The sequence below is a fragment of the Pseudomonas fluorescens genome, assembly GCF_001902145.1.
GTDB lineage: Bacteria > Pseudomonadota > Gammaproteobacteria > Pseudomonadales > Pseudomonadaceae > Aquipseudomonas > Aquipseudomonas fluorescens_BV.
Genome location: NZ_MRST01000023.1, coordinates 171682 through 228450, shown reverse-complemented (window position 1 = coordinate 228450; position 56769 = coordinate 171682). Strand labels below are relative to the sequence as shown.

Annotated in this window: 54 protein-coding genes (2 of these 54 cut by a window edge); 20 read left to right on the top strand and 34 right to left on the bottom strand. The window is 59.8% G+C overall.

All coding sequences use genetic code 11. The features are described 5' to 3' along the window. The 6 genes from lptB to BUE92_RS12815 form a co-directional block, all read left to right on the top strand. A protein-coding gene (lptB, locus tag BUE92_RS12840) for an LPS export ABC transporter ATP-binding protein (RefSeq protein ID WP_003188582.1) crosses the window boundary here: on the top strand, positions 1 to 566 show its 3' portion. 160 nt of this gene lie to the left of the window's left edge; 566 of the gene's 726 nt are visible here — the last part of the coding sequence; its start codon lies off the left edge, out of view; the stop codon is at positions 564 to 566. A gap of 184 nt (positions 567 to 750) precedes the next feature. Then, positions 751 to 2244: an RNA polymerase factor sigma-54 gene (locus BUE92_RS12835; protein WP_034126312.1), complete on the top strand. Its 1494-nt coding sequence runs from the start codon at positions 751 to 753 to the stop codon at positions 2242 to 2244. Positions 2245 to 2320: 76 nt separating this feature from the next. Next, positions 2321 to 2626, top strand: coding sequence for a ribosome hibernation-promoting factor, HPF/YfiA family (hpf, locus tag BUE92_RS12830; protein WP_003171804.1), 306 nt, complete (start codon positions 2321 to 2323; stop codon positions 2624 to 2626). Between the two features lie 10 nt (positions 2627 to 2636). Beyond that, positions 2637 to 3101 carry a PTS IIA-like nitrogen regulatory protein PtsN gene (gene ptsN, locus BUE92_RS12825; protein WP_073524059.1) on the top strand — a complete coding sequence of 155 codons (465 nt, stop codon included), beginning with the start codon at positions 2637 to 2639 and terminating at the stop codon, positions 3099 to 3101. A gap of 2 nt (positions 3102 to 3103) precedes the next feature. Beyond that, positions 3104 to 3961, top strand: coding sequence for an RNase adapter RapZ (rapZ, locus tag BUE92_RS12820; protein WP_073524057.1), 858 nt, complete (start codon positions 3104 to 3106; stop codon positions 3959 to 3961). 16 nt (positions 3962 to 3977) lie between these two features. Beyond that, complete coding sequence (locus BUE92_RS12815) at positions 3978 to 4250, top strand: HPr family phosphocarrier protein (RefSeq protein ID WP_065951617.1); 273 nt, start codon at positions 3978 to 3980, stop codon at positions 4248 to 4250. Positions 4251 to 4372: 122 nt separating this feature from the next. Here BUE92_RS12815 and BUE92_RS12810 read toward each other — a convergent pair whose 3' ends face one another. The 6 genes from BUE92_RS12810 to pmbA form a co-directional block, all read right to left on the bottom strand. Next, entirely contained in the window at positions 4373 to 5266 is an 894-nt protein-coding gene (locus tag BUE92_RS12810; protein ID WP_073524056.1) for a ZIP family metal transporter, read from the bottom strand. 32 nt (positions 5267 to 5298) lie between these two features. Beyond that, positions 5299 to 5910 (bottom strand): superoxide dismutase, encoded by a 612-nt coding sequence (locus BUE92_RS12805; RefSeq protein ID WP_073524055.1) that lies wholly within the window; start codon positions 5908 to 5910, stop codon positions 5299 to 5301. A 1-nt stretch (position 5911) separates the two neighbouring features. Next, a complete protein-coding gene (locus BUE92_RS12800) occupies positions 5912 to 6340 on the bottom strand; it encodes a hypothetical protein (RefSeq protein ID WP_073524054.1) in 429 nt (142 codons plus the stop codon). A 27-nt stretch (positions 6341 to 6367) separates the two neighbouring features. Next, a complete protein-coding gene (locus BUE92_RS12795; RefSeq protein ID WP_073524053.1) occupies positions 6368 to 7744 on the bottom strand; it encodes a class II fumarate hydratase in 1377 nt (458 codons plus the stop codon). Then, entirely contained in the window at positions 7737 to 8132 is a 396-nt protein-coding gene (locus tag BUE92_RS12790) for a hypothetical protein (RefSeq protein WP_003188570.1), read from the bottom strand. Before BUE92_RS12790 ends, BUE92_RS12795 begins: the two co-directional genes overlap by 8 nt. A 147-nt stretch (positions 8133 to 8279) precedes the next feature. After that, entirely contained in the window at positions 8280 to 9626 is a 1347-nt protein-coding gene (gene pmbA / locus BUE92_RS12785; protein ID WP_073524052.1) for a metalloprotease PmbA, read from the bottom strand. Between the two features lie 108 nt (positions 9627 to 9734). Between pmbA and yjgA the strand changes: the two genes are divergently transcribed. Next, positions 9735 to 10256 carry a ribosome biogenesis factor YjgA gene (gene yjgA / locus BUE92_RS12780; protein ID WP_003188568.1) on the top strand — a complete coding sequence of 174 codons (522 nt, stop codon included), beginning with the start codon at positions 9735 to 9737 and terminating at the stop codon, positions 10254 to 10256. 45 nt (positions 10257 to 10301) lie between these two features. Here the strand turns inward: yjgA and tldD are convergent, their stop codons facing one another. From tldD to mreB, 8 genes are all read right to left on the bottom strand, one after another. Beyond that, positions 10302 to 11744, bottom strand: coding sequence for a metalloprotease TldD (gene tldD / locus BUE92_RS12775; RefSeq protein WP_003188566.1), 1443 nt, complete (start codon positions 11742 to 11744; stop codon positions 10302 to 10304). A 16-nt stretch (positions 11745 to 11760) separates the two neighbouring features. After that, positions 11761 to 12609, bottom strand: a complete 849-nt coding sequence (locus BUE92_RS12770; protein ID WP_073524051.1) for a carbon-nitrogen hydrolase family protein — start codon at positions 12607 to 12609, stop codon at positions 11761 to 11763. A gap of 48 nt (positions 12610 to 12657) precedes the next feature. Further along, entirely contained in the window at positions 12658 to 16473 is a 3816-nt protein-coding gene (locus BUE92_RS12765) for a YhdP family protein (RefSeq protein ID WP_073524048.1), read from the bottom strand. Between the two features lie 78 nt (positions 16474 to 16551). Continuing rightward, positions 16552 to 18009 carry a ribonuclease G gene (gene rng / locus BUE92_RS12760; RefSeq protein ID WP_003188562.1) on the bottom strand — a complete coding sequence of 486 codons (1458 nt, stop codon included), beginning with the start codon at positions 18007 to 18009 and terminating at the stop codon, positions 16552 to 16554. Between the two features lie 70 nt (positions 18010 to 18079). Continuing rightward, a complete protein-coding gene (locus BUE92_RS12755) occupies positions 18080 to 18676 on the bottom strand; it encodes a Maf family protein (RefSeq protein ID WP_073524046.1) in 597 nt (198 codons plus the stop codon). 51 nt (positions 18677 to 18727) lie between these two features. After that, entirely contained in the window at positions 18728 to 19216 is a 489-nt protein-coding gene (gene mreD / locus BUE92_RS12750) for a rod shape-determining protein MreD (protein WP_073524045.1), read from the bottom strand. Next, a complete protein-coding gene (gene mreC / locus BUE92_RS12745; RefSeq protein WP_073524044.1) occupies positions 19216 to 20313 on the bottom strand; it encodes a rod shape-determining protein MreC in 1098 nt (365 codons plus the stop codon). Before mreC ends, mreD begins: the two co-directional genes overlap by 1 nt. A 139-nt stretch (positions 20314 to 20452) precedes the next feature. Beyond that, on the bottom strand, positions 20453 to 21490 hold the full coding sequence (gene mreB, locus BUE92_RS12740) for a rod shape-determining protein MreB (protein WP_002555108.1): 1038 nt from the start codon (positions 21488 to 21490) through the stop codon (positions 20453 to 20455). Positions 21491 to 21700: 210 nt separating this feature from the next. On the opposite strand from mreB, the gene gatC reads away from it, so the two are divergent. From gatC to BUE92_RS12710, 6 genes are all read left to right on the top strand, one after another. Further along, positions 21701 to 21988, top strand: coding sequence for an Asp-tRNA(Asn)/Glu-tRNA(Gln) amidotransferase subunit GatC (gene gatC / locus BUE92_RS12735; RefSeq protein ID WP_003188556.1), 288 nt, complete (start codon positions 21701 to 21703; stop codon positions 21986 to 21988). Between the two features lie 16 nt (positions 21989 to 22004). Further along, positions 22005 to 23456, top strand: coding sequence for an Asp-tRNA(Asn)/Glu-tRNA(Gln) amidotransferase subunit GatA (gatA, locus tag BUE92_RS12730; protein WP_073524043.1), 1452 nt, complete (start codon positions 22005 to 22007; stop codon positions 23454 to 23456). 10 nt (positions 23457 to 23466) lie between these two features. Beyond that, positions 23467 to 24912 (top strand): Asp-tRNA(Asn)/Glu-tRNA(Gln) amidotransferase subunit GatB, encoded by a 1446-nt coding sequence (gene gatB, locus BUE92_RS12725; protein ID WP_073524041.1) that lies wholly within the window; start codon positions 23467 to 23469, stop codon positions 24910 to 24912. 157 nt (positions 24913 to 25069) lie between these two features. Continuing rightward, positions 25070 to 25441, top strand: coding sequence for a septal ring lytic transglycosylase RlpA family protein (locus tag BUE92_RS12720; RefSeq protein WP_073524039.1), 372 nt, complete (start codon positions 25070 to 25072; stop codon positions 25439 to 25441). Between the two features lie 26 nt (positions 25442 to 25467). Then, positions 25468 to 26547: a calcium/sodium antiporter gene (locus BUE92_RS12715; RefSeq protein ID WP_073524037.1), complete on the top strand. Its 1080-nt coding sequence runs from the start codon at positions 25468 to 25470 to the stop codon at positions 26545 to 26547. Then, the gene (locus BUE92_RS12710) at positions 26544 to 26927 is read left to right on the top strand and encodes a carboxymuconolactone decarboxylase family protein (protein WP_014716917.1); all 384 of its coding nucleotides are present in this window, start codon (positions 26544 to 26546) and stop codon (positions 26925 to 26927) included. The genes BUE92_RS12715 and BUE92_RS12710 overlap by 4 nt, the downstream gene beginning before the upstream one ends. Positions 26928 to 26962: 35 nt before the next feature. Here the strand turns inward: BUE92_RS12710 and BUE92_RS12705 are convergent, their stop codons facing one another. From BUE92_RS12705 to kdgD, 5 genes are all read right to left on the bottom strand, one after another. Beyond that, on the bottom strand, positions 26963 to 27904 hold the full coding sequence (locus BUE92_RS12705) for an AEC family transporter (protein WP_034126295.1): 942 nt from the start codon (positions 27902 to 27904) through the stop codon (positions 26963 to 26965). A gap of 219 nt (positions 27905 to 28123) precedes the next feature. Beyond that, a complete protein-coding gene (gene garD / locus BUE92_RS12700) occupies positions 28124 to 29677 on the bottom strand; it encodes a galactarate dehydratase (RefSeq protein ID WP_073524036.1) in 1554 nt (517 codons plus the stop codon). Between the two features lie 11 nt (positions 29678 to 29688). Next, positions 29689 to 31053, bottom strand: a complete 1365-nt coding sequence (locus tag BUE92_RS12695) for an MFS transporter (RefSeq protein WP_073524033.1) — start codon at positions 31051 to 31053, stop codon at positions 29689 to 29691. A 202-nt stretch (positions 31054 to 31255) separates the two neighbouring features. Beyond that, positions 31256 to 32701, bottom strand: a complete 1446-nt coding sequence (locus BUE92_RS12690) for an aldehyde dehydrogenase family protein (RefSeq protein WP_047712588.1) — start codon at positions 32699 to 32701, stop codon at positions 31256 to 31258. Between the two features lie 54 nt (positions 32702 to 32755). Beyond that, positions 32756 to 33667 (bottom strand): 5-dehydro-4-deoxyglucarate dehydratase, encoded by a 912-nt coding sequence (kdgD, locus tag BUE92_RS12685; protein ID WP_073524031.1) that lies wholly within the window; start codon positions 33665 to 33667, stop codon positions 32756 to 32758. 233 nt (positions 33668 to 33900) lie between these two features. On the opposite strand from kdgD, the gene BUE92_RS12680 reads away from it, so the two are divergent. Further along, entirely contained in the window at positions 33901 to 35058 is a 1158-nt protein-coding gene (locus BUE92_RS12680; protein WP_073524029.1) for a phospholipase, read from the top strand. A gap of 123 nt (positions 35059 to 35181) precedes the next feature. Here BUE92_RS12680 and BUE92_RS12675 read toward each other — a convergent pair whose 3' ends face one another. The 8 genes from BUE92_RS12675 to rplM all read right to left on the bottom strand — a co-directional run bounded on the left by BUE92_RS12675 (position 35182) and on the right by rplM (position 40979). Next, a complete protein-coding gene (locus tag BUE92_RS12675) occupies positions 35182 to 35931 on the bottom strand; it encodes a FadR/GntR family transcriptional regulator (RefSeq protein WP_003188534.1) in 750 nt (249 codons plus the stop codon). 159 nt (positions 35932 to 36090) lie between these two features. After that, positions 36091 to 36510, bottom strand: a complete 420-nt coding sequence (locus BUE92_RS12670; protein WP_003188531.1) for a ClpXP protease specificity-enhancing factor — start codon at positions 36508 to 36510, stop codon at positions 36091 to 36093. A gap of 17 nt (positions 36511 to 36527) precedes the next feature. Continuing rightward, complete coding sequence (locus tag BUE92_RS12665; protein ID WP_073524026.1) at positions 36528 to 37145, bottom strand: glutathione S-transferase N-terminal domain-containing protein; 618 nt, start codon at positions 37143 to 37145, stop codon at positions 36528 to 36530. Between the two features lie 148 nt (positions 37146 to 37293). Next, complete coding sequence (locus BUE92_RS12660) at positions 37294 to 38073, bottom strand: cytochrome c1 (RefSeq protein WP_073524024.1); 780 nt, start codon at positions 38071 to 38073, stop codon at positions 37294 to 37296. Beyond that, a complete protein-coding gene (locus BUE92_RS12655) occupies positions 38073 to 39284 on the bottom strand; it encodes a cytochrome b (RefSeq protein WP_003188526.1) in 1212 nt (403 codons plus the stop codon). Before BUE92_RS12655 ends, BUE92_RS12660 begins: the two co-directional genes overlap by 1 nt. Beyond that, complete coding sequence (gene petA / locus BUE92_RS12650) at positions 39284 to 39877, bottom strand: ubiquinol-cytochrome c reductase iron-sulfur subunit (RefSeq protein ID WP_003188524.1); 594 nt, start codon at positions 39875 to 39877, stop codon at positions 39284 to 39286. The genes BUE92_RS12655 and petA overlap by 1 nt, the downstream gene beginning before the upstream one ends. A 266-nt stretch (positions 39878 to 40143) precedes the next feature. After that, the gene (rpsI, locus tag BUE92_RS12645; RefSeq protein WP_002555064.1) at positions 40144 to 40536 is read right to left on the bottom strand and encodes a 30S ribosomal protein S9; all 393 of its coding nucleotides are present in this window, start codon (positions 40534 to 40536) and stop codon (positions 40144 to 40146) included. A gap of 14 nt (positions 40537 to 40550) precedes the next feature. Then, positions 40551 to 40979, bottom strand: a complete 429-nt coding sequence (gene rplM, locus BUE92_RS12640; RefSeq protein ID WP_003188508.1) for a 50S ribosomal protein L13 — start codon at positions 40977 to 40979, stop codon at positions 40551 to 40553. Between the two features lie 250 nt (positions 40980 to 41229). Between rplM and BUE92_RS12635 the strand changes: the two genes are divergently transcribed. Further along, positions 41230 to 42270, top strand: a complete 1041-nt coding sequence (locus BUE92_RS12635) for an NADP(H)-dependent aldo-keto reductase (protein WP_073524023.1) — start codon at positions 41230 to 41232, stop codon at positions 42268 to 42270. A gap of 113 nt (positions 42271 to 42383) precedes the next feature. On the opposite strand, the gene BUE92_RS12630 is transcribed toward BUE92_RS12635, so the two are convergent. Next, positions 42384 to 43520 (bottom strand): acyl-CoA dehydrogenase family protein, encoded by a 1137-nt coding sequence (locus BUE92_RS12630; protein WP_073524022.1) that lies wholly within the window; start codon positions 43518 to 43520, stop codon positions 42384 to 42386. 220 nt (positions 43521 to 43740) lie between these two features. Here BUE92_RS12630 and BUE92_RS12625 point away from each other — a divergent pair, with 220 nt between their 5' ends. Then, positions 43741 to 44661: a GlxA family transcriptional regulator gene (locus BUE92_RS12625; RefSeq protein ID WP_178380710.1), complete on the top strand. Its 921-nt coding sequence runs from the start codon at positions 43741 to 43743 to the stop codon at positions 44659 to 44661. A gap of 138 nt (positions 44662 to 44799) precedes the next feature. Here BUE92_RS12625 and zapE read toward each other — a convergent pair whose 3' ends face one another. The 3 genes from zapE to BUE92_RS12610 all read right to left on the bottom strand — a co-directional run bounded on the left by zapE (position 44800) and on the right by BUE92_RS12610 (position 47975). Continuing rightward, positions 44800 to 45894 carry a cell division protein ZapE gene (zapE, locus tag BUE92_RS12620; RefSeq protein ID WP_003188500.1) on the bottom strand — a complete coding sequence of 365 codons (1095 nt, stop codon included), beginning with the start codon at positions 45892 to 45894 and terminating at the stop codon, positions 44800 to 44802. Between the two features lie 79 nt (positions 45895 to 45973). Further along, positions 45974 to 47329, bottom strand: a complete 1356-nt coding sequence (locus tag BUE92_RS12615; protein ID WP_073524020.1) for a tryptophan--tRNA ligase — start codon at positions 47327 to 47329, stop codon at positions 45974 to 45976. A gap of 16 nt (positions 47330 to 47345) precedes the next feature. Then, the gene (locus BUE92_RS12610; RefSeq protein ID WP_046070895.1) at positions 47346 to 47975 is read right to left on the bottom strand and encodes an alpha/beta hydrolase; all 630 of its coding nucleotides are present in this window, start codon (positions 47973 to 47975) and stop codon (positions 47346 to 47348) included. 146 nt (positions 47976 to 48121) lie between these two features. On the opposite strand from BUE92_RS12610, the gene BUE92_RS12605 reads away from it, so the two are divergent. After that, entirely contained in the window at positions 48122 to 48559 is a 438-nt protein-coding gene (locus BUE92_RS12605; protein WP_003171734.1) for a YhcB family protein, read from the top strand. Positions 48560 to 48752: 193 nt separating this feature from the next. Here BUE92_RS12605 and BUE92_RS12600 read toward each other — a convergent pair whose 3' ends face one another. The 3 genes from BUE92_RS12600 to BUE92_RS12590 form a co-directional block, all read right to left on the bottom strand. Further along, the gene (locus BUE92_RS12600; RefSeq protein ID WP_073524019.1) at positions 48753 to 50477 is read right to left on the bottom strand and encodes an ABC transporter ATP-binding protein/permease; all 1725 of its coding nucleotides are present in this window, start codon (positions 50475 to 50477) and stop codon (positions 48753 to 48755) included. Between the two features lie 100 nt (positions 50478 to 50577). After that, positions 50578 to 51138 carry a response regulator transcription factor gene (locus BUE92_RS12595; RefSeq protein ID WP_003171731.1) on the bottom strand — a complete coding sequence of 187 codons (561 nt, stop codon included), beginning with the start codon at positions 51136 to 51138 and terminating at the stop codon, positions 50578 to 50580. After that, positions 51131 to 52393, bottom strand: a complete 1263-nt coding sequence (locus tag BUE92_RS12590; protein WP_073524018.1) for an ATP-binding protein — start codon at positions 52391 to 52393, stop codon at positions 51131 to 51133. The genes BUE92_RS12595 and BUE92_RS12590 overlap by 8 nt, the downstream gene beginning before the upstream one ends. Positions 52394 to 52610: 217 nt before the next feature. Between BUE92_RS12590 and BUE92_RS12585 the strand changes: the two genes are divergently transcribed. The 3 genes from BUE92_RS12585 to BUE92_RS12575 form a co-directional block, all read left to right on the top strand. Beyond that, a complete protein-coding gene (locus BUE92_RS12585; protein ID WP_073524016.1) occupies positions 52611 to 55052 on the top strand; it encodes a dermonecrotic toxin domain-containing protein in 2442 nt (813 codons plus the stop codon). Between the two features lie 167 nt (positions 55053 to 55219). Then, positions 55220 to 55933, top strand: a complete 714-nt coding sequence (locus BUE92_RS12580) for an SIMPL domain-containing protein (protein WP_073524014.1) — start codon at positions 55220 to 55222, stop codon at positions 55931 to 55933. Positions 55934 to 56117: 184 nt separating this feature from the next. Next, positions 56118 to 56769 carry the beginning of a dermonecrotic toxin domain-containing protein gene (locus BUE92_RS12575; RefSeq protein ID WP_073524013.1) on the top strand. 2702 nt of this gene lie beyond the right edge of the window, so the window shows 652 of its 3354 coding nt (coding positions 1–652); it begins with the start codon at positions 56118 to 56120; the stop codon falls past the right edge of the window.

Below are 56769 nucleotides of genomic sequence, written 5' to 3'. Positions count from 1 at the left end.
AGGCGGACCAGGGTCGCGTATTGATCGACGACCTGGACGTCAGCCACCAACCCATGCACGGTCGTGCACGGGCAGGTATCGGCTATCTTCCGCAGGAGGCGTCGATCTTCCGCAAACTGTCGGTCGCCGACAACATCATGGCGATTCTCGAGACCCGCAAGGAACTTGATCGCGATGGCCGCCGCCAGGAACTGGAAAGCCTGCTGCAGGAATTCCACATCAACCATATTCGCGACAACCTCGGCATGAGCTTGTCCGGTGGTGAACGTCGTCGCGTGGAAATCGCCCGCGCCCTGGCGACCGCGCCGAAATTCATCCTGCTGGATGAACCCTTCGCGGGTGTCGACCCGATTTCGGTAGGCGACATCAAACAGATCATCCACCACCTCAAGGCCAAGGGCATTGGTGTGTTGATCACCGACCACAACGTGCGCGAGACCCTTGATATCTGTGAAACCGCTTATATCGTCAATGATGGCCAGCTGATTGCCGAAGGCGATGCCGAAACCATCCTGGCCAACGAGCTGGTGAAGGAAGTGTACCTGGGTCACGAGTTCCGCCTGTAAACACAGGGGTATCGCGCCTTTCCCTAGCGCGCGCGGGAGTCAATGGAAACCTCGGTTTTTTTATTGTTACCGCGCTCTAGGCAAAGGCCCCGAGATCAGGCATATAATTTGCTTATGTTTGGCGCTCACGCGCCCTGTCGTGGATGGCGCATTGCGCCGGCGAATAAGGTGTTAAGCCCCTGCCATGAAACCATCGCTAGTCCTGAGAATGGGCCAGCAGCTGACGATGACACCGCAGCTGCAACAGGCCATCCGCCTGCTCCAATTGTCGACCCTGGACCTGCAACAGGAAATCCAGGAGGCCCTGGAGTCCAATCCGATGCTCGAACGCCAGGAAGAAGGCGACGACTTCGATAACGCAGATCCTCTGGCCGATAACATCGAGCAAAAACCCAATTCCGACGTGCAGGAACCCTCCTATCAGGAAACCGCCCCGACGGTGGACAACCTGGAGGAAGGCGACTGGAACGAACGCATTCCCAATGAGCTTCCCGTGGACACCGCCTGGGAAGATGTCTACCAGACCAGCGCCAGCAGCCTGCCAAGCAGCGATGATGACGAGTGGGATTTCACTACCCGCACGTCGGCGGGCGAGAGCCTGCAGAGCCACTTGCTGTGGCAACTGAACCTGGCGCCGATGTCCGACACCGATCGCCTGATCGCGGTCACCCTGATCGATTGCATCAATAACCAGGGCTACCTGGACGAAACCCTCGACGAAATCCTCGAGGCCTTCGACCCGGAACTGGATATCGAACTGGACGAAATCGAAGCCGTCCTGCACCGCATCCAGCAATTCGAGCCCGCAGGCATCGGCGCACGCACCCTCAGCGAGTGCCTGTTACTGCAACTGCGCCAACTGCCGGCCAAGACGCCATGGCTCACCGAAGCGCAACGCCTGGTCAGTGACTACATCGACCTGTTGGGCAGTCGCGACTACAGCCAACTGATGCGCCGCATGAAGCTCAAGGAAGATGACTTGCGCCAGGTCATCGAGCTGGTGCAAAGCCTCAACCCGCGTCCAGGCTCGCAGATCGAGTCCAGCGAAGCCGAATATGTGGTGCCCGACGTCATTGTGCGCAAGGACAACGAACGCTGGCTGGTGGAGCTGAACCAGGAGTCGGTACCGCGCCTGCGGGTCAACCCGCAATACGCAGGTTTTGTGCGCCGCGCTGATACCAGCGCCGACAACACCTTCATGCGCAACCAGTTGCAGGAAGCGCGGTGGTTCATCAAGAGCCTGCAAAGCCGCAACGAAACCCTGATGAAAGTCGCAACCCAGATCGTCGAGCATCAGCGCGGCTTTCTGGAATATGGTGACGAAGCCATGAAACCGCTGGTGCTGCATGACATCGCCGAGGCGGTCGGCATGCACGAGTCGACGATTTCACGGGTGACCACGCAAAAATTCATGCATACCCCACGGGGTATTTATGAGCTGAAATACTTTTTTTCCAGCCACGTCAGCACCTCCGAAGGCGGCGAATGCTCGTCCACGGCGATCCGCGCGATCATCAAAAAACTGGTTGCCGCGGAAAATCAGAAAAAGCCGTTGAGTGACAGCAAGATCGCTGGTTTACTGGAGGCACAAGGCATTCAGGTCGCCCGTCGAACCGTCGCCAAGTACCGCGAGTCCCTAGGGATCGCGCCTTCCAGCGAGCGTAAGCGGTTGATGTGACGGGCGGGGCATAGCGTTCCAGTGGCAGGCGCTTTTCGCCTGCCACTTTATGCACTGGCAACGAAGGAGAAGCTGTATGCAAGTCAACATCAGTGGACACCAGCTGGAAGTCACCAAGCCCCTGCGTGAGTACACCGAGAGCAAACTGAACAAGCTTGCGGGGCATTTTGACAAGATAACCAACGTGCAGGTCATCATGGAGGTCGATAAGCTCAAGCAGAAAATCGAGGCCACCCTGCACGTACCGAATGCCAAGCTCGTCGCCAATGCGGAACATGAAGACATGTACGCGGCAATTGACTCTCTCTACGACAAACTCGACCGCCAACTCATAAAGCATAAGGAAAAGAATCTGCACCTGATGCAAGGTACAGGTCGTTAACTCTCCCCCCATGATCCGACTTGAAACCATCCTGACCCCCGGCCGTTCCCTCGTGAACGTGCCGGGCGGCAGCAAGAAAAAAGCCCTCGAACAGATTGCCAACCTGATCGCACATCAAGTGCCGGCTCTGGAGATGCAGGATGTCTTCGAAGCGTTGATTGCCCGTGAAAAACTCGGCTCCACCGGTTTTGGCAACGGCATCGCGATTCCTCACTGTCGCCTCAAAGGCTGTGAAACACCAGTGAGCGCCTTGATGCATCTGGATCACCCCATTGATTTCGACGCCATCGACGGCGCCCCGGTCGACCTGCTGTTCGTACTACTGGTCCCGGAAGCCGCCACCGATGCGCACTTGGAACTGCTCCGGCAGATCGCCAGCATGCTTGACCGCAAGGATGTACGCGACAAACTGCGCAGCGCCTCCAGCAATGAAGCGTTGTACCAAGTTGTCCTGGATGAACAAAACGGGCAGTAATCATGCGTTTGATCATCGTCAGCGGTCGCTCCGGCTCGGGTAAGAGCACCGCCCTCAATGTGCTTGAGGACAACGGCTTCTATTGCATCGACAACCTGCCCGCCGGCCTGCTGCCGGAGTTGGCGGAGCGCGCCCTTATCCACACCGAACTGGCGCAACCGCTGGTCGCCGTGTCGATCGATGCCCGCAACCTGCCCAGCCACCTCTCGCGGTTCCCGGAATTGCTGGAAGAAGTGCGCGCCAAGCACATTCATTGCGATGTGCTGTATCTGGATGCCGACGAAGAAACCCTGCTCAAGCGCTTCTCCGAAACCCGTCGACGTCACCCACTCAGCAGCGCCAACCGCTCCCTGGCCGAAGCCATCGAGGACGAGACCAAACTGCTGGGGCCGATCATTGACCTGGCCGACCTGAAGATCAACACCACCCATCTCAACCTGTATCAGCTGCGCGACGCGATCAAGCTGCGCCTGCTGAACCAGCCTGAGCCGGGGACGGCGTTTCTGGTCGAGTCATTTGGCTTCAAGCGCGGCATGCCGGTAGATGCCGACCTGGTGTTCGACGTGCGCTGCCTGCCCAACCCTTACTGGAAGCCGGAGTTACGCGATCAGTCCGGGCTGGATCAGCCTGTGGTCGACTACCTGGCCGCACAACCGGATGTGGAAGAGATGTTCCAGGACATCTCCAGCTACCTGCTCAAATGGTTGCCGCGCTTTGCCGCAAGCAATCGGGCCTATGTCACCATTGCCATTGGCTGCACTGGCGGCCACCACCGCTCGGTCTATCTGACTGAACGACTGGGCCAGGTGCTGCAACAAACCCTCAAGAACGTCCAGGTTCGCCACCGCGACCTTAGCTGAAAGGAACACCACTGCGATGCCGGCTCGGGAAATTGAAATCATCAACAAGCTGGGCCTGCACGCCCGGGCGTCGGCTAAATTCGTTGGAGTGGCCGGGCAGTTCCCCTGCCAGATCCGTGCAGGGCGCACGCCGGATTCCATGGTCGATGGCAAGAGCATCATGGCGATGATGATGTTGGCGGCCGGCAAAGGCACCAAAATTCACCTGAAGACCGAAGGCGAGCAAGAGCAGGAGGCTATGGACGCACTGGTCGCACTGATCAATAACTACTTCGACGAAGGCGAATAACCCCTACTGTAGGAGCGAGCTTGCTCGCGAATAACGTCAACGATAACGCGGGCATCCTGGTTTAACGCAGTGCTCTCAGGTTTTTCGCGAGCAAGCTCGCTCCTACATAGATAAAGCCACCCTCAGCCCAACGCCGTATCCATCACCATCATCAGACAAAACCCGACGCACAACCCAAGGCTGGCGAGCTTTTCATGGCCATTGCGGCGCGACTCGGGGATGACTTCATGAGTCACTACCAGCAACATTGCCCCGGCGGCCAGCGCCAAACCCAGCGGCAACAACACTTCGGCAAGGCTCACCAGCCATGCACAGAGCACCGCAAATACCGGTTCAACCAGGCCTGATGCAGCGCCAATCAAAAAGGCTTTGATCCGCGACATTCCGGCCCCAGCCAATACCAGTGCGATCACCAGCCCTTCAGGGACATCCTGCAGGGCAATGCCCATGGCGAGACTGTCGGCATCCGCCATGCCCCCGCCCGCAGAAACACCCACCGCCATGCCTTCCGGGATGTTGTGCGCAATGATGGCAAACACGAATAACCAAATGCGCGGCGGGATAACCGGTTTATCCGGTGTACCCACCAGCATTTCCGGGCTGGCGCCGGAGACTTTACGGTCCACTAGGTACAGGGCGAACGCCCCGAGCATGATGCCGAAGCTGATCAGGCCACCGGCGCCCCAGGGTGAAAGCCCCAGGCTTTCAGCGGCGGCGATACCCGGCACCACCAGGGAAAAAGCGGTCGCCGCCAGCATTACACCCGCCCCGAAGCCCAGCAGGGTATCGCTCAGTGCCATCGGCATCCGCCGAATCACCAACACCGGCACCGCGCCCAGCGCCGTGCCGAGCGCGCAGATCGCTCCGCCCTGCAAAGCACGCAGGATGCGCGGTTCCAGGTTCAGCCAGGCCAGCCCATGGGCCACCAGTAACGCAGTACCTGCCAATAGCAGCAGCGAGCCAAACGCATAACGAAACATTCGTAGGCTACCGATCGCCAGTGTTTGCGTGCCCATAGTCGGCCTTAGATCTTGTTATGGAGTGAATGTCAGGCCAGAGCAGCCTGATAGCGCGCGGCAACCTCCGGCCAGTTGATGACGCTGTAGAACGCATTGATGTACTCCGGTCGTCGGTTTTGATATTGCAGGTAGTAAGCATGCTCCCAGACATCCAGGCCCAGGACCGGCGTATTACCGTTCATCAGAGGGCTGTCCTGATTGCCACTACTTTCCACCACCAGCGTTTTCTGTGGCGTAACGCTCAACCAGGCCCAGCCGCTGCCAAAACGCGTCAACGCCGCCTTGGTAAACGCGTCCTTGAAGCTGTCGAAGCCGCCAAGTTGTTCGTCGATGGCCTTGCCCAGCGCGCCCTCGGGTTTGCCGCCCCCTGTCGGTGACATGACCGCCCAGAACAATGAGTGGTTTGCATGCCCGCCTCCTTGGTTGACCACGGCAGCGCGTAATTTCTCCGGCAATGTTTGAACGCTGGACACCAGCTTCTCCACCGGCCAGCCGGCGAACTCGGTCCCCTCGACCGCGGCATTGAGGTTATTGATGTAGGTCTGGTGGTGTTTGGTGTAGTGAATTTCCATGGTTTGCGCGTCGATATGCGGCTCGAGGGCGTCGTAGGCGTAAGGCAAGGCCGGCAAGGTATAGGTCATATCAATGTGCTCCATATTGAGGCGTAGACGTGTGCGTCGCAGCGCTGCCCAGCAGCCGATGAGTGCGTGGGTATTCGCCGTGATCGCTGATGAAATTCAGCAGCTCGACGTAGGTCTTGCTGCTCTGGCGCAGCGCGGCCTCGCGCAATGACGGGCTGAGGCGTGGGTCCTGCATGGTCTGTAAAAGGCGCTGATGGATAGCGCAGAGGTATTCCGCGCTTTCCTCTGGCTGGTTCAGGCGCAAGTGCAGGTCCGCCAGGTTGTGATGGGAAATGACGCAAGCCGCCACTGCTTCGTCAGCATCCGCCCAGCGTTCGAACAACACTTGGGCCAGGGCCAGGGCTTGCAGATAGGCCTCGCGAGCGTCAACCAGCTCACCTGCCATAAAGCAGCGATTGGCCCGTTCGATCGTGCGTTTCCAGTGCTCCATGGTGAGCCTCCAAAGCAGGGTCGTTGATTAAACGCCGCCGGCGGTAAGCTTTTCCGGGTCCAGCAGGACTTCCAGTTGGCTGCGAGGCAGGTCGGTGTGTTCGAGGGCGACATCGATCACCGGGCGGCCTTGCTGATACGCCTTCTTGGCGATTTCAGCGGCTTTCTGGTAGCCGATGATCGGGTTAAGTGCGGTGACCAGGATTGGATTGCGCGACAGTGCTTCCTTGAGCTTGGGCTCATTGACCTTGAAGCTGGCAATGGCCTTGTCCGCCAGCAACCGGCTGGCATTGGCCAGCAATTCCAGGCTGCTGAGCAGGTTTTGGGCAATGATCGGCAGCATCACATTCAGCTCGAAATTCCCCGATTGACCGGCCACCGTAATCGCTGTGTCATTGCCGATAACCTGGGCGGCCACCATGGCGGTCGCTTCCGGAATGACCGGGTTGACCTTGCCCGGCATGATCGACGAACCCGGCTGCAGCGCCTCCAGCTCGATTTCACCCAGGCCGGCCAATGGCCCGGAGTTCATCCAGCGCAGGTCATTGGCGATCTTCATCAGCGACACCGCTGTGGTTTTCAACTGGCCAGAGACTGCAACGGCGGTGTCCTGGGAGCCAATCAGCGCAAACAGGTTCTTGCCGGGCGCGAACTTCACCCCGGTCAAAAGGCTCATCTGCTGGCTGAAGCGCCCGGCAAACTCGGGGTGTGCGTTGATCCCGGTACCGACCGCCGTGCCGCCCTGAGCCAATGCTTGCAGCGCCGGTAGCAGGTCCTGCAAGTGACCGATATTGGCCTTGAGCTGCTGCGCCCAGCCGTTCAGCACCTGGCTCATGCGCACCGGCATGGCGTCCATCAAATGCGTGCGGCCGGTCTTGATGAACGGATGAACCGCCTCGGCTTTTTGCTCGATGACTTGCACCAGATGCAGCAGGGCCGGCAGCGTTTGCTCGTGCAGCACCAACGCGGCACTGACGTGGATGGTGGTTGGGATGATGTCGTTACTGCTCTGACCACAATTGACGTGGTCATTGGGGTTGACCGCCTCGCCGAGCAAACGGCTGGCAAGGGTCGCGATCACTTCGTTGGCGTTCATGTTGGAGCTGGTGCCGGAGCCGGTCTGGAAGATATCCACCGGGAAGTGCTGCATGTAGTCACCTTCCAGCAAGCCTTGGGCAGCATCGACAATGGCCCTGCCCTGCCCTTCGCTGATTTGCTTGAGGTCGACGTTGACCTTGGCCGCGGCTGTCTTGGCCAGGATCAGCGCGCGGATGAATTGCGCCGGCATGGGTTGATGACTGATCGGAAAGTTGTTCACCGCACGCTGTGTTTGTGCGCCATACAAAGCTTCTTGCGGCACATGCAGTTCGCCCATGCTGTCGCGTTCGATACGGGTGTTACTCATCATTAGATCCTTGCACCAAGTCAGAAACGGAAATCGAAGGCAGTAATTCGCAGCTCGCCAATTGCCAGGCAAAGGTCTGCCAGCGCTTGAGGCGGCAGGCACAGTGGGAGAGTTTTTCCAGGTCGCGCAGTGGCCGCCAGGCCTGGTCCAGGCACAGGGAGCGCCAATGCCAGGGCAAGGCGACATCAGCGGCGGTGTCGATCAACAAACGAAATGAGGTTTCAGCGATCGTCCACGGATGGGTTGCGGTGCAACACGCCAGGTACCGACCTTCGTTCAGGTAATGCTCAATCAGGCGGGGTTCATTGGGATCCAGGCCACAGCGAATCTGGCGGCTCATCCAACGCCAGCTTTCCAGATAGGGATCCTCATGCAGGACAGAACTCATGAGCCACACTCATTCGGTAATGATATTTATTATTAAATGATATTGAGAATCAAAACAAGAGCAGCCCATTAATCCTGCCAAAAGAGGCGCAATAAAAAAGGCGCGCCATCTTTGCGATGGCGCGCCTTTCAGGACGTGCGGGAGGGATTAGCTGCCAGCGACCGTCATGCGTTCGATAAGCACCGAACCTGTGCGGATATTGCTGCGTAGCTCCAGGTCGTTCCCCACGGCGACGATCTGCTTGAACATATCGCGCATATTGCCGGCGATGGTCACTTCCTGGACGGCAAACTGAATCTCGCCATTCTCCACCCAGAAGCCCGCCGCACCACGCGAGTAGTCACCAGTAACCATGTTCAGGCCATGGCCCATCAGTTCAGTCACCAGCAACCCACGCCCCATCCGCCGCAACAACGCTGCCTGGTCTTCATCACCGTGGGTCACGAACAGGTTATGCACGCCGCCCGCGTTAGCGGTGCTTGGCAGGCCCAACTTGCGACCGGCATAAGTGCCCAGCACATAGGACACCAGCTCACCCTGCTCGACAAACGGTTTAGCATAGGTCGCCAGGCCATCGCCGTCGAACGACGAACTGCCCATCGCGCGCATCAGATGCGGGCGCTCGTCAATGGTCAGCCACTCTGGGAACAACTTCTGGCCGATGGCGCCTTCCAGGAACGAAGACTTGCGATACAGGTTGCCACCGGAAATCGCGCCCAGGAAGCTGCCAAATAAACCACCGGCCAGCTCTGCGGAAAACAGCACAGGCACTTCGCATGTGGGCACCGGACGTGCACCCAGGCGGCTCGCAGCCCGTTGCGCCGCACGCTGGCCAATGCTTGCAGGGTCTGCCAACAACTCGCCTTGGCGGTTGACGTCATACCAGTAATCACGCTGCATCTGCCCGTTGGCTTCGGCAATCATCACGCAACTGAGGCTGTGACGCGTGGAGGCATAACCACCGATAAAGCCATGGCTGTTGCCGTAGACGCGGCAACCCTGATGGGTGCTCAAGGTGGTGCCGTCCGCATTCTTGATGCGGGCATCGGCATCGAAGGCTGCCGCTTCGCAGGTCAGCGCCAGCTCGATGGCTTGCTCAGGAGTGATATTCCAGGCATGGAACAGGTCGAAATCCTGCACATCCTTGGCCATCAGCGCCTTGTCAGCCAGGCCTGAGCTTTCATCCTCGGACGTGTGCTTGGCAATCGCCAGTGCTGCGGCGACGGTCTCGCGAATCGCCTCAGGGCCACTGGCGGAAGTGCTGGCCGAGCCTTTGCGCTGGCCCGCATACAAGGTAATGCCAAACCCTTGGTCGCGATTGAATTCAACCGTTTCCACTTCCCGCTGGCGCACCGAAGTCGACAACCCTTGCTCCAGCGACACCGCCACTTCACAGGCGCTGGCCCCCTGGCGCTTGGCCTCGGCAAGGATCTGCTCGACTTGTTCCTGCAGTGCCGGTAACGCTTGTGGACCGACGCTTTGGGCTGCACTCATGGTTTTCTCCACTCAAATTCTGCTTTCGGTTAAGGCCATCGAGCGACCGGGCCGGACAAGCGGCCCCCGACTGGTTATCATGGCGGCGTTTCTTTGCGGACTGCCACCATGGTTGATTCTTACGACGACTCCCTCGATGGGGAGAAAAGCAAAACCCAGGTCAAACGTGAGCTGCATGCTCTGGTTGACCTTGGCGAGCGCCTTACAACGCTCAAAAAGGATTTGGTTGCCAAACTGCCACTGACCGACGAAATGCGTCGGGCCCTGGCCGATGCGCCCAAGCACACCGCGAATATCGCGCGTAAACGGCACATCTCGTTTATCGGCAAACTGATGCGCGACCAAGACATTGACGCCATTCTGACTTTGCTCGATCAAACCGATGCCTCCACTCGCCAGTACAACGAACGCTTCCACAACCTGGAACGGTGGCGTGACCGCCTGATCTCGGGCGATGACGCGGTGCTGGAGAAATTCGTACTGGACTACCCGGACGCGGACCGCCAGCAATTGCGCTCCCTGATCCGTCAGGCCCAGCATGAACTGGCGCATAACAAGGCGCCGGCCACCAGCCGTAAAATCTTCAAGTACATCCGTGAGCTGGACGAGACTCAACGCGGCCTGCGCTGATCCTCTTCCCCGGGTGGCGGTCTTCGCCACCCGAAGCTCCGGTTCCTACGATCCCGTGCCACCCACGGTGATCGCATCAATTTTCAACGTTGGCTGGCCGACACCTACCGGTACCGACTGCCCATCCTTGCCGCACGTGCCCACGCCGCTGTCCAGCGACAGGTCGTTACCGACCATCGACACCTTGCTCATGGCTTCCGGCCCGTTACCAATCAGCGTCGCCCCTTTGACCGGCGCGGTAATCTTGCCGTCTTCGATCAGGTACGCCTCGCTGGTGGAGAACACGAACTTGCCGCTGGTGATATCCACCTGGCCGCCGCCGAGGTTGGCGCAGTAGATACCGCGTTTGACCGAGGCAATGATTTCCGCCGGATCGCTTTGGCCACCGAGCATGTAGGTGTTGGTCATGCGCGGCATTGGCAGATGCGCATAGGATTCACGACGGCCATTACCGGTGCGTGCCACGCCCATCAGACGGGCGTTGAGCTTGTCTTGCATGTAACCCTTGAGCACGCCGTTCTCGATCAGGGTGGTGCATTCGGTCGGCGTGCCTTCGTCATCGACACTCAGCGAACCACGGCGGCCGGCCAGGGTGCCGTCATCGACAATGGTGCACAGCTTGGACGCAACCATTTCGCCCATGCGCCCGCTGTAGGCGGAACTGCCCTTGCGGTTGAAATCGCCTTCCAGGCCATGGCCCACGGCTTCGTGGAGCAATACGCCAGACCAACCCGAACCCAGCACCACCGGCAAGGTACCGGCCGGCGCCGGTATCGCTTCCAGGTTGACCAATGCCTGGCGCAGCGCCTCACGGGCATAGCCCATGGCACGGTCGTCAGCAAGGAAATAACGGTAGTCGGTGCGCCCGCCGCCGCCATGACCACCGCGTTCGCGCCGCCCGTTCTGTTCGACGATCACACTCACATTGAAACGCACCAGCGGCCGTACATCCGCCGCCAGCCCACCGTCGGTGGACGCCACGAGGATGCGCTCCCACACGCCAGCCATGCTCACGGTCACTTGCTGGATACGCGGGTCCAAGGCACGGGTAGCAGCGTCGATACGCTTGAGCAGCTCGACCTTTTCCGCACGGCTGATCACTTCCAATGGGTTATCCGGCGCATACAACTGCGCCACGTCCTGGGTACTGAAAGCCTGCACCGTGCCATTCTGGCCGGCACGGGAAATCGAACGGGCAGCACGCGCCGCCAGGCCCAAGGCCTCCAGGGTGATCGCATTGCTGTAGGCAAAGCCGGTCTTCTCACCCGATTGCGCGCGAACGCCTACGCCCTGGTCAAGGTTGAAACTGCCTTCCTTGACGATCCCATCTTCCAACGCCCAGGACTCGGAAATCTGCCCCTGGAAATACAGGTCAGCCGCGTCGATACCCGGCCCGGCCAGATCGCCGAGCACGGTTTGCAGGCTTTCGATGGTCACGCCACCGGGTGCCAGGAGGTGATCACTGACTGAGGACAACAACTCGCTCATAGGTTTGGCCTTAAATTCATCGTTCTGAAGCAGGCCGCTGCGCGCCCTGCGAAAAAAAGCGCCGGTGATTGGCCACCGGCATGCGCGTCCGTATCGACGCCTGTTCACTGCTGTCGCGTTCGGCCAGTAACACCGCTTCGCCTTGATCCTGTTGCGCCAGCACTCGGCCCCAAGGGTCGACAATCGCCGCGTGGCCAAAAGTTTCCCGTGGGCCTGGGTGCACACCGCCCTGGGCGGCTGCCAGCAGGTAGCACTGGGTTTCGATGGCTCGTGCGCGAATCAGCACATCCCAGTGTGCAGCCCCGGTCACCGCCGTGAAGGCCGAGGGCGCGGTAATCAGTTCAGCCCCCGCCGCACGCAACTCGCTGTACAGTTCGGGGAAACGCAGGTCGTAACACACCGTCAACCCCACACGGCCCACCGGCGTATCCGCCACCACCACATGGTTACCGAAAGCATAGTCGTCAGATTCGCGATAACGACCGCGAGCATCCGCCACGTCCACATCAAACAGATGGAGTTTGTCGTAGCGAGCGACGATTTCACCCTGATCATTGATCAGCAGCGAGCAAGCATTGGGTTTGGCGTGGGGCTGGTCCTTGGGCGGCAGCGGCAATGTGCCGGCGACTATCCATAAGGTGAGGTCGCGGGCGGCCTGTTTCAACCAGGGCAGCACAGGGCCTTGCCCCAACGCCTCGGCGCGGCCAATGTCGGCCACGTCGCGGCGCCCCATGGCCGCGAAGTTCTCTGGCAGCACCGCGAGTTTCGCGCCACCTGCCGCCGCCTGCTCCAGCAGGCGGCGAGCCTGGGCGAGGTTGGCCAGCACGTCACTCTGGCTGACCATTTGAATTACCGCAAAGGACATGGGCCGACACTCCATACAGGGCATGGGGCCATGCTACTCCACAGGCTCTCAGTTTGGCTTTTCAAATGGCTTGTCGAAGGTGATTTTTGGATCCTTCCAGGGGCCTTGCACCTTGTATTGCACACTGGCGAAGCGCGAAACCCGGTCACCGATCAGCTTGTCGATCAAAAACAGCGCACCACCAATGGCCGGCGCACCGACAATCAGCGCCGCAATCGGCAGGTTGTTGGTCACAGGCAAGGTGACCAGCAATTTGGCGTCGACGCGATCGGCAACCAGATCCAGGGTGCCGTTAAGCTCCAGATTGGTGGAAGGCCCGGTCATGGTGATGGGCTCGCGGGTCACGAACACGCCATTACTGGCGGCCAACAAGCCTTTGACCCGGTCGTAGCTCAGGCCCTTGCCGAACAAGTCGGAAAAGTCCAAACGCAAACGCCGGCCAATGGAGTTGAAGTTAAGCAGGCCAAACACTCGTAATGCCTGGGCCCCGCCCTCCACTTCGACGAACTGACCTTTACGGAACGCGGCATCCAGGCTGCCGGAAAACCGCTTGGGCCCGACCCAGGCCGGCGAACCCGGCCAGCGGCCATCCACGTCCAGATGAAAGTCTTCGCTGGTCACCGTAGGCGCAAAACCCCACCCCTTGAGCACGTCGGCAATGTTGCGGCCATCGAGGCGGCCCTTGTACCAACTGCTGCTGGCACCTGGCGCACCTTCCCACCCCCCGGCGCCCTTGAGCAGCATGCCCTTGAGGCCAAGGTCGAGGTTATTGAAGGCCAGGCCCTTGGCGGTGGGGCGGATCCTCAGCGACCAGGCTCCGATCAGGTCCGAGCCCTGGAACAGCTGGTCGACGGCAATATCCAGCGCCGGAATGCTTTTTGGGTCGATATCGGCCAGCGGGTCCGGCGCGTTTTCGTCCGCCTGCGCGGTCGGGTCTGGCGCAGGCAATTTCACATACTTGAGGTTGACCGCAATCGGCCCGCCTTTGGCGTCCGGCAGGTTCACCGCGCCCTTGGCTTGCTGGCTATCGAGTTGCAGGCCCCAGGCCGCTGGTTTGCGATCGAGTTGCAAGCTGACCTGGTCAAACTGGGTACCAAACCCGGTCAGTTTGCCGACCTTGAAGTCCGCACCGCTGAGCAGTTGCTTGGCATTGCCACCTGGATCATTGCCCGCGTAGCGATCCACAAGTTTCTTCCAGGGATCGATATCCAGTTCCGACAGCACGCCACGAATGCGCAGGCCCTTGGCACCGGGCAACACGGCATCACCGTCGCCGAGGAACAATTCGCCGCGGCCATCATTGAACTTGTCCGGCGGTGCAGCAAAGGTGAAATTCGCCAGCTCGCCGTAATCAAACCAGTAACGGCGCTCAGCACCCTGCAACGTCATGCGAAAGGTGCTGTCACGTCCCTGGCTGGCGGGCATGCCGAACGGTGCCGGCAGGTCCACCGCGACACCCTTGAGATTGGAATTGACCATCAACTGGCTGTCCGCGCCGTCCAGGATCACTTGCAACTGGTACGGAATATCGCCGGAGACCGGTAACGGCTGGCTGATCTTCAACCAGTCCGTGAGGCGCTTGACGGTAACCTGGCCATTGGCGGTCACCCGGGTGCTGATATTGCCCGGTTTGCCTTCGGCAAAGATCTGCGCCGTGATGGGGCGGTCGAACGCTTGGGCCGAGATCTTCTGCCCGCTCAGGCCCTTGGCGCTGTCGAAGCGAAAATCACCCTTGAGCTGGGTCAGGTCCAGCGGCGGTTCCGCCAATTGCAGGCGCGCCTTGTCGGTCTTGAAGTCCACCACGATCTTGGGCTCAGTGCCTTTGGCCAGCGGTACGTCCAGGTCAAGGCTTCCTTGCAGGTCGCCCTCGCCTTTCCAGCCGGCGAACGTAGACGCCGTGCCGATAGGGGCTTCTTGAAGGATCTTCAGGCCGTCGCCCAAACCGCCGGAGAACCCGCCCGTGAGCAGCAGATGACTGTCCCCGCCCGCTGGGGCGTGGGGGATATTGACGTAGACATCCTTGACCCGGGTGTCGAGCAACTGACCCTTGCTCGCCAGGATGCGTACGCCGCTTTCCTCAACGAACACTTCACCATTGACCTTGTTCACATGAGGCCAGCCCGGCTGGAAGGCCAGCTCGGCGTCATGCACCTTGAAGAACAGGCTGATATTGCGCGACGCGGGCAGCGCATTGTGGCTGAGCGAGCCCTGGTACTGGAAGAAGCCTTCGTCCACCGCGCCCTTGAGGATCGCCGTGCGCAACCATTCATCCAGCGCCGGGCTCAACACGGCCGGTAGGTACTTGGGGGTGAAACGGCCATCGCCATCGACCATGCCGACCCGCAGGTCCATGTAGTCTTCCTGGCTGTGGTCGAAATGCAGGCGAATCAGGAAGTCCGCCGCCACCTTGCCTTCCTCACCCAGTACCTTGATATACGGGGCGATCAAGGTGAAGCCTTGCTTGTCCAGCTTCCAGGTCAGGCGTGCATTGGCCTGGATGTACTGCCACGGCTTGGCGAAGATCGGGTACAGGTGCAAGGAAAAGTCCTTGCTGTCCATGCGCAACTCGCCCTGGCCCAGGTCGCCACTGATGCTGCCGGACACATTGCGTGCGGCCGGCGCGCCGAAGTAGGCATCGAAGCCGACACGCTCCAGGTTGGCGGCAAAACTGAGTTTCCGGTCGGTGGTGTCTTGCGGCCGGAAGTCCACCAGCACATTGCGTAACAGGCCAGTGGCCTTGAGGTGTTCGACCGTCTTGGCGAAACCTTCCGGCAGCGGCGCCAAGGCGTTGAGCAGCGGGGTAATGGGGGTCAGGTCGAGACGGTCGGCCTGCAATTTCCACACTTCCTGTTCCTTGTCGGTCGCCAGGCTTTGCTGCAATTGCAGGCGCGACTCCCAGCGAGTGTCTCCAATGTTCATCGCCAGGGAATCAAACAGCACCTTGAGGCCAGTGTCACTGCGCTGCAGGTAGGCGGTCAGGGCCAGGTTTTCAAGGTGCACCGGCTTACGGTCGGCGTAGCTGCCCTTCACTTGCGGTGAGTTGAGGCGCACGGCAGCGCTTTGCAACGTGCCTTTGGCCCAACTGAGCCAAAACTCGCCGCCGGCCTTCAATTGCGTCAACTTCCATTGCTGGGTCAGTTTGGCGGGAATCCACTTGGCCCAGTCGCTTTGCGGCAGGCTCAGGTAGGCATCGACCTCAGCGTCTTGCCACTGGCTGGCGCGAATGCGGCTACGCAGGCTGACCGCCAACGGTTGGCCATCGGGCAATGTCAGGCGAGCGTCCAGACGCTGCTGGCTCATGCCGGTATGCAGGCTCAGGCCCACATAAGTCACGGTCACTGGTGCCTGGTCGAAAGGTTGCAAGGTTACCTGGCTGTCCAGCACCGACACGCGCTTGACCATTTGCATGCGCGTCAGCAGTTGCTGCGGGTCCAACGGCTGGTCGTCCTGTACCGGCAAGCCTTGCAGGGTCCAGCGACCATCCTGGTCTTCCTTGACACTCAGTTGCAGGCCACTGACTTGCAGATGAGCGATGCGCACTTCGCGGGCCAACAGGCTGGCCCACATATCCGGCACCACTTCCACCTGGTCCAGGCGCAAGGCACTGCTGCCCTCGCCGACCATCACGTCGTGGGCCAGCAATACCGGGGCAAACCCGCTCCAGCGGCCTTCAAGGCTACCGATATGCAGCGGCGTATCCAGCGCAGCCTGGGCCTTGGCCTCGACTTCGGCGCGGTATTCGGCCACCAGCGGGGTGAGTTCGCGCCCAAGGCTCACGTACACCGCCGCCAATACCAGCAACAACGCACACAGGCCCAGCCCCCAACGGGTCAAAGCGGCAAAAAAGCGTATCAGACGCTCCATGTCAGGCGACCCTCAAAAAACAGTTAGCGGACGGCAGATCAAGGTCTGCCGGTCTCGAAGAAAGTGCACAGTTGGGGATCAGAGCAACACCACGTCGTATTGTTCCTGGGAATACATGGTTTCGACCTGGAAGCGAATCGTGCGACCTATAAAACTTTCCAGTTCGGCGACGTTACCGGACTCTTCGTCCAGCAGGCGATCCACCACCTTCTGATTGGCAAGCACTCTATAACCTTCGGCCTGATAGGCGCGTGCCTCCCGCAGGATCTCGCGGAAAATCTCGTAGCAAACCGTTTCCGGGGTCTTCAGTTTGCCGCGCCCTTGGCAACTGCTGCACGGCTCGCACAGTACCTGTTCCAGGCTTTCACGCGTGCGCTTGCGGGTCATCTGCACCAGGCCTAACTCAGTGATGCCGATGATGTTGGTCTTGGCGTGATCGCGCTCCAGTTGCTTCTCAAGCGTACGCAGCACCTGGCGCTGGTGCTCTTCGTCTTCCATGTCGATGAAGTCGATGATGATGATGCCGCCCAGGTTACGCAGGCGCAGTTGGCGGGCGATAGCGGTAGCGGCCTCGAGATTGGTCTTGAAGATGGTCTCTTCAAGGTTGCGATGGCCCACGAAGGCACCGGTATTGACGTCGATGGTGGTCATGGCTTCTGCCGGGTCCACCACCAGGTAGCCGCCGGACTTGAGTGGCACCTTGCGTTCCAGGGCTTTCTGGATTTCGTCTTCGACGCCATACAAGTCAAAGATCGGCCGCTCGCCGGGGTAGTGTTCCAGGCGATCGGCGATTTCTGGCATCAACTCAGCCACAAATTGCGTGGTGCGCTGGAAGGTTTCCCGCGAGTCGATGCGAATTTTCTCGATCTTCGGGCTGACCAGGTCGCGCAGCGTGCGCAGCGCCAGGCCGAGGTCTTCATAAATGACGCTGGGCGCGCCGATGGTCTTGATCTGCGCGTCGATCTGATCCCACAGGCGCCGCAGGTAGCGGATATCCATGAGGATCTCGTCAGCGCCAGCGCCTTCTGCGGCGGTGCGCAGGATAAACCCGCCCGCTTCCTTGATGCCCTCGGCGGCGACGCAGTCGCTGACCACCTTCTTCAGGCGCTCGCGCTCGGCTTCATCTTCGATCTTCAGGGAAATGCCCACATGGGCGGTGCGCGGCATGTACACCAGGTAGCGCGAGGGAATCGACAGTTGCGTGGTCAAGCGGGCGCCCTTGGAACCGATGGGGTCCTTGGTGACTTGCACCACCAGGCTCTGCCCTTCGTGTACCAGGGCGCTGATGCTCTCGACCGCCGGACCTTCACGCAGGGAAATTTCCGAGGCATGGATAAACGCTGCACGGTCCAGGCCGATGTCGACGAAGGCCGCCTGCATGCCCGGCAACACGCGCACCACCTTGCCTTTGTAGATATTGCCGACTATGCCGCGCTTCTGGGTGCGCTCAACATGCACTTCTTGCAGAACACCGTTCTCTACCACCGCCACGCGCGATTCCATCGGCGTGATATTGATCAGAATCTCTTCACTCATGGCTGGGTCTCGTTCAGGCGTTTTCACAATAGTGACCGGTCGCTTAAGGCTTGGCGCTGGAATACGGCGCTCAGCACACGGTAAGGTTTTGCCAACAGGGTATGCCGAATTGGGCGAGCAGTTGCGCGGTTTCGCAGACTGGCAGGCCAACCACGGCGGAATAGCTGCCATTAAGCCCGGCCACAAACACCGAACCCAGCCCTTGGATAGCATAGCCGCCGGCCTTGTCCTGCGGTTCGCCACTGTGCCAGTAGGTGGTAGCCTCCTGCACAGAAACCTCGCGGAAACGTACACGGCTGCTGACACATCGGGTTTCACATTGCTGGCCGTCGGTCAGGGCAATGGCGGTGAGCACTTCATGCTCACGGCCGGAAAGGGCCATTAGCATGGCCAGTGCATCAGCCTGGTCCACCGGCTTGCCCAGGATCCGCCCGTCGACAATTACCGCCGTGTCGGCTCCCAATACGCAGGTGCCCGAGGTGTGGCCAAGCGCGACAAAACCCGCCGTCGCCTTGCGTCGCGCAAGGCGCTCGACATAGGCAACGGCAGGTTCGTCGTTCAGAGGAGTTTCATCAATAGCGGCGCTGACCAGGGTGAAGGGCACACCGATCTGGGCCAGCAGTTCACGTCGCCGCGGGGAGCCCGAGGCCAGATAAAGCGAATTCATTGCAGACTCTCCCTGTGGGGTTCGATAACCAGGCAGAGCCTCGCAATCCATTCAATTGATTTTATAGCGACGACGCAGCCCACGCAGGCCAAAACTGATCCAGGGCCATAACAAGGCACTGACCAGCGCCGGCAGAACCAAGGCCAGGGTCGGCTGGCGGTTGCCGGTCAACGCGCTGAGCCACAGTTGCACCAACTGCGCCAGGCCGAAGATCACCAGGATCACCAGGCACTGCTGCCACATCGGGAACATGCGCAAGCGCTGCTGCAGCGACAGCACAAGGAAGGTAATCAGGGTCAGGATCAACGCGTTCTGGCCCAGCAAGGTGCCATACAGCACATCTTCGGCCAACCCCAGGCACATCGCCGTGACCATGCCCACCTTGTGCGGCAGGTTCAATGACCAGAACGCCAGCAACAAGGCCAGCCAGAGCGGGCGCAGGATTTCCATGAACTGCGGCAGCGGCGAGACGCTGAGCAACAAGCCGATGGCAAAGGTCAGCCAGACGATCCAGCCATTGTGCGAATGAGTACCGGCCATTATTGCTCCCTCTGCCGTGTGGTGGTCGGAGCTGCGGCGGGGGTCGTGGTCGACGGTGTTGCTGCAGCCGGCTTAGACGGGCGCGCGTTGTGCGCTGACGGTTGAGCAGGCGTTGCCACCGGTGCCGCCGGTGCCGGTGCAGTTGTCGCCGCGGGTGCAGGCGGACCAACAAAAGCAGGTTTTGGCACCGTGGCCGGCACGATAGGCGCGGTGCCATTCTGCTGGTCCTCCGCTTCCTGGGCCTGGGCAGCGTCGTTGGCGCGCTCTTCCGGGGTGCGGTTGTCGCTGAACACCAGCAGCAGGTAACGGCTGCGGTTCAGCGCGGCAGTCGGTACCGCCCGAACGATAGCGAACGGCTGGCCGGAATCGTGGATCACCTCTTTGACCGTCGCCACTGGATAACCCGCCGGGAAGCGCTGGCCCAGGCCAGAGCTGACCAACAGGTCGCCTTCCTTGATGTCAGCGGTGTCCGCCACATGGCGCAGCTCCAGGCGTTCCGGGTTACCGGTGCCGCTGGCAATTGCGCGCAAGCCGTTACGGTTGACCTGTACCGGAATGCTGTGGGTCGTATCCGTCAGCAACAGCACCCGCGAGGTGTAGGGCATCAACTCCACCACCTGGCCCATCAGGCCACGGGCATCGAGCACCGGCTGGCCAAGCACCACACCGTCGCGCTCACCCTTGTTGATGATGATGCGGTGGGTAAAGGGGTTGGGGTCCATGCCGATCAGCTCGGCCACTTCGACCTTTTCGTTGACCAGCGCGGAAGAGTTGAGCAACTCGCGCAGCCGAACGTTCTGCTCGGTAAGGGCCGCCAGCTTTTGCATGCGCCCCTGCAACAGCAGGTTTTCAGTCTTGAGTTTTTCGTTCTCGGCGACCAGTTCGGTGCGGCTGCCAAATTGGCTGGACACGCCCTGGAAGAGACGTTGCGGCAGGTCGGTGATCCAGTAGGTCTGCATCAACACCAGCGACATCTGGCTGCGCACCGGCTTGAGCAGTGCAAAGCGGGCATCGACCACCATCAGCGCGACCGAAAGCACGGTCAGCACCAATAAGCGCACACCCAATGAGGGGCCTTTGGCGAAAAGCGGTTTAATAAGCCGCTCCTCCCAGGCAAATGTTCTCTTTATTCATACGGCATCAAACCGGCCTGGATGCAGATTGAAGAAGATAAACGCCAACAGGCAGCACTGCAAAGTGCTGCCTGCCGACGAAGCATGAACCATCCAGGCAATCTTATTCGCTGGAGAGCAGGTCCATGGTGTGTTTATCCATCATTTCCAGCGCACGACCACCGCCACGGGCAACGCAGGTCAGCGGGTCTTCGGCGACGATCACCGGCAGACCGGTTTCCTGGGCCAGCAACTTGTCGAGGTCGCGCAGCAAGGCGCCACCACCGGTCAGTACCAGGCCACGCTCGGCGATATCGGAAGCCAGCTCCGGCGGCGATTGCTCCAGGGCGCTTTTCACGGCCTGAACGATGGTGGCCAGGGACTCTTGCAGAGCCTCCAGCACTTCATTGGAGTTCAGGGTGAAGGCACGTGGAACGCCTTCGGCCAGGTTGCGACCGCGCACATCGACTTCGCGCACTTCGCCGCCCGGGTAAGCGGTGCCGATTTCCTGCTTGATGCGCTCGGCGGTGGATTCGCCGATCAGGCTGCCGTAGTTACGGCGCACATAAGTGATGATCGCTTCGTCGAAGCGGTCGCCGCCCACGCGCACGGATTCGGCATACACCACACCGTTCAGGGAAATCAGGGCGATTTCGGTAGTACCACCACCGATATCCACCACCATCGAACCACGCGCTTCCTCCACCGGCAGGCCGGCACCGATCGCAGCCGCCATCGGCTCTTCGATCAGGAATACTTCACGGGCACCGGCGCCAAGGGCCGATTCACGGATGGCGCGACGCTCCACTTGGGTGGACTTGCACGGAACGCAGATCAGCACGCGAGGGCTGGGCTGCAGGAAACTGTTTTCGTGAACTTTGTTGATGAAGTACTGCAGCATCTTTTCGCAGACGCTGAAATCGGCGATCACGCCATCCTTCATCGGACGAATGGCAGCAATATTGCCTGGTGTACGGCCGAGCATGCGCTTGGCCTCGGTGCCAACGGCAACGACACTTTTCTGATTACCATGGGTCCGAATGGCCACAACCGATGGCTCATTCAGAACGATACCGCGCTCGCGCACGTAAATAAGGGTGTTGGCAGTGCCCAGGTCAATGGAGAGATCGCTGGAAAACATGCCACGCAGTTTCTTGAACATGGGGAAAGGACCCTAGGCAACGCGTGGGTAAAAAAGTGCGGCAAACTCTAACAACGACAGGGATTTTGGGCAAGGCGCCAATGTGCTAAATTGGCCGACTTTCTGTGCACCAACCCCCACAATCGCGGCCATATGACCGTAGAAATGCGGTAGTGTTCCGACAATCTAACACACGGACGCCCTCCGTTCTGTTTTCCACTGGAGAATCCCATGGCGCTTGAACGCTCCGACGTGGAAAAAATCGCACATTTGGCCTCGCTTGGCCTTAATGATGCCGATCTTCCACAGACCACCGCAGCCCTGAACAGCATTCTCGGGCTGGTCGACCAAATGCAGGCCGTGAATACCGACGGCATCGAGCCCCTGGCTCACCCACTGGAAGCCAGCCAGCGCCTGCGCGCAGACGTCGTGACCGAACGCAACAATCGCGAGGCCTACCAGTCCATCGCGCCAGCGGTCGAAAACGGCCTGTACCTGGTTCCGAAAGTCATCGACTAAAGGGAAAGAGCCTTTCATGCATCACATGACTCTGGCCGAGATCGCCCGCGGTCTCGCCGACAAATCGTTTTCTTCCGAAGAGCTGACCCAGACCTTACTGGCGCGTATCGCCGCGCTCGATCCGAAGGTCAACAGCTTCATCAGCCTCACCGAGGAGCTGGCCCTGAGCCAGGCCAAGGCCGCCGACGCCCGTCGCGCCAACGGTGAGAACGGTGCGCTGCTCGGCGCACCGATCGCCCACAAGGACCTGTTCTGCACCCAGGGCATTCGCACCAGCTGCGGCTCGAAGATGCTCGACAACTTCAAGGCGCCCTACGACGCCACTGTGGTCGCCAAGCTGGCCGCTGCCGGTGCCGTGACCCTGGGCAAGACCAACATGGACGAATTCGCCATGGGTTCGGCCAACGAATCGAGCTACTACGGCGCGGTGAAAAACCCGTGGAACCTGGAACACGTGCCGGGTGGTTCGTCCGGTGGTTCCGCTGCGGCCGTGGCCGCGCGCTTCCTGCCCGCCGCTACCGCCACCGATACCGGCGGTTCGATCCGCCAGCCAGCCGCCTTCACCAACCTCACCGGCCTGAAGCCGACCTACGGTCGCGTTTCCCGCTGGGGCATGATCGCCTACGCCTCAAGTCTCGATCAGGGCGGCCCTCTGGCACGCACTGCTGAAGACTGCGCAATATTGTTACAAGGCATGGCAGGCTTCGATAAACAGGACTCCACCAGCATCGACGAGCCAGTGCCGGACTACAGCGCCAGCCTGAACAGTTCGATCAAGGGCCTGCGCATCGGCGTGCCGAAGGAATACTTCAGCGCCGGCCTCGACCCGCGTATCGCCGAACTGGTGCAAAACAGCGTCAAAGAGCTGGAAAAGCTTGGCGCCGTGATCAAGGAAATCAGCCTGCCGAACAACCAGCACGCGATTCCCGCCTACTACGTGATCGCGCCAGCAGAGGCGTCTTCCAACCTGTCGCGTTTCGACGGCGTGCGTTTCGGCTACCGCTGCGAGAATCCCAAGGACCTCACCGACCTGTACAAACGTTCCCGTGGTGAAGGCTTCGGCAGTGAAGTGCAGCGCCGGATCATGGTCGGGGCCTACGCCCTGTCGGCCGGTTACTACGACGCGTACTACCTCAAGGCGCAAAAAATCCGTCGCCTGATCAAGAACGACTTCATGGCCGCCTTTGAAGAAGTCGATGTGATCCTCGGCCCGACCGCGCCAAACCTGGCGTGGAAGATCGGCGCCAAGACCGGCGACCCGATCGCCGAGTACCTGGAAGACCTCTACACCATCACCGCCAACCTCGCGGGCTTGCCGGGCTTGTCCATGCCCGCAGGTTTCGTCGATGGCCTGCCGGTGGGCGTGCAATTGCTCGCCCCGTATTTCCAGGAAGGCCGCCTGCTCAATGTGGCGCACCAGTACCAGTTGAACACCGACTGGCACACCCGCACCCCTACCGGCTTCTGAGGAGAACACTATGCAATGGGAAGTTGTGATCGGGCTGGAGATTCATACTCAGCTCGCCACCCAATCGAAGATTTTCTCCGGTAGCGCCACCACGTTCGGCTCCGAGCCCAATACCCAGGCCAGCCTGGTAGACCTGGGCATGCCCGGCGTGCTACCGGTGCTGAACCAGGAAGCGGTGCGCATGGCGGTGATGTTCGGCCTGGCGATTGACGCCGAAATCGGCCAGCACAACGTGTTTGCGCGCAAGAACTACTTCTACCCGGACCTGCCCAAGGGCTACCAGATCAGCCAGATGGAACTGCCGATTGTCGGCAAGGGCCATCTGGACATTCCCCTGGAAGACGGCACCATCAAGCGCGTCGGCGTCACCCGTGCGCACCTGGAAGAAGACGCCGGCAAAAGCCTGCACGAAGAATTCCCGGGCGCTACCGGTATCGACCTGAACCGTGCTGGCACGCCGCTGCTGGAGATCGTGTCCGAGCCGGACATGCGCAGCGCCAAGGAAGCCGTGGCCTACGTCAAGACCATCCACGCGCTGGTGCGCTACCTGGGCATCTGCGACGGCAACATGGCCGAAGGCTCGTTGCGTTGCGACTGCAACGTGTCGATCCGGCCCAAGGGCCAGGCCGAATACGGCACCCGCTGCGAGATCAAGAACGTCAACTCGTTCCGTTTCATCGAGAAGGCGATCAACAGCGAAGTACGTCGCCAGATCGAGCTGATCGAAGACGGCGGCAAGGTGATCCAGCAAACGCGCCTGTACGACCCGAACAAAGACGAAACCCGCGCCATGCGCAGCAAAGAGGAAGCCAACGACTACCGCTACTTCCCCGACCCGGACCTGTTGCCGGTGGTGCTGGAGGATTCGTTCCTCAATGACATCCGCGCCACCCTGCCGGAACTGCCGCAGCAAAAACGCGAGCGCTTCCAGGAGCAGTTCGGCCTGTCGGTCTACGATGCCAGCGTCCTGGCCTCCAGCCGTGAACAAGCCAACTACTTCGAAAAAGTCGTGAGCATTGCCGGCGACGCCAAACTGGCGGCCAACTGGGTGATGGTCGAGCTGGGCAGCCTGTTGAACAAACAGGGCCTGGAAATCGACGAAGCGCCGGTCACCGCCGAACAACTGGGTGGCATGCTGCTGCGCATCAAGGACAACACCATCTCCGGCAAAATTGCCAAGACAGTGTTCGAAGCGATGGCCGCCGGTGAAGGCAATGCCGACGAGATCATCGACAAGCGTGGCCTCAAGCAAGTCACCGACAGCGGCGCCATCTCGGCCGTCCTCGATGAAATGCTCGCGGCCAATGCCGAGCAGGTCGAGCAATACCGTGCGGCAGACGAAGCCAAGCGCGGCAAGATGTTCGGCTTCTTTGTCGGCCAGGCGATGAAAGCCTCCAAAGGCAAAGCCAACCCGCAACAGGTGAACGAACTGCTCAAAAGCAAGCTCGAAGGCTGATTGCAGTGAAATGGTTGGAGCAGAATCCAAAGTCTGGCTCTGACTCCTGTGGGAGCGGGCTTGCTCGCGAAAGCGGACTGACAGCCAACATATATGTTGAATGTTCTACCGCATTCGCGAGCAAGCCCGCTCCCACATTTGCTAGGGCATATCTGAAATGAAGCGTCTACTCGGCCTCCTGGCCCTGTCCTCCCTGCTGACTGGTTGCGCCAGCGGCGTCATCGACCCCAACGGCTACGACGAAACCGGCACCGCGTCCTATTACGGCGCCAAGCACCATGGCAAGAAAACCGCCAGCGGTGAACCTTTCAACCAGAACGCCTTGACCGCCGCCCATCGGCGCCTGCCCTTCGGCACCCAGGTCAAGGTGACCAACCTCGACAACAACCGTTCTGTCGTGGTGCGTATCAATGATCGCGGCCCGCATACCCGTGGCCGCCTGATCGACCTTTCACGCAAGGCTGCCGAGCAACTGCGCATGCTGCGCAGCGGTACCGCACGGGTACGCGTGCAAGCCCTGAACAACTGATCGAGGCAGCCTTGAGCATTTTCGGATTGAACGCCCTCTCGCCCTGGAGCCTGCTCGAACTGGTGGGCGGCCTGATCTTGCTGATCATCGGCGCTGAGATCCTGGTACGCGCCGCGGTGCGCCTGGCGGCGAGCCTCAAGGTGCGGCCACTGATCATCGGCTTGAGCATCGTCGCCTTCGGCAGCAGTGCGCCACAGATGACCGTCAGTTTGCAGGCCACGCTGGCCGGCAACACGGACATTGCCGTGGGCAGCGTCATTGGCAGCAGCATCTTCAATATCCTCGTGACCCTGGGTTTGTCCGCACTGATCATTCCGCTGCGGGTCTCGCGGCAGCTGGTGCGCGTGGATATCCCGGTGATGATCGTCGCCGGCCTGCTGGTGTTTATCCTGGCGGCCAATGAAATGCTGACGCCCTTCGATGGTGCCGTGCTGCTGGTGGCGCTGGTGGCCTACGTTGGCGTATTGCATTACCAGACGCGTCATTCCCGCCGCCCGCGCACTCTGGACACCGTGGCGAAGGCGCCATGGCTGAGCAGCGTGCTGCTGATGCTCGGCGGTTTGCTGGTGCTGGTGTTGGCCGGGCACTTGTTGCTCGGCGCAGCGGTGGATGTAGCGGGCGATCTCGGATTGTCGGAGCGCGTCATCGGCCTCACGTTGATCGGCGTCGGCACCTCGCTGCCGTGTCTGGCCACGTCGCTGATCGCCGCGTTGCGTGGCGAACGGGAGATCGCCGTGGGCAACGTGATCGGCAGCAACCTGTTCAACCTGCTCGGCGTGCTGGGTTTTACCGCACTGGTGGCGCCGACGCCGCTGTCGGTCTCGCCCAACGCCCTGGGCTTCGATTTACCGGTGATGCTTGGCGCCATCATCCTGTGCCTGCCGGTGTTCTATACCGGCTACCGGGTAACGCGCATCGAAGGGCTGGTGCTGCTGGGGCTTTACCTGGCGTACGGGCTGCATGTCATGGCCTTCACCACTGGCATGCCGCTGGCCAACAAGCTTGAACAATTGATGCTGTATTACGTCCTGCCGGCGTTAGGGGCTCTGCTGTTGTTCACCTCACTGCGCGCCTGGCACCGCCAACACAAGAGGGAATCGCAATGACCGATCAGAAAAAACCCGGGGTTGAAGTGCGTCGCCAGGTCATGGGCGATGCGTTCGTCGACCGCGCCCTGGGCAATGCCACGGCGTTCACCCAGCCATTGCAGGATTTTGTCAACGAACACGCGTGGGGCAGCGTCTGGAACCGCGAAGGGTTACCGCTCAAGACCCGCAGCCTGATCACCCTCGCCGCCCTCACCGCCCTCAAGTGCCCGCAGGAACTCAAGGGCCATGTGCGCGGTGCACTGAATAATGGCTGTACGGTGGAGGAGATCCGCGAAGCGCTGCTGCATTGCGCGGTGTATGCCGGGGTGCCGGCGGCGATTGATGCGTTTCGGGCGGCGCAGGAAGTGATTGAGGCGTATCAGGCCGATCAGCAGTGACTGTCCTGTAGCTATCGCAGGCAAGCCAGCCTAGTTCAGATCCAACCACCCGCCTGCAACACAAAAATCCCGATATTCGTAGTCACCGCCGCCATCAGCGTGGTGATTACGATAATCGCCGCCGCCAATTCATGATTGCCCTGCGCCGCCCGGGCCATCACAAAGCTTGCGGCGGCGGTCGGCGCGCCGAAATACAGGAACAGAATCCCCAACTCCGGCCCTCGGAACCCTAGCAACCACGCGCCCAGGGTGGCGATCACCGGTAGCCAGATCATCTTCATCAGGCTCGCGCTCAACGCCATGTTGCCGCTCTTGCGTAGCGCGGCCATGGACAAGGTGCCACCGATGCAAATCAACGCCAACGGCAGCGTGGTATCGGACAGGTACTGCAAGGATTTCTCAAGCCAGCCGGGCACGCCGATCTGGAAGTACGCGAACGGCGTGGCGACGATCACGCTGATAATCAGCGGGTTGGCCAATACGCTTTTGAAGATGCTCCACGGGTCGGACTTGATCACCGGGCTATACACCGCCAGCACAATGGTCGACAGCGTGTTGTAAAAGAGGATCACCAGCGCGGCGAGGATCGCGCCCAGGGATATGCCGTAGTCGCCGTACATACTGGCCGCCAGCGCCAGGCCGATGACCCCGTTATTGCCACGAAACGCGCCTTGGGCGTAGATGCCTCGGTCTTCGCGCTTGCAGCGAAAGATCGCCCAACCCCAGGCCACGGCAAAGCTCACCAGGGTGGCTACGCAGAAGTAGATGAGCAGGCCCGGCTTGAGCGCCGAGTGCAGGTCGGCGTGCAGAATGCCAAGGAACAGCAGCGCCGGCATGGCGACGTTGAACACCAGGGAAGACGCGGTGTGGATAAAGTTGTCATTGATCCAGTTGATGCGCTTTAGAAACACGCCCAGGAACAGCATGGCAAACACCGGCGCGGTGATGGTGAGGGTGGTGAGGAAGATTGCCAGCATGCCGGGGAGAACCTTGGTGGGCGTCGTTAGTTGGCTAATGATAAGCCAGTACGAGCGGGTTCGTGTGGGCAACGCCATTCAAATGTGGGAGCAAGCTCCCCGTTGTAGGAGCGAGCTTGCTCGCGAGAAACTCCCAGGCGCCGCGTTCATTCAGTTAACACGCGTTATCGTTGGCGTCTTTCGCGAGCAAGCTCGCTCCTACAGGGTTAGCGCCTGGTTTCAGGTAATCGGCGCCGGGTTGAACAGCGTGATGTCGTTATGCAGCTTATGCCGCTCTGCCCAGGTCTGCTTCTTGCCGCTGGCCACATCCAGATAGAAGTGGAACAGCTCCCAACCCAGCTCCTCGATACTCGCCCGCCCCGTGGCAATGCGCCCGGCGTCGATATCGATCAGGTCCGGCCAACGCTGGGCCAGTTCGGTGCGGGTGGAGACCTTCACCACCGGTGCCATCGCCAGCCCATACGGCGTGCCGCGCCCGGTGGTGAACACGTGCAGGTTCATCCCCGCTGCCAGTTGCAAGGTGCCGCAGACAAAATCACTGGCCGGTGTGGCGCAGAAGATCAGGCCCTTTTCCTTGAAGCGCTCGCCAGGGCCAAGCACGCCGTTGATGGCACTGCTGCCGGATTTGACGATGGAGCCCAACGACTTCTCGACAATATTCGACAGCCCGCCCTTTTTGTTACCCGGCGTGGTATTGGCGCTACGGTCTGCTTCACCCTTGGCCAGGTAACGGTCGTACCAGTCCATTTCCCTGACCAACTCTTCGGCAACTTCCTTCGTCTTTGCACGCGAAGTCAGCAGGTAAATCGCATCGCGCACTTCAGTCACTTCGGAAAACATCACCGTCGCGCCGGCGCGCAGTAGCAGATCCGAGGCATACCCCAGCGCCGGGTTGGCGGTGATGCCGGAAAACGCATCGCTGCCGCCGCACTGCATGCCCAGGATCAGCTCGGAGGCCGGCACGGTTTCGCGGCGGCGTTGGTCGAGTTTCTTCAAGCGCACGTCGGCCAGGGCCATGATCTGCTCGATCATTTCGGTAAAGCCATGGCTGGAATCCTGCAAGCGATACAGCCACGGCTCGCTCAGGTCCACGGAGCTGTCGTTATCGTGCATCACCTGCCCTGCCTGGAGCTTTTCGCAGCCCAGGCTGATCACCAAGGCTTCGCCGCCCAGGTTGGGGTTGCGCGCCAGATTGCGCACGGTACGGATGGGGATGTAGGCGTCCGTCGCCGTAATCGCCACGCCGCAGCCGTAGCTGTGGGTCAGCGCCACCACGTCATCGACATGCGGGTACTGGGGCAGCAACTCGTCCTTGATGCGCTTGACCGCATGGTCCAGCACGCCGGTAACGCATTGCACAGTGGTGGTAATGCCGAGGATATTACGCGTGCCCACGGTGCCGTCGGCGTTGCGATAGCCCTCGAAGGTAAACCCCTCCAGGGGCGCCTGGGTTTCAGGCACCTCGGTGGACAGCGGCAAGCTGTCCAGCGGCGGTGCGGTGGGCATGCGCAGTTGACCTTCCTGGACCCAACTGCCGCGCGGAATCGGCGCCAAGGCATAACCGATTGTCTGGCCGTAGCGGATAATCTGACCGCCTTCGGGGATGTCTTCCAGGGTCACTTTGTGGCTCTGGGGGATGAAATCCACGGTCACCAGGCCGTCCGGGAACTCGGTCCCGGCCGGTACGCCCTGGTCGTTGACCACGATCACTACGTTGTCGCGCTCGTGCAGGCGAATGGAGCGCGGCGAGTCGGCATGTTCAATCAACTGCATCACGGGGCCCCTCAGGAATGCGCTTCGGTTAGGTTGGTCAACTCAGGCCCCTTGCTTGGCGGCTCTTTGAGTACTACACGCTTGATCGGGCCGACGATGACCAGATAGCTGAACACCGCCACCAACGCATTGGCACCGACGAACACCAGCGCCCATTTGAACGAACCGGTGGTGCTGATGATGTAGCCAATCACAATCGGCGTGGTGATCGAAGCCAGGTTACCGAAGGTATTGAACAAGCCGCCACTGAGCCCGGCGATTTGTTTTGGCGAGGTGTCGGACACCACCGCCCAACCCAGTGCGCCAACGCCTTTGCCGAAGAAGGCCAGCGCCATGAAGCCCACCACCATCCATTCGACATCCACGTAGTTGCAGGCCACGATGCTGCTGGAAATCAGCAGACCAGCAATGATCGGCGCCTTGCGCGCGAAGGTCAGCGAGTGGCCTTTACGCAGCAGGTAGTCGGAAATCACCCCGCCGAGCACCCCGCCGATAAAGCCGCAGATCGCCGGTAACGAGGCAATGAAGCCGGCCTTGAGGATGGTCATGCCACGGTCCTGCACCAGGTACACCGGAAACCAGGTCAGGAAGAAGTAGGTGATGCCATTGATGCAGTACTGGCCCAGGTAGACGCCGAGCATCATGCGGTTGGTCAGGAGCTGGCGGATGTAATCCCACTTCGGCCCGTCGGTTTTCTTACCCTTGCCCTTGTCCTGATCCATATCGACCATCGCGCCATTGGCGGCGATGTGATTGAACTCGGCCTCGTTGATCATCGGATGCTGGCGCGGGCTGTGGATAACTTTCAGCCAGATCAGCGAGAAAACAATGCCGATCACGCCCATCACGATAAACACGTGCTGCCAGCCGAAGCGATAGACGATCCAGCCCATCAACGGCGCGAACAACACCGTGGCGAAGTACTGGGCCGAGTTGAAGATCGCCGACGCAGTGCCGCGTTCCGCCGTAGGAAACCACGCCGCAACAATACGAGCATTTCCCGGAAACGACGGCGCCTCGGCCAGTCCCACCATGAAGCGCAGCATGAACAGCGCGACCACCGCAGTGGAGACGCCGAACTCACCGACATAGCCTTGCAGCACGGTGAACAGCGACCAGGTGAAGATGCTCAGGGCATAGACTTTTTTCGAGCCGAAACGGTCGAGCAGCCAGCCACCGGGAATTTGCCCGGCCACGTAGGCCCAACCGAATGCAGAGAAGATATAACCGAGGGTGACCGCGTCGATACCGAGGTCTTTTTGCAGGCTGGAGCCGGCGATAGCGATGGTGGCCCGGTCGGCGTAGTTGATCGTGGTCACCAGGAACAGCATGAGCAGGATCAAATAGCGGACATGGGTCGGCTTGGTCGCTTGCATGTAGAAGTACTCCCACTAATTATTTTTTTTGCGGGTAATGGTTATGTATTGCTTGGTTGCGCCCCCCTGTAGGAGCGAGCTTGCTCGCGAAAGACGTCAACGATTACGCGGGCATTCAGGATGCACGCGGTGAATTTGAGTTTTTCGCGAGCAAGCTCGCTCCTACAGGGAAGCCGCCCTCCGATAACAGGAGGGCTGCGTGTTACGAACCGATGTAGCTGGTTTTCACCACGGTGTAGAACTCTTGCGCATAGCGACCCTGCTCACGCGAACCGTAGGATGAGCCCTTACGGCCACCGAATGGAACGTGGTAATCCACACCCGCCGTCGGCAGGTTGACCATCACCATCCCGGCCTGGGAGTGGCGCTTGAAGTGGTTGGCATATTTGAGCGAGGTGGTGGCAATACCGGCCGACAAGCCGAACTCGGTGTCATTGGCCATGGCCAGCGCCGCCTCGTAGTCCGCCACGCGCACCACGTTGGCCACCGGGCCGAAGATCTCTTCACGGCTGATGCGCATCGCCGCTTCACTGTCGGCAAATAGTGTGGGCGCCAGGTAATAGCCTTCGGTGTCGCAGGTCACCAGGCCGCCACCGCTCACCAGCCGGGCACCTTCGCTCTGGCCGATGTCGATGTATTTCAGGTCCTGATCCAACTGGGCCTGGGACACCACCGGGCCAATGTCGGTGCCGCTATTCAAGGCGTGGCCAACCTTGATCGACTTCATGCGCTCGGCCATGGCGGCGACAAACTGGTCGTGGATCCCCGCGGTGACAATCAAGCGGCTCGAAGCGGTGCAACGCTGGCCGGTGGAGTAGAACGCACTCTGTACCGACAGCTCGACAGCCTGCTTGAGGTCGGCATCGTCGAGAATGATCTGCGGGTTCTTGCCACCCATCTCCAACTGCACCTTGGCCTGGCGCGATACACAGCTGACGGCGATCTGACGCCCAACGCCCACAGACCCGGTGAAACTGATGCCATCGACTTTCGGGCTGTTGACCAACACGTCGCCGACCACACGGCCACTGCCCATCACCAGGTTGAACACACCGGCAGGAAAACCGGCGCGGGAGATGATCTCCGCCAAGGCCCAGGCACAGCCCGGCACCAGTTCGGCAGGCTTGATCACCACGCAGTTGCCGTAGGCCAGGGCCGGGGCGATTTTCCACGCGGGGATGGCGATCGGGAAGTTCCACGGGGTGATCAAGCCCACCACACCGAGGGCTTCGCGGGTCACTTCAACGTTGACGCCCGGGCGCACCGAAGGCACGTAATCGCCCGACAGGCGCAGGCACTCACCGGCGAAGAATTTGAAGATATTGCCGGCGCGGGTCACTTCACCAATGGCTTCGGGGAGGGTCTTGCCCTCTTCGCGTGCCAGCAGGGTGCCGAGTTCTTCACGACGGGCGAGAATCTCGCTGCCGACTTTATCCAGCGCATCGTGACGCGCCTGGATACCGGAGGTGGACCACGCCGGAAACGCAGCGCGGGCGGCGTCGATGGCCGCGTTGACTTGGGCCACGTCCGCTTTGGCATATTCGCCAATGGCGTCGGACACATCCGACGGGTTGATGTTGGTGCAGTAGTCGGCGCCGGTTACCCATTCGCCATTGATGTAGTTCTCAAAACGCTTTGCCTGGGACACGAATCTTCTCCTGACGCAAAAGGCCGCTGATTGCTCAGCGGCCTTGTGGATAATTTATTGCGCGCCTTGCTTGTCGATCAGCGCAGCGAGGGCTTCGTACTCTTCCGGCAACAGGTCGGTCAGTGGCGTGCGCACCGGGCCTGCGTCATAACCGACGATTTTCGCACCGGCCTTGACGATGCTCACCGCGTAACCGGCCTTGCGGTTACGGATATCCAGGTACGGCAGGAAGAAGTCGTCGATGATCTTGCCGACGGTAGCGTGATCTTCACGGGCAATGGCGTGGTAGAAATCCATCGCGGTCTTGGGGATAAAGTTGAACACCGCCGAGGAGTACACCGGCACGCCCAGGGCTTTGTAGGCTGCGGCGTAAACCTCTGCGGTCGGCAAGCCACCCAGGTAGCTGAAACGATCACCCAAGCGACGGCGGATCGACACCATCAACTCAATATCGCCCAGGCCATCTTTGTAGCCGATCAGGTTCGGGCAGCGCTCGGCCAGGCGCTCCAACAGCGGTGCGGTCAGACGGCAGACATTGCGGTTGTACACCACCACGCCGATCTTGACCGACTTGCACACGGCTTCAACGTGGGCGGCAACCCCGTCCTGGCTGGCTTCGGTGAGGTAGTGCGGCAGCAGCAGCAAACCTTTGGCGCCGAGGCGTTCGGCCTCTTGAGCGTACTCGATGGCCTGGCGGGTGGCACCGCCCACACCGGCCAGGATCGGCACGCTGGTGGCGCAGGTATCCACGGCGGTTTTCACCACCTGGGAATATTCGCTGGCAGCCAGGGAGAAAAACTCACCGGTGCCGCCCGCTGCGAACAAGGCGCTGGCGCCGTAGGGCGCCAGCCATTCCAGGCGCTTGATGTAACCCGCCTGGTGGAAATCACCCTGGGCGTTGAAATCGGTCACCGGGAAAGACAGCAGACCGTGGGAGAGGATGGACTTCAGTTCTTGTGGATTCATTATTCGAACACCCTGGGCGAAGACTTTCTAACGAAAGGTTGTTGTTGGTTTTGATGATGTCGTACGTCATCGTACAACTATAAATAAATTCGTCAACTGCAATTCATCCGGCGTAATGCTGCGAAGGCTTAAGACGTGGCTCTTGACGTAGGAAATTTCTCACCTATGATTCAAATAGCTGTATATATATACAGCTATCACGGAAGATTCCTACGACATACCAAGGAGCTAACATGTCAGGTCTTGAACTCGCAGCACCCGAAAAAACACCGCCTACCCTGCGCTTCGAAGGCGGTGAACACACCGCCATCGGCGATGACACCCTGCTTCGCTTCGTCAAGGACACCCCGGCCATCCCTGCGCGCCAAGTCGAACTGCACCTGCCCAACGGGCTGGCACTCACCTATGGCCAAGTGATCGCCCTGGGCGGCGACTTCTATGGCATCCCCGGCCAACCGATCAGCGATGGCAACTCCCCGGCCGAGCGCGTGCAACGCTTTACCGCGGCCTTCAACTCCCTGGCCGTGTTGCCCGCGTCACGGGAAGAAGCGCAGAAGATCCTGGCGGTGATGCAAAAGGAGATCAACGCCGTCAACCAGGCGATCAAGGACGGCAAACAGCCCCACGAAGCCTATGACGCCCTAGGAGATACGTTGTCCGAGGAGTGGAATCGCATAACCGGCGGCGGCAGCGCTGTTTCGGCCCTCGTCCCGCTAGGACGCTACCTGAAGCTGGCAGCGAACAACGCCGACCACTTCGGTGAATGGGCCCTGTCCGCCTACTTGGCCGGCCACACGGCAGCATTGCAACAGGCGGTGGTGGCCCATCAGACGGGCACAGACCAGGCCTTGGAACTGGCGTACGCCATGAACGGCTTTGCCGATCACTTTTTGACCGACCTGTTTTCCGCCGGCCACCTGCGGGTACCGCGCAAACAACTGGCAGCGGTGGTGACGCCTGGAGAACTCGGCTCGCTGATCAGCCGCTTCATGCACGATGAAGACAGTAAATTCGGGCTCAAGGTGCGCAATGCCATGGGCGCTCAGTGGCATGCCTACGGCGACAAGCGCTACTTCGACAGCATCGACGCCGACAATCGCGTACAGGTCAAACGGGCGGTACAGGCCTCGGCAGATGAAATCTTCGAAACCTTCATCAGCGGCATCGCGCCCTCCCCGGCTGAGTTCAAGGCACCGCTGTATGTGCCCGACCTGAACTCCGCGCAAAACCCGGCGAATAACTTCTCGCCACTGTTCAAGATGGAGGGGGACAAGGTGCTGCGGCGCAAGGACGTCAATGATTTGAACGACAAGAGCTGGACCAATGACTGGTGGGGGTGGAGTACGTATTTGCTGCTTAAGGATTACAAACCCAATCAACCGGCGAGCTAACGGCTGATATCTTTTGTAGGAGCGAGCTTGCTCGCGAAGAACCTGAGGTCAGCGCGCACATATTGAATAAACGCGGTGTCCTTGAGTCTTTCGCGAGCAAGCTCGCTCCTACACGGCAATGCTTCAGCCGCGCTGCGCTTCTGCCTCTTCATGGGCGTGGCGCAGTCGTTCGCGGCTGTTGGTCAAATGCAAGCGCATGGCCGCACGCGCCGCATCCGAATCCTGACGGGCTATCGCCTCATAAATCTCTTCGTGTTCGCGGCTCAGGCGGCTCATGTAGTGCTGTTGGTCATCATGGGCCAGGCGCGCAGAGTTCAAGCGCGTGCGTGGAATGATACTGGTGCCCAGGTGGGTCATGATGTCGGTGAAGTAGCGGTTGCCGGTAGACAGTGCAATTTCCAGGTGGAAGGCAAAGTCTGACGCCACGGCATCGCCAGCGTGGGCCGCACTTTCATTCAAGGCATCGAGGGCCGCACGCATGGCCGCCAATTGCTCATCGCTGCGACGCAACGCAGCAAGGCCCGCAGACTCCACTTCCAGGCTGATACGCAGCTCCAGAATCGCCAGCACATCACGCAAGGTCACCACGGTGGCCGGGTCTATGCGGAAACCGCTGGGGCTTGGCGTATCCAATACGAACGTACCGATACCGTGCCGCGTCTCCACCTGCCCTGCGGCTTGCAGGCGCGAAATGGCTTCCCGCACCACCGTCCGGCTGACGCCATGGGCGTCCATGATCGCCGATTCGGTCGGCAGCTTGTCGCCGCGTTTGAGCTGGCCATCGCGGATCTGCTCGGACAACACCGTGACCAATTCCTGGGCAAGGCTGCGGCGCTTGCGGGGAAGACGTGGGGCGGCGCTGGCGTTTTCCATGATGAACCATCTTTCTCGACGAACTAAAGACCGCATCATAGCCCATGGTGGTTGTACGATCACCGTTCTGGCGCGACTTTCATCCATATCCTTCACGCAAAAAAAATGCCCCGACAGGCGTCGGGGCATTTTTCAGATGGGCCTGTAAGCGAAATCCGCCTACTTCACCACTTTCAAGCTTGGCCGACCGCTAGGGCGCGGCGGCTCGGCGTCCGGTGGCGGTACATCATCACCGTCTTCGCCTTCGATCGTTTCGTCATCCTCTAAAGGCGACTCCAGATCGAACACCATGCCCTGGCCATTTTCCCGGGCGTAGATCCCAAGGATGGCACCGATGGGCACGAACAGCGTATGGGGCACACCGCCGAAACGCCCTTCGAAGCTCACCGCTTCGTTGTCCATGTGCAGGTGGCGCACGGCACTGGGCGATACGTTCAGCACAATTTGCCCGTCGCTGGCAAAACCCTGGGGTACCTGAACCGCAGGAAATTCGGAATTGACCAGCATGTGCGGGGTGCAATCGTTGTCCACAATCCACTCATAGAGCGCGCGGACCAGGTAAGGTCGACTGGAGTTCATCAGCGGCTCCTTAAGCCTTAGCGCATATCGCGTTCGGCGCCAGACAGACTTGCCTGGAAAGCCTCACGCGCAAACTGGCGCTCCATGTAATCAAGCAACGGCTTGGCCGGCCGTGGCAGTTCAATGCCCAGAATCGGCAAGCGCCAGAGTATGGGTAATAGGCAGCAATCCACCAAGCTTTGTTCCTCACTGAGGAAAAAAGGTTTATCGGCGAACAACGGCGAAACGCCGGTCAGGCTCTCGCGCAATTCCTTGCGCGCCTGTACACGAGCGGCTTCTTTGGAACGCGAATCCAGGATCACATCCACCAACCCGCACCAGTCACGCTGGATCCGATGGATCAGCAGGCGGCTGTTGGCACGCGCCACCGGGTATACCGGCAGCAAAGGCGGATGAGGGTAACGCTCATCCAAGTATTCCATCACCACGGTTGACTCCCACAACGCCAGGTCACGATCGACCAGGGTGGGCAAGCTGCCGTAAGGGTTCACTTCGATCAGTTTCGGCGGATGACGGCCCGCCTCCACGCTGATGATCTCGGCGCTGACACCCTTCTCTGCGAGCACGATGCGTACTCGGTGGGAATAGTGGTCGGCGGGGTCGGAGTAACAGGCCAACCGGTTGGTCACGCCCATGGCGGTCCTCCTCGCTTGTTGAAATTATCGAAAGCTCAAAAACGAGCGCGCCCAGAAAGCATCCCTGTAACGTCCGGTTCAAACCGACGCTACGTGTTCAGAGATGCCGCTGGGCGCGCAAGATTAACAGCAATTGCTTACGGTTGGATCAATGCACATCCTTCCAGTATTCGCGCTTGAGCAAATAAGCGAATACGAAGAAGAAAGCCAGGTACAGCAAGACGTAGGTACCGATGCGCTGATGCTGCAGTTTGACCGGGTTGGCCGAGTAGGCCAGGAAGGTCACCAGGTTCTTGACCTTCTCGTCGAACTGCTCTTCGTTCAGCGTACCGGTCTTGGGCACGATGGTCAGTTGATCGCACGCTTCATGGGTCAGCGGCGTGCCGGTCAACGGATCATATTGCTTCTTGCCGTCTTCAACGACCTGAACCTGTTTGCATCCTACCACCTGGCGCCCCTGCAGGCCGACCAGAACGTTCGGCATGCCGACGTTCGGGAAGACTTTGTTGTTCACGCCATAGGGGCGTGCAGGGTCTTCGTAGAAGGATTTGAGGTAACCGTAGAGCCAGTCGGTACCGCGTACACGAGCCACCAGGGTGAGGTCGGGCGGCGCGGCGCCAAACCAGGTCTTGGCATCGGCCGGTTGCATGCCGATGTTCATGTGGTCGCCGATCTTGGCGCCCGTGAACACCGCGTGGCTGAGCATCACTTCATGGGGGATTCCCAGGTCATCGGCAACGCGCTCGTACCGTTGGAACTTGGCGCTGTGGCAACCCATGCAGTAGTTGGTGAATGTACGCAGCCCATCCTGCATGGCGGCTTTGTCAGACACATCGATATCGACTTTTTCCAGTGCCGCGCCATTCTCGGCGGCGAAGGACAGTAGCGGCAGCGCCGCAAGCACGAATGCAACGAGTAATTTTTTCATCAGCCAGTCACCCTTTCCGGAACCGGTTTGGTCTTCTCGAGCCGGGTATAGAACGGCATCAGAATAAAGTAGGCGAAGTACAGGAAGGTGCAGACCTGCGACAGCAACGTACGCTCAGGAGTGGGCGCCAATACACCCAACACACCCAGGATCACGAACGAAATGCAGAACACCCACAGCCAGATTTTGCTCAGCCAGCCTTTGTAGCGCATCGACTTGACCGGGCTACGGTCGAGCCACGGCAGCACGAACAGCACCGCGATGGCCGCGCCCATGGCGATCACGCCCATGAGTTTGTCGGGGATCGCGCGCAAGATCGCGTAGAACGGCGTGAAGTACCAGACCGGGGCAATGTGCTCGGGTGTCTTGAAGGCGTTGGCCTGTTCGAAGTTAGGCTTCTCCAGGAAATAACCGCCCATCTCCGGGAAAAAGAACACGATCGAGCAGAACACAAACAGGAACACGACCACGCCGACAATGTCTTTCACGGTGTAGTACGGGTGGAACGGAATGCCATCCAGCGGGATGCCGTTCTCGTCCTTGTGCTTCTTGATGTCCACGCCATCCGGGTTGTTGGAACCCACTTCGTGCAGCGCCAGGATATGCAAGACCACCAGGCCCAGGATCACGATCGGCAAGGCCACCACGTGCAAGGCGAAGAAGCGGTTCAGGGTGATGCCGGAGATCAGGTAGTCACCACGAATCCACTGGGTCAGGTCATTGCCGATCACAGGGATCGCGCCGAACAGCGAGATGATCACCTGGGCCCCCCAGTACGACATCTGGCCCCAAGGCAGCAGGTAACCCATGAAGGCTTCGGCCATCAGCGCCAGATAGATCAACATGCCGAAGACCCACACCAGCTCACGGGGCTTCTGGTACGAGCCGTAGAGCAGGCCGCGGAACATGTGCAGGTAGACGACGATAAAGAACGCCGACGCACCGGTGGAGTGCAGCAGGCGCAGGATCGAGCCGTACTCGACGTCACGCATGATGTATTCGACAGAGGCAAACGCCTCTTCCGCCGACGGCGTGTAGCTCATCGTCAACCACACGCCAGTGACGATCTGGTTGACCAGTACCAACAGGGCCAGGGAGCCGAAGAAGTAGAAGAAGTTGAAGTTTTTCGGCGCGTAATATTTGCTGAGATGGTCTTCCCACATTTTAGTGGCGGGGAAGCGCGCATCCACCCAATCCATGAACTTGCTCATCACGCGTTCTCCTTGTCGAGGCCAATGACAATGATGTCGTCAGATTCGTAATTGTGAGGAGGAACCGGCAGGTTCAGGGGCGCGGGCTGGGATTTGTAGACACGGCCCGCGAGGTCATAGTGGGAACCGTGGCACGGGCAGAAATAACCGCCGACCCAGTCTTTGCCCAAATCGACAGGCGCCACTTCCGGGCGGAAGGTAGGTGAGCAACCCAGATGGGTACAAAGACCAACCAGCAGCAGAATCTCTGGCTTGATCGAACGCGCTTCGTTCTTGGCGTAGGCGGGCTGGTCGGACTTTTCGGATGTCGGGTCAGACAGCTGGCCTTCGATCTTCTTCAGATTCCCCAGGATTTCCTCGGTCCGACGAACAATGAAAACCGGCTGGCCGCGCCACTCAGCAATCATCTGCTGGCCTGGCTCGATCTTGCTGACATTCACCTTCACCGGTGCACCTGCGGCTTTCGCCTTGGCACTGGGAAACCATGACCCCACGAACGGGACCGCAGCCCCCACCGCTCCTGCAGCACCCACCACGGATGTGGCTGCTACCAAGAAGCGACGCCGGCCTGCATTCACGCCGTCATTGCTCATTCAGTCCTCTCCCATCAGCTTTTTGGCCTGTTAAATCAGGCGTCTACTAAGTGTTGAATCTTTACTTATAAAAATTTTGACGGATGGTAATGAAAAGCCCCACGTATGACAAGGGAATTGCCCGGGGCTCCGCCTCCAGGCCTTGTAGTATAGGGGGTCTACGGATGTGGCAAGTTGTCACGGCGAAAAATGTGCATAAATCACAGGCAATAAAAAACGCCCAGCTCCGTGAGGAGGCTGGGCGTTTTTGAGGAACGTAAAGCGAATTAACGCTTCGAGTACTGCGGACGCTTACGCGCTTTACGCAGACCGACTTTCTTACGTTCAACTTCACGAGCATCGCGAGTCACGAAGCCAGCTTTGCGCAGAGCGCCACGCAGGGTTTCGTCGTACTGCATCAGAGCGCGAGTGATACCGTGGCGGATTGCGCCAGCTTGACCACTTACACCGCCACCGATAACGGTGACGTAGATGTCGAACTTTTCAACGGTCTCGGTCAATTCCAGCGGCTGACGAACTACCATGCGGGCAGTTTCGCGACCGAAGAAGTTGTCCAGGGAGCGGTTGTTGATCGAGATGTTACCAGTGCCCGGACGCAGGAAAACGCGTGCGGTTGCGGTTTTGCGACGGCCAGTGCCGTAATTTTGAGTCGCCGACATAATGAACTATTCCGTTAAAACTTCAGTTCTTGGGGCTGCTGAGCAGCATGAGGGTGTACAGCGCCCGCATAGACTTTCAGCTTGCGAAACATATCGCGACCCAGTGGGCCCTTAGGCAGCATGCCTTTGACCGCGATTTCGATCGGGGCTTCAGGCTTCTTGGCAATCAGGCCTTCGAAGTTGGAAGACTTGATACCGCCTGGGAAACCGGAGTGACGGTAGTACATTTTGTCGCTTGCTTTGTTGCCGGTTACACGAACCTGCTCAGCGTTGATGATGACGATGTAGTCGCCGGTATCAACGTGCGGGGTGTACTCAGGCTTGTGCTTGCCACGCAGACGGCTGGCGACTTCAGTGGCCAGACGACCCAGGGTCTGACCAGCGGCGTCGACGACAAACCAGTCGCGCTGAACTGTTTCCGGTTTTGCAGTAAAAGTTGTCATTCTTTAATAGCCTCAGGGGCCGCCTGTAAATTTAGACGGCGGATCTTACTGAATAGTGCGTACTTTGACAAGGTCAAAGGCAGCCGGATACAGACGCTATCGGGGGCTCGGGTCGGCGCGTCCGTTCAACGGCAAGATTCTTCGGCAGGCGGCGCATCACTTCCACTGCAGAAAGAGGTGGGCAATTATGCAGATTGCGAAAAAAAATTCAACCTGCTTTTATGATTGTTTTCCCCCGAAGGAGTACCCGATGGATTACCGACAGCTGGGCCGCACCGATCTGAACGTCAGCGCGATCGCGTTGGGCACCATGACCTGGGGCGAGCAGAACAGCGAGGCAGAGGCCTTCGCGCAGATCGAACGGGCCAAGGCCGCAGGCATCAACTTCCTCGACACTGCGGAAATGTACCCGGTGCCACCCAAGGCCGACACCTACGCCACCACCGAGCGCTACATCGGCAACTACTTCAAAAGCCGTGGCGACCGCGCCGACTGGATCCTCGCCAGCAAGATCGCCGGCCCCGGCAACACCATCGACTATATCCGCGATGGCCACCTGCGCCACAACCGCAAGCACATCGGCGCAGCCCTCGACGCCAGCCTCAAGCGCCTGCAGACCGACTGGATCGACCTCTACCAACTGCATTGGCCAGAGCGCAGCACCAACTTCTTCGGCCAGTTGAGCTACAAGCACAAGGACGAAGACGACCTCACCCCACTGGAGGAAACGCTCGAAGCCCTGGATGAACAGGTGAAGGCCGGCAAGATCCGCCACATTGGCCTGTCCAACGAAACGCCGTGGGGCACCATGAAATTCCTCGCCCTGGCCGAAGCGCGTGGCTGGCCACGCGCAGTGTCGATCCAGAACCCCTACAACCTGCTCAACCGCAGCTTTGAAGTGGGCCTGGCGGAGGTTGCCATTCGTGAGCAGTGCGGCTTGCTGGCTTATTCGCCCCTGGCGTTCGGCATGCTCAGTGGCAAGTACGAAAATGGCGCACGCCCAGCCAAGGCGCGCCTGACCGAGTACAGCCGTTTCAGCCGCTACTTCAACCCGCAATCGGAAGCGGCGTGCAGCCGGTATGTGGCGTTGGCGCGCGAGCATGGCCTGGACCCGGCGCAGATGGCGCTGGCGTTTGTGACACAGCAGCCGTTTGTGACCAGCAATATTATTGGGGCCACCTCACTTGAGCAGTTGGATAGCAATATCGCCAGTGCCGAGTTGAAATTGTCCAAAGAAGTCCTGGAAGGGATTGAGGCGATTCAGAAGGATCATCCGAATCCAGCACCTTGATTGATCCTTAGCCCGCTATCGCAGGCAAGCCAGCTCCCACATTTGAATGTATTCACAAATCGGAATGTGGGAGCTGGCTTGCCTGCGATGAGGCCATCAACAACACCAGAACATCAAAGCGCCCGCGCAATGATCTCCTTCATGATTTCATTGGTCCCCGCATAAATGCGCTGCACCCGCGCATCCGCCCAGGCCCGGGCAATCGGGTATTCCCACATGAAGCCGTAGCCGCCGTGCAACTGCACGCACTCATCGAGCACCTTGCATTGCAGGTCGGTGGCCCAGTATTTGGCCATCGCCGCCGTGGGCACGTCCAGCTTGCCTTCCAGATGCAACGCCATGCACTGATCGACAAATACGCGACCAATCTGAATCTCGGTAGCCATCTCCGCCAGCTTGAACCGGGTGTTCTGGAAATCGGCAATCGCCTTGCCGAACGCCTTGCGCTCTCGCGTGTACTCAAGGGTCCACTGCAACGCCGCTTCGGCTGAAGACAGCGCACCAATCGCCACGGTCAGGCGCTCTTGTGGCAGTTCCTGCATCAGGTAGGCAAAGCCCATGCCGGCCTGGCCCAGCAGGTTTTCCTTGGGCACGCGCACATCCTGGAAGAACAGCTCCGAGGTGTCCTGGGCCTTCATGCCGACTTTCTCCAGGCGCTTGCCCTTGTCGAAGCCCGGCGTGTCGGCTTTCACCAGGAACAGACTGGTGCCCTTGGCGCCGGCCTTGGGGTCGGTCTTGGCAACGACAATCACCAGATCGGCCAGGTAGCCGTTGGTGATAAAGGTCTTGGAGCCGTTGATCACATACTCATCGCCGTCCAGCACGGCGGTGGTCTTGACCCCTTGCAGGTCAGAACCAGCGCCCGGCTCGGTCATGGCAATGGCCGTGACCATCTCCCCGGAGATCAACTTGGGCAGGTACTTGTGCTTCAGTGCTTCACTGCCGTAATGCAGGATGTACGGCGCGACGATATCCGAGTGCAGGGAAAAGCCGATGCCGGTCAAACCCAGGCGGCTGACTTCTTCGATCACCACCGCGCTGTAGAGAAAATCCGCGCCCAGCCCGCCATATTCCTCTGGCAGATGGGAACACAACATGCCCGCCTCCCCCGCCTGGTTCCACAGGTTACGGTCGATATAGCCCTGCTTTTCCCATTGCCCATGGAAGGGCACGGCGTGCTTTTCGAGGAAGGTGCGCACGCTCTCACGGAAGAGTTCGTGCTCCGAGCTGAACAAGGTTCTGGGGATCATGGGTCACCTGCGTGGATTGTCGGACAAGGACGAGCCCACAGAGCCTATGCTCCGAAGGCGTCACGGGACACTGGACACATGCGACAAAAAATAAGACGATCCAGCCGTCTGGTGACCACTTTCCCCTATAAGAATAAATGAAATTATGTCTAACCAAATCTCCACGCCGTTGCGGCGCGTCAGCATTTTGGCCATTGATCGGGTATTCGCTTCAACCCTCATGCAAGCCAAGGATTTCTTCCATCTCGCCAGCCTGCGCTATGGCAAACAGCAAGGCCTGGGCCTGACCCCAGGGTTCGAAACGCGCCTGGTCAGCCCCGACGGCCAGTCCGTGCGCAGTTTCAGCGATGTGATCATGCCGGTGGACGGCGGCCTCGAAGAGGCCGACATCATCGTGTTGCCGGCTTTCTGGGACGACTTCGAAGCTCTGTGCAGCCGCTACCCGCAAGTGCTGCCATGGCTGCGCGAACAACATGCCCGCGGCGCCGTGCTGTGCGGCGAAGCCACCGGGGTGTTCTGGCTGGCCGAAGCCGGGCTGCTCGATGGCAAGGAGGCGACCACCTACTGGCGCTTCTTCAATGCCTTCAGCGAGCGCTTCCCCAAGGTGCAGCTCAACCAGGACAAGCACCTCACGGATGCCGATAACCTGTATTGCGCCGGCGGCACCACCTCGGCCTGCGACCTTTATATCTACCTGATCGAACGCTTCTGCGGCGCCAACATCGCCCAGGCGGTGGCCCGCGACATTCTCTATGAGGTGCAGCGCAACTATTCACCGGGGCGGATCGGGTTTGGCGGGCAGAAGCTGCATCAGGACGTGATCATCCTGCAGATCCAGCATTGGCTTGAAGAGCACTTTGCCGACAAATTCCGCTTTGAAGACGTCGCCCGGGAACACGGCATGAGCATCCGCAACTTCATGCGCCGCTTCCAGACCGCGACCGGTGACAAGCCGCTGCATTACCTGCAACGCCTGCGCATCGAGACCGCCAAGGGCCTGCTTTCGGGCAGCCGCAAAAGCATCAAGACCATCAGCTACGAGGTGGGTTACGACGATGCGAGTTTCTTTGCGCGGTTGTTCAGGCAGCACACGGAGTTGTCGCCGAACCAGTATCGGCAGCAGTTCCAGCAAGCCGCCTGACCTCAGGCCAACACAAACCATTGTGGGAGCTGGCTTGCCTGCGATGACGGTGTATCAGCCAGCATAGAGTTGACTGATACACCGCCATCGCGGGCAAGCCCGGCTCCCACATTAGATTTCCATTAAGCTGGAGATTGCTTAAGGCTTGTGGCCGCGCGACAGGAACTCGTGGGACTGCATTTCCAACAGGCGGCTAAGGGTGCGCTGGAATTCAAAGTTCAAGCGGCCGCCGGTATAGAGGTCCTTGAGTTCGACTTCCGCCGAGATGATCAGCTTGACGTTACGGTCGTAGAACTCATCGACCATGTTGATGAACCGTCGGGCGATATCGTCGGTGGTCACGCCCATCTGCTCCACACCACTCAAGATCACGGCGTGGAAGATCTTGCCCAGCTCGATGTAATCGTTCTGGCTGCGCGGCCCATCGCACAGTTGGCGGAACTCGAACCAGGCCACGTCATCGCAGGTGCGCAGCGCGATGATTTCGCGGTTCTCGATCATCAGCTTGTCGTTTTCCACCGCCTGGGTGCATTCCGGCGTCAGGGCACGGAAGCTTTTCTTCAGGCTTTCGTGCGCTGCTTCGTTGAGCGGGAAGTGGAACAGCTCGGCTTGCTCCAGGTGACGCAAGCGGTAGTCGACGCCGCTGTCGACGTTGACGATATCGGTGTTCTGCTTGATCAGCGCAATGGCCGGCAGGAAGCGCGCACGTTGCAGGCCGTCCTTGTACAGGCCATCGGGCACGATGTTCGAGGTGGCCACCAGGGTCACACCGTTCTTGAACAGTTCTTCCATCAGCGTGCCAAGGATCATGGCGTCGGTGATGTCGGAGACGAAGAATTCATCGAAGCAGATCACCCGGGCCTCTTGGGAGAAACGCTTGGCGATGATGGTCAGCGGGTTTTTCTCGCCCGGCAGGGTCTTCATCTCTTCGTGCACGCGCTTCATGAAGCGGTGGAAGTGCGTACGTACCTTTTCCTTGAACGGCAGCGCTTCAAAGAAGGTGTCTACCAAATAAGTCTTGCCACGGCCCACGCCGCCCCAGAAATACAGGCCCTTGACCGGCGTGTGGTCTTTCTTGCCAAACAGCTTGCTGAACATCCCTGGCTTGCTTTGCGACGCGGCCACGAGGTCCTCGTACAGGCGCTGCAAATGACGCACGGCATTTTCCTGGGCCGCGTCGTGGAAGAACTCGGGGCGTTTCAGATCAGCTTGATATCGTTCTAGGGGCGTCATAATTTCGTTAGCAAGGCAACAAAAACGGGCCGACACTGTAACGACGGCCCCGGATAATGGCAATCAACCCTTGGTCGGGTTAATCCTCGATTGGGGCTAACGCAGCGCGCAAGGCTTCGATGGCCGCGTCACGCGATGCCTCATCGGCATACTCGGCACTGTCAGCTACTGCGGCGCCGTCCAGCCATACGCTGAAGCCCTGAGCTTCGGTACGCACGTCCAGCGCATCACCACTTTGCAGTTGCTTGGTCACCGCGCCGGCCGCTTTGCCATCGGCAAAGTTGCGCGACAGCAGCAGTTGCTCGCCATCAGCGGCCAACAGGCGGAAGCGGAAGCTGCCATCGTCTTCACGGAAGCTCACAAACCGCGCAGCCTTCGCCGCTTTTTTCTTGGTGGCGACCGGCGCCGCAGCCTGGTTGACGAACGAACGCAGGCCCACCGCTTCACGCAATTCGGCCAGGAACGGTGCCGCCACAGCGCGGGCCTTCTTGGCACCCACCTGCAGCAGGTCTTCCATGTCCGAGGGGCGCGACATCAGTTGATGGTAACGCTCGCGTGCTTCGCCAAGCTGGCCGTCGAGCAGTTGGAACAGACGGTTCTTCGCCTCGCCCCAGCCCAGGCCTTCTAGCAGCTCGCCACGGAATTGGGTTTCCTGGGCCTTGGTCGCGAACGCCTGGTACAGGGTGAACAAATGCGAATTGTCCGGGTCCTTGGCCTCGCCTGGCGCACGCGAGTCGGTGACGATCCGCGAGATCGCATCCTTCATGTCCTTGGCGCTGGTGAACAACGGGATGGTGTTGTCGTAGCTCTTGGACATCTTGCGGCCATCCAGGCCCGGCAAGGTGGCCACGCTTTCTTCGATCAACGCCTCGGGCATGGTGAAGAATTCTTTACCGTTGCCGAACAGGTGGTTGAAGCGCTGGCCGATGTCGCGGGCCATTTCCACGTGCTGGATCTGGTCGCGGCCCACCGGCACCTTGTGCGCGTTGAACATCAGGATGTCCGCTGCCATCAGCACCGGGTAGCTGTACAGGCCCATGCTGATGCCCGCATCCGGGTCTTCACCGTTTTCCACGTTCTTGTCCACCGAGGCCTTGTAGGCATGGGCGCGGTTGAGCAGGCCCTTGGCGGCAACGCAGGTCAGCAGCCAGGTCAGCTCGGGGATTTGCGGGATGTCCGACTGGCGGTAGAAGGTCACCCGGTTCACATCCAGGCCACCGGCCAGCCAGGTCGCGGCGATTTCCATACGCGAGCGCTGGATGCGCTGCGGGTCATCGCATTTGATCAGGGCGTGGTAGTCGGCCAGGAAGTAGAAGGAATCGGCATTCGCGTCTTCGCTGGCGAGGATCGCCGGGCGAATCGCACCGGCGTAGTTGCCCAGGTGCGGCGTGCCGGTGGTGGTGATGCCGGTGAGAATACGGGTACGGGTCGTCATGGGGGATCGCTTGTCATCAATTCGAAAGGCGTGGCAGCACCAGATCCTTGAGATCGGTCAGCTTGCCGTGAAAAAAGTGTCCGCATTCTGCCACTTTCAGCAACTCATGGGGGCGTTTCAGGGCGGCGGACCAGGCGTAGACCACTTGCGGGTCGACCACTTCATCGCTTTCCGGCTGGATCAGAGTCAACGGGCAGCCTTGGGGCAGCACGTCCGACTCGCCCAGGCGCATGACCGCCGCAGCGACCATGAACAGGTGCGCGAGCTTCTCGCCCTTGGCTTCCAAACGCCCGCCGAGACTGGCAGCCACGTAACCGCCGAAGGAAAAACCCAGCAAAGTGATCGGCAGGTCCGGGTGTTTTTCCCGCAGCCAGGTGGCGGCCGCTTCAGCATCGTCGACTTCACCGGCGGCCATATCGTGGGTTCCGGCACTGGCACCGACGCCACGGTAATTGAAACGCAAAGTAATCAAACCCGCATCGCGGGCAGTGCGTTGCAGGGTCGAGACGACTTTATTGAGCATGGTCCCACCCTGCACCGGGTTAGGGTGGCAAACCAGCGCCAGGCCACGTGGTTCGGGGTGATCCAGGTACAAGGCTTCCAATTGGCCCACCGGGCCATCGATCAAAACGGGGGTTTCACGCATGAGCAAGGATGAACTCCGTGACCTCTCAAGGGGTCGACTCGTCTAGCTAAAAGTCTGTGCATGGCATCATTGCGAGCTTAATCGCGGTATACAGCGCAGGTTTGAGCCGTTAACGTAAAGCAAAGCCGTTTATAGAGGAAGGACTCGTGGAACACTCGCTCTTAGTTTGGTTGTTGCCGACTCTTGCCCTGGTTGCCGGTGTCGCCATTGGTTTCCTGGTTGCCCGCCTGCTGCCGAATGCCGCGCCTAACCGCACGCAGCGTCAGCTGGATGACATTCAGGAACGTTTTGACAGTTATCAGAACGAGGTTGTTACCCACTTCAACAGCACCGCGACCCTGGTCAAGAAGCTCACCCAGAGCTACCAGGAAGTACAGGATCACCTCGCCGATGGCGCTAACCGCCTGGCCCTCGACGACATCACCCGCCAGCGCCTGCTGGCAGCGCTGCATTCCGATGCACCGCAAACCCCACGGGAACGCCTGACCCCGCCTCGGGAAAACCAGGAGCCACCACGGGACTACGCGCCAAAGACGCCGAACGCTCCAGGCATGCTGGATGAGCATTACGGCTTGAAGAAGTAAGTCATCTTCGAGCAATAAAAAAGCCCGGCTGATCGATGATCAGCCGGGCTTTTTTTCTCATTCTCCAAGACAACGCAGACCCAATGTGGGAGCGGGCTTGCTCGCGAATGCGGTGTATCAATCAAAATGTCAGTGACTGACACTCCATATTCGCGAGCAAGCCCGCTCCCACATTTTTGACCGCGTTTGAGCCTTAAGACACAGGCTGTTCCTGCAACCGCCCACCGTCGATGCGCACATGCCGCCCATGGAAACGCTTGAGGCTGCTGCGATGGCCGACGCTGACGATGCTCAACCCCGGCAATTGATCGATCAACGCCTGGTACAAGGTTGCCTCGTCTTCTTCATCCATGGCCGAGGTCGCCTCATCCATGTACAGCCATCGCGGTGCAAACAACAACGCACGGGCAAAGGCCAGGCGCTGTTGCTCGCCAGGCGAGAGCATGCGCTGCCAGTGGTTGGCTTCATCCAGGCGATTGACCAGGTGCGGCAGGCGGCAAGTCTCCAGGACCTGTGCATAACGTTCTGTCGGGTAGGCGCTGTCGTCCTGTGGATAACTCAACACGGCCTTGAGCGTACCAATCGGCAAATAAGGCTTTTGCGGCAGGAACAGGTAGCGCGTCGCCGGCAAACGAATGCTGCCATGACCGGCGGGCCACAGATGCCCCATTGCCCGCAGCAAAGTGCTCTTGCCGCTGCCGGAACGCCCGCTGAGCATGACGCGCTGGCCAGGCTCCACGGTCATGTCGGCGTCGGTGAGCAAATGGCGGCCGTCGGCCAGATCCATGCCCAGGTCTTTGATCACCAGGCGCTCGCCTTCAGGGCGCACGTCGATCGCCGGCGTGCGTTGTTCGTTGTCGCTCATGGCCTGCTGGAAACTCAGCAGACGGTCGCTGGTGGCGCGCCATGTCGCCAGTTCCGAGTAGGCGTTGATAAACCAGCTGAAGTTATCTTGCACGTTGCCGAACGCCGAGTTGATTTGCATCAGCTCGCCCAGCTCGATCTTGCCGGTGAAGTAGCGCGGCGCGGCGACGATAAAGGGGAAGATGATCGCGATCTGGCTGTAGCCTGCGGTGAAAAAGGTCAAGCGCTTGGACACTTTCATGATGTCCCAGAAGTTATGCCAGACCTTGCCGAAGCGCGTGCTCAGGCGCTGTCTTTCATTGGGCTCACCGTTGTACAGGGCGATACTTTCGGCATTCTCACGCACCCGTACCATGGAAAAACGCAGGTCCGCTTCGAAGCGTTGTTGTTGGTTGCTCAGGCCAATCAAGCGCCGGCCGATCAAGTGCGTCAGCCAACTGCCCACGGCGGCGTACAGCAACGCACACCAGAACATGTAGCCGGGGATGGTGATGCCGAACACTTCGATGCTGCCCGATACGCCCCACAAGATGATCGAAAATGACACCAGGCTGACCACATTACGCAGCAACCCAAGGCCCAGGCTCAAGGTGCCGGACGTGAAGTTGTTGAGGTCTTCGGAAATCCGCTGGTCCGGGTTATCGGTATAGCCGCCCTGCTCCAGCTGGTAGTAATTCTTGTGGGCCAACCAGCGGCTGAAGTGCTTTTCGGTGAGCCAGGCGCGCCAGCGGATCGTCAGCATCTGGGTCAGGTAAAGGCGGTACACCGCACCGAGTATCGCCACCGCCGCGATCCCGCCGAAATAACCGATCAGTTGCCAGAAGGCTGCGGTGTCCTTCTTCTCCAGGGCGTTGTAGAAATCCTTGTACCAATGGTTGAGCCACACGGAAATCGCCACACTGAACAGCGACAGGCCAATCACTGCGGCCAGCAGCAGCCAGGCCCTGCCCTTCTCTTCACTGCGCCAATAGGGTGTGATCATCGCCCAGGTTCGGCGGAAGAATTGCCCACGCACCGCATCGTTGACCGCGCGGTATTCAGCGTTCTGATTCATCGTTCAGGCTCGGTAGGAAAAAAATGACAGGCGTTTGAACCGATCATAGGGGATCGGTTCGTGCGTCCGTGCAGCCTGAAGCGGGTTGTTCAGTCGCCGTTCAGCGTCGTACCGGGCGCTTCTGCAACTTGCGTTGCAGCGTGCGGCGGTGCATGCCCAGGGCGCGGGCGGTGGCGGAGATATTGCCTTCGTGTTCGGTCAACACACGCTGGATGTGTTCCCACTGCAAGCGGTCCACCGACATCGGGTTTTCCGGCACCAGGGTGTCGAGGTCGGCATGCTCGGACAGCAAGGCGGCCAGCACGTCGTCGGCATCGGCTGGTTTGCACAGGTAATTGCAGGCGCCGCGCTTGATCGCCTCGACGGCGGTGGCGATGCTGGAGTAACCGGTGAGGATCACCACGCGCATTTCCGGGTCGAGTTCCAGCAGCTTGGGCAGCAGCACCAGGCCCGAGTCGCCGTCCATTTTAAGGTCGAGGGCGGCGTAGTCCGGCAGGTCGGCCTGGGCGATGGTCAGGCCCTCTTCGGCAGAACCCGCGGTGCTGACGCGAAAACCGCGCCGGCTCATGGCGCGGGCCATCACGCGGGTAAAGGTCGCGTCGTCATCTACCAGCAACAGGTGCGGCAGTTCTTCGCCTTCGACTTGGATCTCGTCACTCATCGATATCTCCTCGTGCGACACGGGGCAGGCGCAGCTCGGTGAGCGTGCCACCTTCCTCATGACTATAGAGCTTCACTGAGCCGCCCGCGCGGGTCACGCTGGCCTTGCTCAAAAACAGGCCCAGGCCGAAGCCTTTGCCCTTGGTGGTAAAGAAGGGTTTGCCGATCTGTTCGGCAATGGCCAGCGGCACGCCCGCGCCGTGGTCACGAATGCTGATGGTGACGTTTTCCGCATCCCAGTCCAACTGTACGCCAAGCCCTTCAGGGCAAGCGTCGGCTGCATTGTTCAGCAAGTTGAGCAGCGCCTGGGTCAGGTCCGGCGGTGGCGCCATGCGCGGTACGCTGCCTTGGCCCAGCAGGTTGAAACGGTAACTGGCTTCGGGACGCATCAGGTGCCAGCGGTTCAGCGCCTCATCGAGCCACTGGGTGACGTCTTGCATTTCGACCGCCAGACGGCGATTGGCTTCGGCGGCGCGCACCAGTTGCTGCAAGGTCAGCTTGCACTGCTTGACCTGTTCCTGCAGCACGCTCAAATCATCCTGCAGGGCCGGGTCGTGATGGTCCTGGGTCATTTCCTTGAGCAGTACGCTCATGGTCGCCAGCGGCGTGCCCAACTCATGGGCGGCACCGGCGGCCTGGGTGGCGACCGCCAGCAGTTGCTGGTCGCGCAGGCCCTCTTCACGGCGAATGGCGCGCAACTCTTCCTGGCGGCGCAGTTCTTCGGCCATGCGTGCGGCGAAGAAGGTAATGACAGCGGCGGACAGGGCAAAACTCAACCACATCCCGTAGATCTGCAGGTTTTCCCGCGCGATAGGGAAGGTTTGTAACGGATAGAACTGCGCCAGCAATAAGGTATAGAGCGTCAGGGCGATGCCCGACAGTACCACCGAGTAGCGCCATGGCAACGTGACGGCGGCAATGGTCAATGGCACCAGGTAATACGAAACGAAGGGGTTGGTAGAACCACCGGAGAAGTACAACAACACGCTGTGGATAAACAGGTCGCACGCTAGCTGAAGCGCATATTCCAACTCGGTCACAGGCCACGTGGTGCGCAGTCGGATGGCAGTGAACACGCACAACACGGTGGAAAACGCCAGGGTCACGCCCAGTTGCAGCCACGGCAGCGGCAGTAGGTCGAACCAATAGGCAAGCCCTACGGAACCGGCCTGTGCGGCCAGTACCAGGGTGCGAATGAACGTCAGGCGCCAGAGGTTCTGGCGGGTGGCGGAAGTCAGTTTTACGGCGGCGAGCATGAGCTCTCCCGGTGAGCGCTGCTGGTATATCGCACGGAGTATAACCAAGACTCAAGGATGACAGGGCTTGTGCGGCAAACCGCCACAGCGCCGGAACGTTCCTGTGCACACGATTTGGCACATTGCCTACAGGAACTGAGGCGAGCGGCTAACCACCCAGGCAAATAGCACCCACTCCGCCGGGTACCGTCATGCTCCATTTCCCAGGAATCCGCTCATGCACGTGAATAGCGCACTTCTCTCCCAACCTTCTTATGCCCCCCACTCCCCAGGTACGGTCCTGAACCGCCAGCGGCGCGCGCTCGATCAGAGCCCGGCCGAAGATCAGTTCCTCGTGGAAAACGTCAGGCGAGCCCCCTCCAACAGCGGCGGTGATGGCTACGAACGGGTCAGCGTAAACCCTGATCCCGGCAAAACAGTGGGCAATCTTGATAAGACCATCGTGCCCGTCGATATAGGAATCAATATCGACAGTACGACCTATACCGAAACACTGACCAGTGACTTCAAGTCGGTAACACAGGATGCCGCGCAGATAGTCAAGCGGCTCTTCAAGGACAAATGGAACCTGGACATCGACCCCGACAAAACCTACTTGACCACATTCGACTACAACACCACGGACAAGCCGCCGTACCCGGCCAAACTCGTCAAGGAGATTACCCTGACGCAAGCAATGGTAAAAAATGCCCAGGAAACACCCAAAGGAAGAGGTGCACTGGTGCCTCATTACACCGGCGGCCCGCAGGTCAAGCTGGTCGCGAATCTGCCTCATGTCGTGCCGGGCGTGCTCGATGTCGGCGATCGGATCAATCCCGGGCGGGAATCGGCACACATTACTCACACGTATCAAGGCATCTATAAGGCCTCCGCGCCGGGCACACCTCAGGTCTACGACGCCTCAACCCAACTGAGCGTGTCGCCGGAAGCGTTCAAGGCGCAGATTTGGGACACTGATTTCCATCGCCCATACACAGAGTTCCTCAATACGTTCTGGGACAGCCACGACCGCAAATACCCCATTGTGGCCAAGGCGGCGCTGGTCAAGGCGGCACATTCACAGCACCAGGAAGGCAGTCTCACGCTTGCAGACAAACAGCTGGTGATGCGCGCAGCAGGGCTGCCCTCCAATACCCAGGCATGGGCCGACACCTTGCTCACTGACCTTATACGCCCGACGCTACCGGATCAGGGCCTGGAAGTGGGACTGCTGAAAATGGGTCGTTATGAATCCACCGACCTGATGGTCATCACCGAAAAAACCACGCGCAGGAGTGCAGACGGTAAACCGATCAACCGGACGTTACTGGTCATTCCCGGCAACTCATCGCCCATCCACGGCTTTGACAGCGTCGAGCAGATGAAGCAGTGGTTCGCGCAGCAGGCCGCCGATCCTGTAAAACGCACGGCACTGGAAGGCCACTTCAAATTTGACGACCTAAAAGGCAGCGTATGGCATGCAGGTGTACGTGAAGCATTGGAGGGCCTGGGCAGTTGGCCCAAGCCCGGTCACCGCTACAAATGGGACCCTTCGCCGACCATGGCAATACAGTCCTTCAACGCCACCGGGCGACCTGACCCCGAACGCAGCATTGATACTAACGCCGATGTCTTTCACCAAATCGGCGAGCGCCAGCGCCTGCGTTCTTATGCAGACGCCAGGGCACAGATCACCACCGACTTAGACGTCACCAAGGTCAATATCCTGTCCGGGCTCAGCAAAGCCGCCATGGTCGCTACACTGTTCGCCCCACTGGCCATCGCCATTCCTGAAGTTGCACTGGCGATGGACGCGCTGTTTATCGCCTCAGGGATTGTCGAAGCCGGGATTGGCGCCGACGACTTGGCAAAAGACAGGCCCGGCGGTGTCGAGCACTTGATTTTCGGCGTGCTCAATGCGGTCCAGCCTGTAGCCACGCGCACGTTTTCCCAAGCCCGCGCGGTGACTGAGGAAGGTGCAATGAGCAGCATGGCGCGGCCCGTCGAGACGACTGCGAGCGATGAAGCGTTCGAGAAAAACCCCATCAACCTGGACATCGACAACGATTTCACGTCCCAGGCTCCCGTTTCAACGGAGCCGGCGCCCGTCACCGAGACACTTTCGGAAGACGGCGAACTCATAACGCTCACAGGCACCAAGGACAACCTGAACAAGGTCGAAGACAACCTTTATACCTTTGCCGACATGAACAAAAGAGGCACTCAACATCGCCTTAACATCATTGCCCACGGCGATGGCACGCATGTCTATTACAAAGGCCGAAGACATACGCCACAAGGGCTGCTCGATACGCTCAAGCGCAACGGCATCTTCCCGACTCACTACGACAATATCCGAATTCTGAGCTGCTACTCCGGAAAGCTGGGCGAGAACTCCTTCGCCGCGCAGTTCCAGCGGCTCACTGAACGCCCTGTAAAAGGCTACACGGGAGAGGTCACGGCCAGGTACTCCGCCGAACATATCCTGGGCGAGCCAGAAGCGGTGTACAACAGCGGCGAAAACCCAGTGGCGGCGGACCATAACGTTACAAACGATGACACTATGGACAAGGAGTTCAAGCCTGAAAAAACCAACCCTTATTCGGTTTTCCAGAACCCGTTCAAATGGTGGCGATTCAGCTATAAACCCGTGACTTTCACTCCCAGCACCAACTTGTAGAAAAAGCAGGGCCAGAAACATGGCGGCACTGAGCCGCTGGGAATAAGAGTCCGTGCAGAAAAACAGGTGAGATTTGTGCGTACTTTGTAAACCCGACGAACCCCACCCTTACGTCTACAGTCATACCGAACACATCTATTCCAACACGACTCTCCCAAGGAGCTTCCATGTCTCGTTTCACTCGCAGCGCAGCCATCATCACCCTCGGCGCCAGCGCAATGGTCAGCCTGCCGGCCATGGCCGCCGATGCATTGCATTACAACCAGATCTCCCTGCGCGCCGAAGCCAGCCAGGAAGTGGCCCGCGACAAGATGATCGTCACCCTTTACACCGAATCGCAAAATGCCGACCCGGCCAAGCTCGCCGCCGAAATCACCACCACCCTGAACCAGGCCCTGGGCCAGGCCCGCGAAGTCAAAGGCGTGACCTTGCGCCAAGGCAGCCGCAACAGCTACCCGATCTACGACAGCAAGAACCAGAAGATCACTGGCTGGCGTGAACGCGCCGAACTGCGCCTGGAAAGCGCGGACTTCCCGGCCCTTTCCAAACTCACCGGCGAGCTGTTGAACACCCTGAAAATGGACAGCATGGACTTCGCCATCGCCGACGCCACCCGCAAGGCCAGCGAAGATGCGCTGCTCAAAGACGCGGTGGCCGCGTTCAAGGCGCGCGCGCAACTGGCTACCGATGCACTCGGTGGCAAGGGCTACAAGATCGTCAACCTGAACTTCAACACCAATGGCTACCCGATGCCCTACGCCCGCAATGGCGGCATGATGATGAAAGCTGCCATGACCGATTCAGCACCGACGCCTGAAGTGGAAGCCGGCACCAGCCAGGTCAACATGAGCGCCGACGGCGTGATCGAAGTTTTACAGTAGCTTTTTTCGACAGGGCAACGGCGCAACCCCACGGGGCTTGCGCCTTTTTTTTGCGCGTGGGTGCCACGTCATATCCAGCAGCACATCTCGTAGGAATCAAGTGCCCGGCGTTTACGACTCATTACTGCCATAGCTACCAGGGAGGGCTGTGCTGGCATTTATCCATACAATGAGAGCCGAATTCATGTCCCTATCACTCAACCCAACCCACAGGTTTTCGCTGCCACCCGTAGTCGCCAATCCGACGTCGACCGTTCAAGCGCAGGCGACACCGACACCGCCCACTGCAAAAGCCGCCCAACCCGACGAAACAGCACTGCTCAAGGCCTACCTCGAGGCCGCACAACGTAAGGTGTTGCACGGCAATGCCGGGCTTATAACCGTGCCGCCCCAAAGCACTCTGGGCCAGTGGCTTGGGCTGTATCGCATGCATTTGGAAAACGCCGTGGTACAAGGCTGGCTGCGCGAACAACACTTCACCCCGGACACCTTGCTTTCAATCAACCCGTCTACAGGTACCTTGTCCGCCGAGGTCGAGGGAAAAACGAAAACCTTCCATCTCTCGGATACATCAGGCTGGGGGCAAATTTCAGGACCATTGCTGGACGCCGCAAAAGTTATCGCCCCTGGCAATAACGGTGATTTGCGTGTGAGGCTGGGTAAAGACGCCATACGGGTCAGCGCAAAGGTGGTGGCCAACTTTGAAGGTATTTCCCTGCCGAAAACACTGTCCCAGGCCCGCGCACAAATAAGGCACCTGGAACACAAAGACACCTTCGACCCTATCCCCGCCGATGACCGCCTACGCCCTGCCAGCAGCCGCTCGGCACACGCCC

What these genes read in the sequence shown, in the direction of transcription:
- rapZ (WP_073524057.1), top strand. Translation starts at nt 3,104, where the DNA reads ATGCGTTTGATCATCGTCAGCGGTCGCTCCGGCTCGGGTAAGAGCACC.
- BUE92_RS12610 (WP_046070895.1), bottom strand. Translation starts at nt 47,975, where the DNA reads ATGCGTGAAACCCCCGTTTTGATCGATGGCCCGGTGGGCCAATTGGAA.
- BUE92_RS12595 (WP_003171731.1), bottom strand. Translation starts at nt 51,138, where the DNA reads ATGAGTGACGAGATCCAAGTCGAAGGCGAAGAACTGCCGCACCTGTTG.
- BUE92_RS12710 (WP_014716917.1), top strand. Translation starts at nt 26,544, where the DNA reads ATGACCGATCAGAAAAAACCCGGGGTTGAAGTGCGTCGCCAGGTCATG.
- mreD (WP_073524045.1), bottom strand. Translation starts at nt 19,216, where the DNA reads ATGGCCGGTACTCATTCGCACAATGGCTGGATCGTCTGGCTGACCTTT.
- BUE92_RS12590 (WP_073524018.1), bottom strand. Translation starts at nt 52,393, where the DNA reads ATGCTCGCCGCCGTAAAACTGACTTCCGCCACCCGCCAGAACCTCTGG.
- BUE92_RS12680 (WP_073524029.1), top strand. Translation starts at nt 33,901, where the DNA reads ATGTCAGGTCTTGAACTCGCAGCACCCGAAAAAACACCGCCTACCCTG.
- BUE92_RS12630 (WP_073524022.1), bottom strand. Translation starts at nt 43,520, where the DNA reads ATGATCCCCAGAACCTTGTTCAGCTCGGAGCACGAACTCTTCCGTGAG.
- BUE92_RS12665 (WP_073524026.1), bottom strand. Translation starts at nt 37,145, where the DNA reads ATGGGCGTGACCAACCGGTTGGCCTGTTACTCCGACCCCGCCGACCAC.
- BUE92_RS12625 (WP_178380710.1), top strand. Translation starts at nt 43,741, where the DNA reads ATGCAAGCCAAGGATTTCTTCCATCTCGCCAGCCTGCGCTATGGCAAA.
- BUE92_RS12800 (WP_073524054.1), bottom strand. Translation starts at nt 6,340, where the DNA reads ATGGAGCACTGGAAACGCACGATCGAACGGGCCAATCGCTGCTTTATG.
- BUE92_RS12790 (WP_003188570.1), bottom strand. Translation starts at nt 8,132, where the DNA reads ATGAGTTCTGTCCTGCATGAGGATCCCTATCTGGAAAGCTGGCGTTGG.
- BUE92_RS12655 (WP_003188526.1), bottom strand. Translation starts at nt 39,284, where the DNA reads ATGAGCAAGTTCATGGATTGGGTGGATGCGCGCTTCCCCGCCACTAAA.
- petA (WP_003188524.1), bottom strand. Translation starts at nt 39,877, where the DNA reads ATGAGCAATGACGGCGTGAATGCAGGCCGGCGTCGCTTCTTGGTAGCA.
- BUE92_RS12580 (WP_073524014.1), top strand. Translation starts at nt 55,220, where the DNA reads ATGTCTCGTTTCACTCGCAGCGCAGCCATCATCACCCTCGGCGCCAGC.
- BUE92_RS12670 (WP_003188531.1), bottom strand. Translation starts at nt 36,510, where the DNA reads ATGAACTCCAGTCGACCTTACCTGGTCCGCGCGCTCTATGAGTGGATT.
- BUE92_RS12635 (WP_073524023.1), top strand. Translation starts at nt 41,230, where the DNA reads ATGGATTACCGACAGCTGGGCCGCACCGATCTGAACGTCAGCGCGATC.
- BUE92_RS12720 (WP_073524039.1), top strand. Translation starts at nt 25,070, where the DNA reads ATGAAGCGTCTACTCGGCCTCCTGGCCCTGTCCTCCCTGCTGACTGGT.
- BUE92_RS12755 (WP_073524046.1), bottom strand. Translation starts at nt 18,676, where the DNA reads ATGAATTCGCTTTATCTGGCCTCGGGCTCCCCGCGGCGACGTGAACTG.
- garD (WP_073524036.1), bottom strand. Translation starts at nt 29,677, where the DNA reads ATGCAGTTGATTGAACATGCCGACTCGCCGCGCTCCATTCGCCTGCAC.
- BUE92_RS12615 (WP_073524020.1), bottom strand. Translation starts at nt 47,329, where the DNA reads ATGACGACCCGTACCCGTATTCTCACCGGCATCACCACCACCGGCACG.
- zapE (WP_003188500.1), bottom strand. Translation starts at nt 45,894, where the DNA reads ATGACGCCCCTAGAACGATATCAAGCTGATCTGAAACGCCCCGAGTTC.
- hpf (WP_003171804.1), top strand. Translation starts at nt 2,321, where the DNA reads ATGCAAGTCAACATCAGTGGACACCAGCTGGAAGTCACCAAGCCCCTG.
- BUE92_RS12770 (WP_073524051.1), bottom strand. Translation starts at nt 12,609, where the DNA reads ATGTCCTTTGCGGTAATTCAAATGGTCAGCCAGAGTGACGTGCTGGCC.
- BUE92_RS12600 (WP_073524019.1), bottom strand. Translation starts at nt 50,477, where the DNA reads ATGAATCAGAACGCTGAATACCGCGCGGTCAACGATGCGGTGCGTGGG.
- BUE92_RS12585 (WP_073524016.1), top strand. Translation starts at nt 52,611, where the DNA reads ATGCACGTGAATAGCGCACTTCTCTCCCAACCTTCTTATGCCCCCCAC.
- rplM (WP_003188508.1), bottom strand. Translation starts at nt 40,979, where the DNA reads ATGACAACTTTTACTGCAAAACCGGAAACAGTTCAGCGCGACTGGTTT.
- BUE92_RS12765 (WP_073524048.1), bottom strand. Translation starts at nt 16,473, where the DNA reads ATGGAGCGTCTGATACGCTTTTTTGCCGCTTTGACCCGTTGGGGGCTG.
- rng (WP_003188562.1), bottom strand. Translation starts at nt 18,009, where the DNA reads ATGAGTGAAGAGATTCTGATCAATATCACGCCGATGGAATCGCGCGTG.
- BUE92_RS12810 (WP_073524056.1), bottom strand. Translation starts at nt 5,266, where the DNA reads ATGGGCACGCAAACACTGGCGATCGGTAGCCTACGAATGTTTCGTTAT.
- kdgD (WP_073524031.1), bottom strand. Translation starts at nt 33,667, where the DNA reads ATGAATCCACAAGAACTGAAGTCCATCCTCTCCCACGGTCTGCTGTCT.
- tldD (WP_003188566.1), bottom strand. Translation starts at nt 11,744, where the DNA reads ATGAGCGAGTTGTTGTCCTCAGTCAGTGATCACCTCCTGGCACCCGGT.
- pmbA (WP_073524052.1), bottom strand. Translation starts at nt 9,626, where the DNA reads ATGAGTGCAGCCCAAAGCGTCGGTCCACAAGCGTTACCGGCACTGCAG.
- BUE92_RS12695 (WP_073524033.1), bottom strand. Translation starts at nt 31,053, where the DNA reads ATGCAAGCGACCAAGCCGACCCATGTCCGCTATTTGATCCTGCTCATG.
- BUE92_RS12795 (WP_073524053.1), bottom strand. Translation starts at nt 7,744, where the DNA reads ATGAGTAACACCCGTATCGAACGCGACAGCATGGGCGAACTGCATGTG.
- BUE92_RS12815 (WP_065951617.1), top strand. Translation starts at nt 3,978, where the DNA reads ATGCCGGCTCGGGAAATTGAAATCATCAACAAGCTGGGCCTGCACGCC.
- gatB (WP_073524041.1), top strand. Translation starts at nt 23,467, where the DNA reads ATGCAATGGGAAGTTGTGATCGGGCTGGAGATTCATACTCAGCTCGCC.
- mreB (WP_002555108.1), bottom strand. Translation starts at nt 21,490, where the DNA reads ATGTTCAAGAAACTGCGTGGCATGTTTTCCAGCGATCTCTCCATTGAC.
- gatA (WP_073524043.1), top strand. Translation starts at nt 22,005, where the DNA reads ATGCATCACATGACTCTGGCCGAGATCGCCCGCGGTCTCGCCGACAAA.
- rpsI (WP_002555064.1), bottom strand. Translation starts at nt 40,536, where the DNA reads ATGTCGGCGACTCAAAATTACGGCACTGGCCGTCGCAAAACCGCAACC.
- yjgA (WP_003188568.1), top strand. Translation starts at nt 9,735, where the DNA reads ATGGTTGATTCTTACGACGACTCCCTCGATGGGGAGAAAAGCAAAACC.
- BUE92_RS12835 (WP_034126312.1), top strand. Translation starts at nt 751, where the DNA reads ATGAAACCATCGCTAGTCCTGAGAATGGGCCAGCAGCTGACGATGACA.
- BUE92_RS12705 (WP_034126295.1), bottom strand. Translation starts at nt 27,904, where the DNA reads ATGCTGGCAATCTTCCTCACCACCCTCACCATCACCGCGCCGGTGTTT.
- BUE92_RS12660 (WP_073524024.1), bottom strand. Translation starts at nt 38,073, where the DNA reads ATGAAAAAATTACTCGTTGCATTCGTGCTTGCGGCGCTGCCGCTACTG.
- gatC (WP_003188556.1), top strand. Translation starts at nt 21,701, where the DNA reads ATGGCGCTTGAACGCTCCGACGTGGAAAAAATCGCACATTTGGCCTCG.
- BUE92_RS12805 (WP_073524055.1), bottom strand. Translation starts at nt 5,910, where the DNA reads ATGACCTATACCTTGCCGGCCTTGCCTTACGCCTACGACGCCCTCGAG.
- BUE92_RS12675 (WP_003188534.1), bottom strand. Translation starts at nt 35,931, where the DNA reads ATGGAAAACGCCAGCGCCGCCCCACGTCTTCCCCGCAAGCGCCGCAGC.
- ptsN (WP_073524059.1), top strand. Translation starts at nt 2,637, where the DNA reads ATGATCCGACTTGAAACCATCCTGACCCCCGGCCGTTCCCTCGTGAAC.